Genomic DNA, 57,671 nt, shown 5'->3' on the forward strand with positions numbered 1-57,671 from the left:
CCCACCCGCGGAGGATTGTCGAAGTTATTTTCGTTTCGGGCCGTCGGTGACTCCGCGAAGACTTGTCATTTACGGACGAGAAAAGTCCCGCGGGGCACTTCCTTTGCCGCGTCGCGGTGGGTGCGACGGCCGCCACGCGAGGCGAGATCACCCGTCCACCGGCTGTGCCGGTGTCTCGAGCTTCAACTGATAGAACGCCGCATCGAGCCAGCGGCCGAACTTGAATCCCGCTTCCGCGATCGTGCCTGCGTGCACGAACCCCAGCTTCGTATGCAGTGCGATGCTGCCGGCATTGGCCGCGTCGATGCAGCCCACCAGCACGTGCACCTGCGCTTCGCGTGCACGCCGGACCACTTCGCGCAGCAGCAGTTCGCCGAGCCCGCGACCGCGCTGGTCATGGCGCACGTAGACGCTGTGTTCAACCGTGTACTTGAACGCCGGAAATGCGCGGAACGTGCCCCAGCTCGCGAAGCCGAGCAGCGTGCCCGCCGCGTCGACGGCGCCGATGACCGGAAAGCCGCCCGCGCGCTTCGTCGCGAACCACGCGACCATCGCTTCCGGCGGGCGCGGCCGGTAGTCGTACAGCGCGGTCGAGTTCAGGATCGCGTCGTTCAGGATCTCGAGGATGGCCGCCGCGTGGTCGGCCTCGCTGCAATCGATCAGGCGCACGTCGTCGCGCGGTGTCGGGGAATTCATGCGGGTTCCTTCCTGTTGGCTTTAAACCGTTTGCGCACGTGATGCACGCATCATGCGCTCCGCACGGCGGCGGATGCATCGCAGATCGCGACGACATAGCGCGCGGCATGCGACGACGGATTGCTGAAGATCAGCGGCTGGTCGAGCCGCATGGCCAGACAGTCGCCTTCGTGAAGTTCGTGAAGCGTGTCGCCGAACGTGACGTCGACGCGGCCGCTGATGATCCACACCTGCTGATGCAGCGCGCTTTCGCGCCCGCCGCTGTCGTACGCGACGCGCGCGCCGGGCGGGAAATCGACCTCGACGAGCTGGATCGGCGACGGCCAGCCGGCCGGCGACAGGTTGCGCCGCACATAGCCGGACGCCGGATCGCGCCATTCGACCTGCTGCGCGCGCCGTGCGAGCGGCTGGGCGGGCGCATCGTTCCGGTCGCCGCCGAACAGCCCGGCCAGCGATACGCCGAGGCCGGCCGCGAGCTTGTCGAGCACGACGGCGGTCGGGCTGGCCGATGCGCGTTCGATGAGCGAGATCATCGAACGGCTGACGCCGGAGCGCGCGGCCAGCGCGTCGAGCGTGTAGCCTCGAACGGTGCGCAGATCGCGCACGCGCCGGGCAATGCGTTCGTTGATGCCGGTATCGTCGGCTGCGGTGATCGCAGATTCTTGCATGATGGATTGATTTTCCAGCAAACTGGAATTCGATGTCAACGGCATTCGCCGCGGCTCGTCGAGCGAGGCGGGAATCGAATGGCTTGCCCGGGCGTCGCGTGCGGCGTAATATACGAAACAGCTACGTTTCGTTTAATTGGGGATATATGGGCATCATCAAGATTTCCGAGCACATGCATGAACGGCTGCGCTCGACGAGCACGGCGCTGAGCCGGTCGATCAACGCGCAGGCCGAACACTGGCTGCGCGTCGGGATGCTGGCGGAACTCAACCCGGCGCTGTCCTACGGCGACATCTGCAAGATGTTGATCGAAGCCGAGGCGCGGGGCGGCGACGCGAGGGCGGCGGAACCGGTCGCGCATCACATCGAGCAGGTGGCGTAATGGCGAAGCGAGAAATCCCGATCCGCGGCGCCGCGGAAATCGCGAAATCGCGCGAAGCCGCGAAGCTCGCGTCGCAGGTGCTGACGATGATCACCGAGCATGTGAAGCCGGGCGTCACCACCGACGAGCTGGACGCGCGCTGTCGCGAGTACATCGTCGACGAGCTGGGTGCGATTCCCGCGAACATCGGCTACCACGGCTATCCGAAGACGCTGTGCACGTCGGTGAACCACGTGGTCTGTCATGGCATTCCGACGTCGCGGCCGATGCGCGACGGCGACATCGTGAACCTCGACATCGCGGTGATCAAGGACGGCTGGTTCGGCGATACGAGCCGCATGTATTTCGTCGGCGAACCGAACGAACTCGCGCGGCGGCTCGTCGCGGCGACCTACGAGGCGATGCATGCCGGCATTCGCGCGGTGCGTCCGGGCGCGACGCTCGGCGACGTCGGCTACGCGATCCAGCAGGTCGCGCATCGCGAAGGGTTCAGCGTGGTGCGCGAGTATTGCGGGCACGGCATCGGCGACGTCTATCACGACGAGCCGCAGGTGCTGCACTACGGCCGCCCGGGCACCGGCGTACCGCTGCGGCCGGGGATGATCTTCACGATCGAGCCGATGCTCAACGCGGGCAAGCGCGATACGCGCGTGCTGGCCGACGGCTGGACGGTCGTCACGAAGGACCATTCGCTGTCCGCGCAGTGGGAGCACATGGTCGTGGTGACGGAAACGGGCTTCGAGGTGCTGACCGAGGATGCGACGCCGCAGGCGTTCGCCGCGTCTTCCGGCGCGCACGCAGCCTGACGCGGCCTGATGCGGCCAGCGCGCCGCATGCGGCGGCGCGGCGTTGCAATGAAACGGGCCCCTTCGCGGGGCCCGTGTCGTTCGCGGCGGCGGGCGCTGCCGCGCAGCGACGGTCAACCGCGCGCCTTCCGCCACGCGTGTTCGACGAACACGCGGCACAGCGCTTCCATTCCTTTGCGGTCTTCGTCGTCGAAGCGCGCGGCGACCGGGCTATCGACATCCCATACGCCGATCAGCGTGCCGTCGCCCGCCACCAGCGGCACGACGATTTCCGATTCCGACGCAGCATCGCACGCGATATGGCCGGGGAAGTCGTGCACGTCGCGCACGACCTGCGTCTCGCGGGTTTGCGCGGCCGTGCCGCACACGCCCTTGCCGAGGGCGATCCGCACGCACGCGGGCTTGCCCTGGAACGGCCCGACCACGAGCTCGGTGCCGTCGAAGAAGTAGAAGCCGGCCCAGTTCAGGCGATCGAGCGAGTGATAGACAAGCGCGGAGAAATTCGCCGCATTGGCGGTCAGGTCGCGTTCGGATTCGACGAGCGCGCGGGCCTGCTCGACGAGCGTCGCGTATTGATCGGCCTTGGAGGCGGTGGGGTCGTTGGACAGCGTGAACATGGCGGGAAAGCGATAGGGGTTGTCAAAAGGCGCACTGACGGCGCACTGCGCGTACCGCAGTCTACGGCACGCGCGGGCGGTCTGCAGCGCCCGATGTGGTGGGACGCGGTGCGCTCAGTCGGGTTCGAGCTCGGCGAACCGCTCCGCCAGAAAGTCGAGCAGCGCCCGGACCGCGGGCAGCAGCCCGCGACGCGATGCGAACACCGCGTGCACGATCTCGCGACGCGGCGCCCAGTCGGGCAGGACGGTCGTCAGTTCGCCGCGTGCGACTTCGTCGCGCACCATCATCGTCGGCAGTTGCACGATGCCGACGCCTGCGACGGCCGCCGCGCGCAGCGCGAGCATGCCGCCCGTCACCAGGCGCGGCTGGTGATGGATTTCCGCCTGCGCGCCGTCGGGTCCGCGCAGCCGCCACACGTGGGTGGACTGCGGCACGCCGTGATCGAGGCTCGGCAGGCGCGCGAGATCGGCGGGAACGGCCGGCACGCCGTGCTCGCGCAGCAGCGCGGGGCTCGCGACGAGACACTGGCCGCGCTCGGCGAGCACGCGCAGCGCGAGATCGCTGTCCTCGAGCGGCGGCGGACGCACGCGGATCGCGACGTCGATCCCTTCGCCGACCACGTCGACGCGCCGGTTGGTCGCTTCGAGATGGATCTCGACGCGCGGGCAGGCGGCCATGAACGCGGCGATCATCGTGCCGACCAGCGAATCAAGCAGCACGATCGGGCAACTGACGCGCACGATGCCGCGCGGCTCCTCGTGCAGCAGCGCGATCGCCTCGTCGGCGGCGTCGGCCTCGACGAGCATCGCGCGGCAATGCGCGTAATAGGTCTGGCCGACGTCGGTGACCGTGAAGCGGCGCGTCGAACGCTGGATCAGCCGCATCCCGAGCCGCGCCTCGAGCAGCGCGATGCGGCGGCTCAGCTTCGATTTCGGCATGTCCAGCGCGCGTCCGGCCGGCGCGAAGCCGCCGTGTTCGACGACCTGCACGAAGTAGTAGAGATCGTTGAGATCCCGCGCTTTATCGTTCATGAAATGGAACGCTGAGTGCGATTTCGGCAGTCTACCGGATGGATCGTTCCATCTCTATATTGTTATTCAAGGATGCGAAACACGGGTTTCGCCGCAATATGGAGAAGGGCAATGAAGAAGATCCAGGGTGTCTACAGTGCGCCGCGCGGCCATTGGGTCGGCGACGGTTTCCCGGTGCGTTCGATGTTCAGCTACCAGTCTCACGGCGCGCATCTGAGCCCGTTCCTGCTGCTCGACTACGCCGGCCCCGCGAACTTCGAGCCGGCTTCGGCGCCGCGCGGGGTCGGCCAGCACCCGCACCGCGGCTTCGAAACGGTGACGATCGTCTACGACGGCGAAGTCGCGCACCGCGACTCGACCGGCGCGGGCGGCACGATCGGCCCGGGCGACGTGCAGTGGATGACGGCCGCGAGCGGGATCCTGCACGAGGAATTCCACTCGGAGGCGTTCACGAAGCGGGGCGGCCCGCTCGAGATGGTGCAGCTGTGGGTGAACCTGCCCGCCGCGGACAAGATGGGCGCGCCGGGCTACCAGACGCTGCTGAACGCCGATATCCCGGTGGTCGAGCTGCCGGACGGCGCGGGGCGGGCCCGGATCATCGCCGGCGAACTCGACGGGCGGCGCGGCCCGGCCCGCACGCACACGCCGATCGACGTGTGGGACGTGCGGCTCGTGGCGGGTGGCCACGCGCGGTTCCCGATCGCCGAAGGGCGGACGCTCGCGGTAGTCGTGCTGAGCGGCACCGTGCAGGTGAACGGCGAGACGGTGGCGCGCGAAGCGCAGTTCGTGCAACTCGGCCGCGACGGCCGAGACGTCGAGATCGAGGCGAACGGCGACGCGAAGCTGCTGATCCTGAGCGGCGAGCCGATCGACGAGCCGGTCGTCGGTTACGGCCCGTTCGTGATGAACTCGCAAGCGGAGATTCGCACCGCGATCGAGGACTTCAACAACGGCCGCTTCGGTCGGATGCCGGCATGACGGCATGACGGCATGACGGGCAGGCCCCGCGCGATGCGGGGCTTTTTTCGCGTGCGGGCAGGCAGTCGCGCGCGATACGCGCTTCGGGGCATAATCGACGGTTGCCGCGCGCCGGCCGGCGCGCCCGAATCAGGACCGCACATGAACGCATCCGCACCCGCCGCACTTCCGAGCACCGCCGATCTCGACTGGCGCTGGAAACCCTTCGACGCGCTGACGGCGCGCGAAATCTATTCGATCCTCGAAGCGCGCAGCGCCGTCTTCGTCGTCGAACAGAACTGCGTGTATCGCGACATCGACGATGCGGATCAGGCCGCGTGGCATCTGGCGGCCTTCGATCCGGCCGGCCGCCTGGCCGGTTATCTGCGCGTGCTGCTGCCCGACGCGCAGCATACCGACGTGCGCATCGGCCGCGTGCTGACGACCGCCGCGTTTCGCGGCGCGGGCCTCGGCAACGGGCTGCTGTCGCGCGCGCTCGAGCATATCCGTGCGCAGTGGCCGGAAACGCAGGTGAGCCTGCATGCGCAGGCCCACTTGCAGCGTTTCTACGGGGCATTCGGCTTCACGCCGAGTTCGGACGTGCACGACGAGGACGGCATTCCGCACGTGTGGATGAGCCGCGCGCGCGCGTGACGCGCGCCGCGGCGGTCAGTGCGCGGCGCGTGCGACCGGCGGCTCGTCCGCAGGCTGCGCGGCCCGTTCGCCGATCAGGCGCCCGCGCGCGGACAGCCGCAGCCAGTGCCGCAGCGCGATCAGCGCGCCGATCACGCTCATCATCGAGCCGGGAATCCACAGCAGCAGGCCGCCGATCTGCTGGTCGCGCATCGGGCTCAGCCACGTGAACGCGCGGCCGCAGATCGAGTAGATCGGATACAGCTCGTGCGGCGTGAAGAAGATCAGCGCGCCGAGCGCGATCTGAGGCGGGATCGCCGCGACGACGATCAGGATCCGGCGGCCCGGCGACAGCCGCGCGGGCGGCGCGGGACGCGGATCGACGACGAGCCACCAGAACAGCAGCCCGTCGATCACCATGCTCCAGTTCATCACGCGATAGAGGCGCCAGTCGAGCATCGCGATGAAGTGGATCGGCGACAGCAGCCAGAAATAGATCAGCCCGACGAACAGCACGACCGCGACGACCGGATGGAACACCACGTCGAGCGTCGCGCGCACCGGCGCCCACGCGAGCGCGGGGCGCACGAAGCGCTGCCGCCAGCGGAACGGAATGCCCGCGCGGATCGCCGCGCCCGGATAGGACAGCGCGATGAAGAACGGCCCGAGGTGGTGCAGCACGAGGTGCTGCGCGCGATGCAGGAAGAATTCGTGCTCGAAGAAATAGTCGAGCCGCGTATGCAGCGCGATGTAGAGCGCCGTCAGCCCGAACCAGAACGAGAACTGCCGCAGCGGCGACACCTTCGCCTTCTTCACGCCGCGCGCGAACAGCACGGCGGCCGTCAGCACCGCGATGACCACGGTCGGCGACGGTTCCCACGGATCGAGCCAGTACAGGAGGTTCATCGCGCGCGCATCACTTCGCCTTGGCCGGCGATTTCACGGCGAACGGCGCATCGACCGTTTCGCCGTCGGAGAATTTCAGGCGCAGGTGCACGGTGTCGCCCGGCTTGATCGCGTGCTTCGGCTCCTCCAGCATGAAGTGATAGCCGCCCGGCGCGATGTCGACCTTGCCGCGCGCGGGGATCGTCAGCTTGTCGACCATTTCCATCTTCTGCGTCGAGCCGTTCGATACCGTCTGGTGCAGCATCGCCATCCCGTAGTCGGGGCTGTCGACGTCGACGAGGTCGATCGGCTTGTCGCCGGTGTTCACGAGCGTCACGTAGCCGCCGGCGGGCAGCTTGTTCGGCAGCCAGCGCACCCACGCGTTCTGCGCGCTGATCGCGCCGGCGGCATAGGCGTGGGCGCCGGCGCACAGCGCGGCGAGGAGGGCGAGCGTCTTGAGTGTCGTTTTCGTGTTCATGGCGCGGTTCAGGTCGTGGAGGCGGTGTCGATGATCCGGCGCACATCGGCGGCGATGGCGTCGGGCGAATCGCGATCGGTCGCGAGCAGGCGTGCGCGGCCGGTCGCGTCGAAGATGTAGACGGCCGAGCTGTGCGTGACTTCGTAGCCGCCGGACGGATCGCGTTTTTCTATCTGGTACGCGACGCGATAGCGCTTGGCGAGCGACTCGATCTGGCCGTCGGTGCCGGTCAGCCCGCGCGCATGCGCGGGGTCGAACGCGGCGACATAGGACTGCATCGCCTGCGGCGTATCGCGCGCGGGATCGACCGATACGAACAGGATGCGCACGTTGTCCGCCCGGGGGCCGAGCTTCGCGAGCACGTCCATCAGCCGCGCCAAGGTTTCGGGGCAGACATCGGGGCAGTGCGTGTAGCCGAAGTAGACGAGCGCGACCCGGCCGCGGAACGCATCGGCGTCGACGGGACGGCCGTCGCCGCCCGTCAGCCTGAACGACAGGTCGGGCAGGTGGCCGGTGACGTTGGTCAGGTTCCAGCGCGGCTCGTCGCGCGTGCACGCGGCGAGCGCCACGGCGGCGGCGAGGGCCGCGGACCTGCGGATGAGGCGGGAGAGGCGAGACGGCATCCTGGGCTCGATCGGGCGAAATGGGTGACCGGCCGGCGCGATGCCATGCGTCGCGCGGCAGGCGGTTGCGACTGTAGCGCAATTCGCGCGCCTGCGTCCTTTTGAAACCGGTACGGTGCCGGCCAGCGGGGCAATATGTCGCAGTTGACGCGGTGGGGCGGCGCGAGGTTCGCGCTGCCCCGGTTTCGCCCATCTGGGGGCGCAGGCGCGGTAAGATGCGCACAACTCCATTCGCGCAGCGGCGGCCGGCGTGTGCCGGCCGGCCCTCAGACTATCGAATCGATGCAATCCGTTCCGGCTTCCCTGTCCCTGACCGATACCGCGTTCTTCTTCGACTTCGACGGCACGCTCGTCGAGCTGGCGCCGACGCCCGACAGCATTCGCGTTCCGCCGTCGCTGCTGACGCTGCTCGACGAATTGTCGCGCCGCTCGCACGGCGCGGTCGCGATCGTGTCCGGGCGCGGCATCGACAACCTCGACACGTTCCTGAAGATGCCCGACCTGCCGATCGCCGGCCTGCACGGCGCGGAGCGCCGCGACGCGAACGGCGACACGCAGCGCATCGGCTTCAACGACGAACGCCTGCTGCGCATCGAGCGCGAGCTTGCCGACGTGGTCGACCGCCATCCGGGCATGTTGCTCGAAATCAAGGGCGCGGCTGTCGCGCTGCACTTTCGCAATGCGCCCGAGCGCGAGGCGGTGGCGCGCGAGGCGGCCGAGCGCCTCGTCGCCGACTATGCGGATGCGTACGTGCTGCAACCGGGCAAGATGGTGTTCGAGATCAAGCCGAAGGGCGTCGACAAGGGCCGCGCGCTGGCCGCGTTCCTCGACGAGCCGCCGTTTGCGGGCCGCGTGCCGCTGTTCGCGGGCGACGACCTGACCGACGAGAAGGGCTTCGCGGTGGTCAATGCGCGCGGCGGCCTGTCGATCAAGGTCGGCGCGGGCGAGACGTCCGCGCGCATGCGGCTCGATTCGGTCGATGCCCTGCATGAGCAGATCGCACGCTGGCTCGGCGCGGGGCAGCCGCACGCATGAGCCGGCTCATCATCGTTTCAAACCGCGTCGCGCCGATCTCGGAAGGCGAACCGGCGGCGGGCGGCCTCGCGATCGGCGTCTACGACGCGCTGAAGGAAACCGGCGGCATGTGGTTCGGCTGGAGCGGCGACGTGGTCGCGTCCGGCGCGCCGCAGCCGCAGATCCGCATCGAGGAGCGCGGGCCCGTGACGTTCGCGACCGTCGGGCTGTCGCGCCGCGATTACGACCAGTATTACCGCGGTTTCTCGAACGCGACGCTGTGGCCCGCGTTCCATTACCGCGCGGACCTGATCCAGTACGATCGCCACGAATTCGACGGCTACCGCCGCGTCAACGTGTGGCTCGCGCAGCAGCTCGTGCCGCTGCTGCAGGACGACGACGTGATCTGGGTGCACGACTATCACCTGATTCCGTTCGCGCGCGCGCTGCGCGACGCCGGCGTGAAGAACCGCATCGGCTTCTTCCTGCACATCCCGTTTCCGGCCGCGCAGGTGCTCGTCAACGTGCCGCCGCACCGCGAGCTCGTCGAGTCGCTGTGCGCGTTCGATCTGCTCGGCTTCCAGACCGAGCCCGACCTGCGCGCGTTCTGCGACTACGTCGAGTTCGAGGCGGGCGGCGACGTCGAGCGCGACGGGAATACGGTAAGCGTGCATGCGTTCGGCCAGACGCTGCGCGCGGCCGCCTATCCGATCGGCGTGTATCCGGACGAGATCGCGTCGCTCGCGCAGGCGGGCGAAAACGGCAAGGCGGTGCGTACGCTCGCGACGTCGCTACGCGGGCGGCAACTGATCATGAGCGTCGACCGGCTCGATTATTCGAAGGGGCTCGTCGAGCGCTTCCGGGCCTTCGAGAAGCTGCTCGAGCACCAGGCGTCGATTCGCAACCGCGTGTCGTTCCTGCAGATCGCGCCGTCGACGCGCGCGGACCTGCGCGCATACCAGGACATCCGCCTGCAGCTCGAGGCGGAATCGGGGCGCATCAACGGGCGCTACGCGGAACTCGACTGGGCGCCGATCCTCTACATTCACCGCCAGTACGACCGCCAGCTGCTGGCCGCGCTGTACCGGCTCGCGCGCGTGGGCTTCGTGACGCCGCTGCGCGACGGGATGAACCTCGTCGCGAAGGAGTACGTGTCCGCGCAGAATCCGGACGATCCGGGCGTGCTGGTGCTGTCGCGCTTCGCGGGCGCCGCACGCGAGCTTACCGGCGCGCTGATCGTCAATCCGATCGATATCGACGGGATGGCCGATGCGCTGTCGCAGGCATTGACGATGCCGCTCGCCGAGCGGCGTGCGCGCTACGCGGACATGATCGCGCAGCTTCGCGAGAACAACGTGTCGGTGTGGCGGGACAATTTCCTGCGCGATTTGCAGCAGGTCTGACCGGATTGCACCCGCTGCAATAGAAAAAGCCGCCGTGCGCAAGCAAGGCGGCTTTTTCGTCGGCGGTATGCCGGCGCGTCAGGCCACGCGTTCGCCGGTGGGCGTGTTGCCGTCGGCGGGCGCCGCGTGATGGCGGCCGTGCTGCTTCGCGAGCAGGTCGCGGTACAGGCCGGGACGGTTGCGCAGCACGTCGGGCGGGCCGTCGTCGATCACCTTGCCGTTGCTCATCACGATGATGCGGTCGAAGTTGCGCAGCGTCGACAGGCGGTGCGCGATCGCGATCACCGTGCGGCCGACCATCAGGCGGTCGAGCGCGCTCTGGATCGCTTCCTCGGACGCGCTGTCGAGCGCCGACGTCGCTTCGTCGAGCAGCAGGATCGGCGCATCCTTCAGGATCGCGCGCGCGATCGCGATGCGCTGGCGCTGGCCGCCCGACAGCTTGACGCCGCGGTCGCCGACGATCGTGTCATAGCCTTCCGGCATCGCCTCGATGAATTCCGCGCAGCGCGCGTCGCGCGCCGCGGCGAGCACTTCCTCGCGGGTCGCGTCGGGGCGGCCGTACGCGATGTTGTCGTAGATCGTCCGGTGCAGCAGCGAGATGTCCTGCGGCACCAGCGCGATCGCATGGCGCAGGCTGTCCTGCGTGATGCCCTTCACGTCCTGGCCGTCGATCTTCACGACACCGTCCTGCGTGTCGTAGAAGCGCTGCAGGAGCGCCAGCACGGTCGACTTGCCGGCGCCCGACTTGCCGATCAGGCCGACGCGCTGGCCCGGCTCGATATGGAGGTCGAAATGGTCGAGGATCGCGCGGCGGTGCGGGTACGCGAACGTCACGCGCTCGAAGTCGACGCGGCCGCCCGTGGCCGACAGCGGTTGCGCGTCGGAACGGTCCGGCATCCCGTGCGGTTCGAGCAGCGTCTTCACCGCTTCGGACAGGCGTGCGACGTGCTGCGTGACGTCGACGAGCGCGACCGCGAGGTCGCGCGTGCCGTGCAGGATCGTGAAGCCGAGCGAGCTGACGAGCACGATGTCGCCCGACGTCGCGCGGCCCTGGTCCCACAGCCACAGCGCCCAGCCGAGCAGGCCGGCGGACAGCATCGCGGTGATCACCGCGTGCAGCAGGCGCAGCTTTTCGAGATAGAGCAGGCTTTGCTGGCGCGCATCCATCTCCGCCTTGACCGTCGCGCTGAAGCGCTTCTGTTCGCGCAGCGTCATCCCGAACGCGCGCACGAGGCCCATGTTGCCGATCACGTCGACGAGCTCGCCGTCGACCGCCGCGGCCTTCGCCGCGAACGCGTGATGGCGCGCCGAGCCGCGGCCGGCCAGCTTGAACAGGATGACGGACAGCACGGCCGAACAGCCGAGCAGGCCGGCCGCCATCAGCGGATTGACGACGATGATCATCAGGATCGCGCCCATCACCGCGATGCACGGCGGCAGCACGTTCCACGCCATCGTGTTCTCCGACGTGTAGACCGCGTTCGACGTGGCCGTGATGCGGCTGGCGAGCGTGCCCGGCTGCTTCTCCGAGTAATACGTCGGCGAATGGCCGATCAGGTACTGGAACAGGTCGCGCCGCAGGTCGCCGGTGACCGCGACGAACGTGTGCGCGGCGACCCAGCCGCCGACGCGCCACAGCAGGTTGTCGGCCGCGATCAGGCCGACGAGCAGCGCGAACGCGCTCCACAGCGGGCCGGGATGATGCCGCCCGGTCGCCAGCACGTCGATCAGGTGCTTGATCGCATATTGGGAGCCGAGCGCGCAGCCGACGGCGGCCAGCACGCTGCAGAGCACCACCAGGTGGGCGACCGGATGGAGGCGGATGTAGCGGAACAGGAACGCGATCGGCCGATGCGCGTAGCTCGACAGCTTCGCGTTGTGGGCGTTGCGCTGGGCAGGGGTGAGAGATTCCAAAATATGCGTGCGGTGATTCGGTGATTGAGCGTGGCGGCTGGATCGCAGGCCGGCGCGCTCGGACTGAATAATCCGGCATTGTAAACAAGGCCGCGCGTCGCGCTGCGCGAATCTTGCCTTGGCCAGGGGCTCGCGTTCGATTTTGAGATAAAATCCGGCATCCCGTCCTGCCGCGTGTGCCGGAATCACGCTGCCGGCAGCTGCGGGTTAACGAGGATCGCCAAAACGGCCTTCCACTCTAGAACGGACGCCCGAGTCCGCGGGTTGCAAAGTGTTGCGCCTTTGTAACAAAGTAAAGAGTTTGAAATGTCGTGCGCCGTATCGGGATTAACCCTAGATAATCGGCTCCGGGTTCGATTCCAGGTTTTTTACGAACCCCTGTCAACGGGTCTTCGTTTCAAACGTTCTATGCCTGTCGCGTCGACGACGCTCCTTGAGCAGCGCGGGTTCGACGCCCCGGCAGGCTGATTCGTCCGGCTTTCGGACGACATGCATCCCGGCCCCCGGCAGGTTGCCGACCCATACCTGGTTTTTTGCCGATTTTTTAGGAGTTACGCATGCGAATCGCCCAAATCGCTCCGTTGCATGAAGCGGTGCCCCCGAAACTGTACGGCGGTACCGAGCGAGTGGTGTCCTACCTCACCGAAGCACTCGTCGAGATGGGGCATGACGTCACGCTCTTCGCGAGCGGCGATTCGCAGACCTCCGCGAAGCTCGAAGCGTGCTGGCCGCAGGCGCTGCGCCTCGACCCGACCATCCGCGACGTGATGGCCCCGCACATGCTGCTCCTCGAGCAGGTGCGCCGCCGCGCGGAAGAGTTCGATGTCCTGCACTGCCACATCGACTACTACCCGTTCTCGCTGTTCTCGCGCCAGCCGGTCCCGCATCTGACGACGATGCACGGCCGTCTCGACCTGCCGGAGCTGCAGCCGATCTTCAACGCATTCAGCGACGTGCCGGTCGTGTCGATCTCCGACAACCAGCGCATCCCGCTGCCGCAGGCGAACTGGCTGTCGACCGTGTATCACGGCCTGCCGGAAAACCTGCTGACGCCGATCCCGAACGTGAAGCCGAGCTACCTCGCGTTCCTCGGCCGCATCTCGCCGGAAAAGCGCGTCGACACCGCGATCCGCATCGCCGAGCAGGCCGGCCTGCCGATCAAGATCGCCGCGAAGCTCGACAAGGCCGACCGCGCGTACTACGAAGAGAAGATCAAGCCGCTGTTCGCGCTGCCGCACGTCGAGTACATCGGTGAAATCAGCGAAGCCGAAAAGACCGAATTCCTCGGCAACGCGCACGCGCTGCTGTTCCCGATCGACTGGCCGGAGCCGTTCGGCCTGGTGATGATCGAGGCGATGGCCTGCGGCACGCCGGTGATCGCGTTCAAGCGCGGCTCGGTGCCGGAAGTGATCGACAACGGCGTGTCGGGCTTCGTCGTCGAAGACGAACTGTCGGCCGTCGCCGCGCTCAAGCGCCTCGATACGCTGCCGCGCGAGAAGGTTCGCGCCGCGTTCGAAGCCCGTTTCTCGTCGAAGGTGATGGCGCAGAACTACGTGAAGGGCTACGAGGAACTGCTGCGCCAGAAGCGCCGCACGGTGCTCCGCGAAGTCAACGCAAGCTGATTGCGGGCCGCCGCCGCACGGCGGCGCGCGACCGTACGACGCCCCGTCCGGGTCTTCCGGCGGGGCGTTGTCACATCCGCGGCGCGGATGTGTTGTATTCTCGCCGCGCCCGGCGCCGCGAACCGGCTTCGAAGCGGCCCGGCACGCCATCCGGCCGTCTGTCCAGACGGTAATGTCCCTATAATGGCCGTGCCGTGAAATCCGGCCCGGTACGAATATCCAGAGGAGAGCAGTCTTGGCGAGAACGAAAACCACGCGCGCAGCGCCGGCCCCCGGCGCCGGTGTGATCTTCGCGTTGCGCGCGATCGGTCTCGTGCTGCTCGCGCGCTGGCTGTTCTCGATGTCCCAGATGGGCTATCGCTCGTCGCTGTCGGCGATGGTGTCGTCGCCGTGGGCATTCATCTACCTCATCCTGATCTTCCTGCTGCTCGCGTTGCCGGGTGCCGCCGCACGGGCCGAGCGGCCGTTCCATCCGCTGCCGCAGTGGCTGCGCCAGGCGCTGCGCGCGTTCGCGCTGATCGGTTTCCTGTTCGCGGTGTGGTCGATCGGCGCCTTCACGTGGGCGGCCGGCTGGCGCCGCGCGCTGCACGCGGTGACGGCCACCAACGGCTGGCTCGTCGCCGCGCCGGCGCTGTACGCGGCGATCGTGTGGATCTGCCGGCCGCGGCCGCTTTGGCGGACCAACGTGGCCGCGCGCCGCTTCGCGGTCGGCCGGTATGCGATCTCGCTCGACATGCTGACGCGCACCGCGATCGTCTGGATGGAAAGCCGCAAGGTCGGCCAGTACGACGCGCGCGAACTGTCGGTGCGCTGGCCCGGCCGCGCGGCGCCCGCCGCGGGCGAACAGGGCGTGCAAGGCGCGCAGCCGGCGGTCGTGCCGCCGCGTCGCGGCAGCCTGTTCAATCGACCGAAGGTGGAGCTGCTGTGGGATTCGCCGGCGGCTGTCGGCCACAACCGGCAGATCGTGATGCGCACGCCGCTCGCGACCGAAGGCGACCGCGTCGCGGTGCTCGCGCTCGACGCGGCGCTCAAGCAAATCGTCTGACACGGCCCGCGCACGGACGCGGGCGACAAGGAGGCGCGATGATCGTCCGTTGGTTGCTGGCTGCCATCCACCTGAGTGCGTTCGGCGTCGCGTTTGCCGCGATCGCGGCGCGTAACCGCGCGTTGCGCCGGCTCGTCGCGTCGGCGCAGGCGGCCGATTTGCCCGGCGTGTTCAAGGCGGATGCGCTCTGGGGGCTGTCCGCGCTCGTCCTGATCGCGACAGGCCTCGCGCGTGCGTTCGGCGGTTTCGAAAAAGGGACCGCGTACTACCTGCACGAACCGCTCTTTCACCTGAAGATGACCGCGCTCGTGCTGATCCTGCTGCTCGAGGTCGTGCCGATGCTGGGGCTGATCCGCTGGCGTGTCGCCGCGCGGCGGCAGCAGATGCCCGATATCGGCCGTGCGCGCACCTATGTGCGGATCGGCCACTGGCAGGCGGTGCTGGTGATCGTCATCGTGTTCGCCGCGTCGGGGATGGCGCGGGGGATTGGCGCGGCCGGCTAGGTGCGGCTGGCTAGGGACGCCCGGTTAGGGACGCCCGGTCAGGGACGCCCGGTCAGTGATCCCCGGCTAGAGGCGGCCGCCCGGGCGTGACCGGGCGACGTTGCCGCCCGGTCGGTCCGTGCTCAGCGCACGAGGCACGGGCGCTTGTTGTTGAACGTCCAGCCCGGAATCAGATACTGCATCGCCGCCGCGTCGTCGCGGGCGCCGAGGCCGTGCTGCTTGTACAGCTCGTGCGCGAGCGCGACCGCATCCATGTCGATGTCGATGCCGAGCCCCGGCCGCTTCGGCACGTCCACCAGCCCGTTCTCGATCTTCAGCGGCTCGCGCGTCAGCCGTTCGCCGTCCTGCCAGATCCAGTGCGTATCGATCGCGGTGACCTGGCCCGGCGCCGCGGCCGCGACGTGCGTGAACATCGCGAGCGACACGTCGAAGTGGTTGTTCGAATGCGAACCCCACGTGAGGCCCCAGTCGCGGCACATCTGCGCGACCCGCACCGAGCCCTGCATCGTCCAGAAGTGCGGATCGGCGAGCGGGATGTCGACGGCGTGCAGCTGCACCGCATGGCCCATCTGCCGCCAGTCGGTCGCGATCATGTTGGTCGCCGTCGGCAGCCCCGTCGCGCGGCGGAATTCGGCCATCACCTCGCGGCCCGAGTAACCGTTCTCCGCGCCGCAGGGATCTTCCGCGTACGCGAGCACGTGATGCTGGTCGCGGCACAGCCGCACGGCCTCGTCGAGCGACCATGCGCCGTTCGGATCGAGCGTCACGCGCGCGTCGGGGAAGCGCTCGGCGAGCGCCGTCACGGCCTCGATCTCGCTTGCCCCTTCGAATACGCCGCCCTTCAGCTTGAAGTCGTTGAAGCCGTAGCGCGCATGCGCGGCTTCGGCGAGCCGCACGACGGCTTCGGGCGTCAGCGCGGCTTCGTCGCGCACGCGCGTCCAGTCGTCGGTCGCGCCGCGGCCGTCGCGATAGGGCAGCGCCGTCTTCGTGCGATCGCCGATGTAGAACAGGTAGCCGAGCATCTCGACACGCTCGCGCTGCTGGCCTTCGCCGAGCAGCGCGGCGACCGGCACGCCGAGATGCTGGCCGAGCAGGTCGAGCAGCGCGGCCTCGAGCGCGGTGACCGCGTGGATCGTCGTGCGCAGGTCGAAGGTCTGCAGCCCGCGGCCGCTCGCGTCGCGGTCGGCGAAGGTGCGCCGCACGTCGTTGAGCACCGCATGATAGTTGCCGACCGGCTGGCCGACGACGAGCGCGCGCGCGTCGTCGAGCGTGCGGCGGATGCTTTCGCCGCCCGGCACTTCGCCGACGCCCGTGCGACCCGCGCTGTCCTTCAGGATCACGAGGTTGCGGGTGAAGAACGGGCCGTGCGCGCCGCTCAGGTTGAGCAGCATGCTGTCGTGGCCGGCGACCGGAATCGCTTGCAGGTCGACGATGCGCGGCGTGTCGGGGGAGGGCGAGGCAGTGACGGCGTTCATGGGCGGCGATGGCGAGAGAGTGGGCGATGCCGTGCGGCAAAAGCTTTGCCGCGCGCGGCGGGAGGTGCGATCATTCGACAACCGACGTGCGCGGCGCGCAAGGCCCGCATGTCGACGCAACCCGAAACGGGGGTGAAAGCGGCAACCGGGCCGGCGGCGCGCGAAACGCGAACGCGGCCCGATTGTCACGCACGGGACCGGGACGGTGCTGAACGGCCGACCTGAGTCGACAGGAGATCCGTGCGCCGATCATCAGTCGTCGGATGACTTGTGACGCAGTATAATGAATCATCGGCTTTCGCTCAAACCCCGCGTAAACCCTCGGCTCACATTACGATCATTCAAAAAGGAACCGGCCACATGTCCGTGCCTACGCTTCCCGCAGCGCCGCGCCGTCGCGCACGCAGCCTCGCACAAGATGTCGTCGACGCGCTGACCGCGCAGATCGAAAACGGCACGCTGCGTCCCGGCGACAAGCTGCCGACCGAAACCGAAGTCATGGCGGCGCAGGGCGTGAGCCGCACGGTCGTGCGCGAGGCGATCTCGCGGATGCAGGCGAGCGGCCTCGTCGAGACGCGCCACGGCATCGGCAGCTTCGTGCTGGAGCCGTCGCGCCGCCAGACGCTCGGCATCGATCCCGCGACGATCACGACGCTGCGCGACGTGCTCGCGGTGCTGGAGCTGCGCATCAGCCTCGAAAGCGAGTGCGCGAGCCTGGCCGCGCAGCGCGCGAACGATGCCGACCTCGCCGCGCTGCGGCGCGCGCTCGACGCGATCGCGACGGGCGCGGGCGGCGGCCGCGACACCGCGCAGCTCGACTTCCAGTTCCACCTGCAGATCGCGCAATCCACCGGCAACCGCTATTTCGTCGACATCATGACGCAGCTCGGCACGTCGATCATCCCGCGCACGCGTGTGAACTCGGCGCGCTTTGCCGGCGACGACCTCGAGCGTTACGTGGGCCGGCTGAACCACGAGCACGAGGACATCTACGAGGCGATCGCGCGCCACGACCCGGAAGCGGCCCGCGCCGCGATGCGCACGCACCTTACGAACAGTCGCGAGCGGCTACGCCGCGCACACGAGGCGGCGGAGGCCGAGGCCGGCTGACCGCTGGCCGGGGCGTGGGGTCCGCGCGGCGGCGGGCCTGCCTCGAATCGCTTCAACATCAGTCGTCATACGAGATCGGTGCGGGCCGCGCCGGTCTCAGCGGCGAGGCGGCGTTTCCGCCGCCGGCCGCCTCCGTCGCCGATCAGCCTCCCTTCGTCACGATCGTCTTCCACGCGCCATTCTTCACGTGATACAGCGTCGACATCCCGCTCTTCAGCGAGCCGTCGTTCGCGAACGAGATGCGGCCGGTCACGCCTTCGAAGTCGATTTTCTTGAGCGCCGGGCGATAGGCCTTCGGGTCGGTCGAGTTGGCCGCCTGCATCGCCTTGATCGCCGCCCACGCCGCGTCATAGCCGAACTGCGCATACGACAGCACGTCGACGCCGAAGCGCTTCTTGAAGCGTGCCTCGAAATCCTTGCCCTGCGGCAACTCGTCGAGCGGACGGCCGTATTCCCATGCCATCGCGCCTTCGGCGGCCGGGCCCGCGATCTTGATGAACTCGTTGTCCTTCACGCCGCCGCCGCCGACGAACTGCGCATTCAGCCCGAGCTGGCGCATCTGCTTGATGAAGTTCGCGGCGAGCGAATCGAGGCCGCCGAAGAAGATCAGGTCGGGATTCTTGGCCTTCAGGCTCGTGATCTGCGCGCGGAAATCGACCGCCTGGTTGTTGGTGAACTCGCGGCCGATGAGGTTGCCGCCCGCGGCCTTCACGGCCTTCTCGAATTCGTCGGCCTCGCCCTGGCCGAACGCGGTGCGGTCGTCGATGATCGCAATGCGCTTCGCCTTCGTCACCTCGACCGCGTACTTGCCCGCGTTGCCCGCATTCTGGCCGTCGGTCGCGATCACCATGAACATGTTCGCGAGCCCGCGCGACGTGAGCGTCGGGTTGGTCGCGGCCGGGTCGATCACCGGAATGCCGGCCTTGTCGTAGACCACCGACGCCGGGATCGTCGTCCCCGAATTGAAGTGACCGACCACGACCGACACGTTCTGGTCGACGAGCGCCTGCGCGGCCTGCACGCCGATGCGCGGGTCGGCCTGGTCGTCCTGCACGACGAGATTGAAGCGGGCGGGCTTGCCGGCGATCTGCACCTTCTGCGCGGCCGCATCGTCGAGCGCGAGCTGGACACCGTTTTGCAGATCCTTGCCGTAGCCGGCGTTCACGCCCGTGAGCGGCGCGGCGAAGCCGACCTTCACGTCGGTTGTGTCGGCCGCCTGCGCGGCCTGTTGCGAGAGGAGGGCAAGCGCGGATGCGATGGACACCGACAGCAGGGAATGACGGAATTTCATGTTGTTCCTCTTGTTCGACACCGGCGAGTGGATACCGCGCGCACCAGGACGGGCCGGGCGCGTGCGACGGGCGGGCGGTTCGACCGCTTCTCGGAATCGGGCGGGGAGGTCGGCATCGTGATCCTCGGAAACATCTCCCGGCAGGCTCCGCGAAGAGCCCCGATTGCCTCGATATATAGGTCGCCGATATGCGCGGGTCTTGGAAATTTGCCGCGCATTCGATGCGGATTTGCGCATAGCTTCCGCGCGACCGGCCACGGCCGGTATCGGGAGTTTCCCGTCGCGAACGGAACGGGTGCGGAGAAGGGGGGAGCGGTGCGGGGCAAGGGCGCGGCGCGGCCTGCCGGGGCCGCGCCGCGCGTGGGCCGACGTCAGTCGGACAGGGCGTCCGATGCGGCCTCGGCGTCGTCGTGCGACGCGGTCGTGCGGATCAGCGGGTCGCTGGTGCTCGGGCGGCCCGTTTCGACGTGGCCGGCGAAGCGGCGCAGGAAGCCGAGCTGCCGGCCGTCGCTGACGGTCAGGTCGTACCAGCCGTGGCTGCCGCGCAAGTCCCAGTAATCGTCGACGTGCGCGCCCGGCGCGAGATCGAACGTACGCGCGTGACCGTGGCCGTACGCGTTCGTGACCTTGAGCCGCACGGCCTTGTGGCCGCGGTTCATCAGGCGCAGCGTGATGTTGCCGTTCGCGACGTCGTAGCCGTAGATCACTTCGGGGTTCACGTTCGCGCTGCCGACGCCGGTCGCGAACGGGCCGCGGAAATGGCAGTAGAAGCCGTTCGGGCCGTACACGTCGAGGTCGTACAGGCCGAGCGACGCGGCCGCGCTCCACGTATCGGCGATGCGTTTGCCGGCTTCGACCGTGTACGTCCACGGGCCGTCGACGCGGTTGCGCGACTGGACCTGGAACGCGACGCCCGCGCGGCCCGTGTTCGCGAAGGTCAGCCGGAACTGGCCGTTCGCGGCTTCGACGCGGCCGTGCACGAACAGCTCGTACGGCAGCGCGCGCGCCGGGCGCAGCCCGGCTTCCTGTTTCGGCAGCTTCTGCAGCACCGGCGGCACCGGGATGTAATCGGGGTGGCGATTGCGATCCGGCGGCGCGTAGCCGCTCGTATCGGGCAGCGTCGGCCAGCCGGCGTCGGCCGTCGCGAAATCGAACGCGGCGGTCAGGTCGCCGCACACCGCGCGACGCCACGGCGACACGTTGGCGGCCGTGACCGGATACTGCGCGCCGAACCGCGCCTCGATGAATTGCAGCAGCGACGTGTGATCGAAGGTCTGCGAGCAGACCCAGCCGCCCTTGGTCCACGGCGACACGACCAGCATCGGCACGCGCGGCCCGAGCCCGTACGGGCCGGCCATGTGCGATGCGTCGCCGGCGAACACCTCGTTGGTCGTCGCGACGGTCGACAGCCCGTTCTCGCGCGACTGCGGCGCGAACGGCGGCGGCACGTGATCGAAGAAGCCGTCGTTCTCGTCGTACGTGATGAAGAGGGCGGTCTTGCTCCACACGTCGGGATTCGACACGAGCGCCTTCAACACCTGCTCGATGTACCACGCGCCGTAGTTCGCGGGCCAGTTCGGGTGCTCGGAATACGCTTCCGGCGCGCAGATCCACGACACCTGCGGCAGCGTGCCGTTCTTCACGTCCTGTTGGAGCACGTCGAACAGCGTGCCGCCGGCGCTGATGTTGGTGCCGGTGCGCGCCTTGTCGTACAGCGGCGTGCCGGGCAGCGCGGTGCGGTACTGGTTGAAGTAGAGCAGGGAGTTGTCGCCGTAGTTGCCGATGTACGGGTTCTGCGTCCAGCCCCACGAGCCGTTCGCGTCGAGCCCCGTGCCGACGTCCTGGTAGATCTTCCACGACACGCCGGCCTGTTCGAGCACTTCCGGATAAGTCGTCCAGCCGTAGCCCTTTTCCTCGTTGCCGAGCACCGGGCCGCCGCCCGTGCCGTCGTTGCCGACGTAGCCCGTCCACATGTAGTAGCGGTTCGGGTCGGTCGAGCTCGGGATCGCGCAGTGGTACGCGTCGCAGATCGTGAACGCATCGGCGAGCTGGTAATGGAACGGGATGTCGTCGCGCTTGAGGTACGCCATCGTCGTGGTGCCCTTGTTCGGCACCCACTGGTCGTAGCGGCCCTTGTTCCACGCGGCGTGCATGTCCTGCCAGCCGTGCGGCAGGTCCTGCAGGAACTGCAGGCCGAGCTTGTCCGCGCCGGGGTGGAACGGCAGCAGTTCGGCCGGGCCGACCGGCTGGTGAAACACCGACTTGCCGTTCGCGAGGCGCAACGGGCGCGGGTCGCCGAAGCCGCGGACACCGCGCATCGTGCCGAAGTAGTGGTCGAACGAGCGGTTCTCCTGCATCAGGATCACGATGTGCTCGATGTCGCGGATCGTGCCGGTGCGGCGGTTCGCGGGAATCGCGAGCGCATCCCGGATCACGGGCGGAAACAGGTTCAGCGCGGCGGCGCCGGCAGTGCCGGCGGCGACGCGCAGGAAGTCACGACGGTTCGATCGGGTCATGGTCGTTATCGTGCGGTAAAGGGGGAGCCGATTGGCGGGACCTGCGGGAAAGGCGCGCACCGAATCGCAGGATGCGGCTGCGTCGGTGCGTGCCGCCGCGAGCATAGCGAGGAATCGGTGTCATTCATGTGAAGTCCGGAAACGTTTGCATGGACGGCGAACCGGTATCGGGATGCGCATCGAAGGCGGTCGTGGTGTAACGGGGAAAGCAGGAAAGCAGCGCGGCGGAGCAGCGCAACGCGGTGCCGGCGCGTCAGGCGTCGGTCACCCACGCGCCGAACCATTCGCTCGGGCGGGCGATCTCGTCCTGCGCGGCGACGAGTTCGAGTTCGTAACGGCGTGCGTCGTAGGTGGCCTTCACGACCGCATGCACGGCCGCGAGCGTGTGTTCGAACGCGGCGCGCACGGAGTCGCCGCGCAGCCGGCACGCGACGAAGATCGCACTGGTGAGGTCGCCGACGCCGACCGGGTGGCGCGGAAACGCATACAGCGGCCGCTGGCCGATCCACGCTTCGGTTTCGGTGACGGCGAGCATGTTGAAACGGTCGGCCGGGCTGTTGCGGTCGTGCAGGTGCTTGACGAGGATGATCTGCGGGCCGCGGCGGATCAGCGCGCGGCAGGCGTCGACGGCTTCGGCGACGGTCTCGATGCGCCGCCCGGCGAGCTTCTGCAGTTCGGTATGGTTCGGCGACATGCCGTCGGCGAGCGCGGGCACCTCCTGGACGATGAATTCCTCGACGCCGGGCTCGGGCCGGATGCCGCCCGTCTGGCCCATCGCCGGATCGCAGAAGTACCACGCGTTCGGATTCATCGCCTTCACCGAGCGCACGATCTCGACCGCCGCGCGCGCCTGCGGCGGCGAGCCGAGAAAGCCGGACAGCACCGCGTCGCAACGCTTGAGCGCGCCGATGGCGGCGATGCCGTCGACGAGCTGTTCCATCTTGGCGGCATCGATCGCGCTGCCGGCCCAGTGGCCGTACTGCATGTGATTCGACAACTGGACGGTGTTGAGCGGCCAGACGTTGACGCCGAGGCGCTGCATCGGGAACACGGCCGCACTGTTGCCGGCATGGCCGTAGATGACGTGCGACTGAATGCTGAGGACGTTTTTCATGGGAATTCGCCTGCACGCGTTTCAGGGTCACGTCACACGATACCCGAGTTCGTCATACGCGCGGAAGTCGCGCGGCCCCGGAGTGTTGCGCGCCGTCGTCACGCGAGCGCGTAGAATCGCGGGGCGCGAGCCCGTCCCGCTGCACTCCGGCGGCCCGCGCGCGTCCCCCCATCACCGTGATCGCCATGCTTTCGATTTGCAAGATGTTGTCCGTCGCGCGTGCCGCGGTGCTCGGCGCGAGCGCCGCCGCCGCGTGCGCGCTGCCCGTTGCGGGCGTTGCCGCGACGCCCGCCGCCAACGACGGGCCCGCGTACGGCCCGCGGCTGGAAGGGTTTGCGTATCCGGCGCCCGTGCACGTGTACGCGTTCGTGTCGCAGCGGGAAACCCTCGAGATGGCGTACCTCGACGTGCAGCCCGCGCACCCGAACGGCCGCACCGTCGTGCTGCTGCACGGCAAGAACTTCTGCGCGGCGACCTGGGAAGACACGATCGACGTGCTGAGCCGCGCCGGCTATCGCGTGATCGCGCCGGACCAGATCGGTTTCTGCAAGTCGTCGAAGCCCGAGCGCTACCAGTACAGCTTCCAGCAACTCGCGCGCAACACGCACGCGCTGCTCGAATCGGTCGGCGTGAAGTCGGCGACGATCATCGGCCATTCGACGGGCGGGATGCTCGCGGTCCGCTACGCGCTGATGTATCCGAAGGCGACCGACCAGCTCGTGCTCGTGAACCCGATCGGCCTCGAGGACTGGAAGGCGCTCGGCGTGCCGCCGCTGTCGGTCGACTACTGGTATGCGCGCGAGCAGAAGACCACGGCCGACGGCATCCGCCGCTACGAGCAGGCGACCTACTATGCGGGCAAGTGGTCGCCGTCGTACGAGCGCTGGGTGCAGATGCTCGCCGGGATGTATCGCGGCGCCGGCCGCGACGCGGTCGCGTGGAACTCCGCGCTGATCTACGACATGATCCTCACGCAGCCGGTGGTCTACGAATTCGGCGCGATCCGCGTGCCGACGCTGTTGATGATTGGCGACAAGGACACGACCGCGATCGGCAAGGACGCCGCGCCGCCCGACGTGCATGCGAAGCTCGGCCGCTATCCGGAGCTCGCGAAGCGCACGCAGGCCGCGATTCCCGGCGCGCAGCTCGTCGAATTCCCGGCGCTCGGGCACGCGCCGCAGATCCAGGACCCCGACGCGTTCCACAAGGCGCTGCTCGACGGGCTGGAGGCCGTGCGCCCGCAGTGACGCGGAGCAGGCCGCCGGCCGCGCGCCGTCGGGCGGTCAGCCTGCCTCGTTCGCGAGCTCGTCGCGGATCTGCGCGGCCAGTTCGAACGAGCGCAGCCGCGCGGCGTGATCGTAGATCTGCGCGGTGATGATCAGCTCGTCGGCGCCCGTCTGCGCGATGCGCTCGCGCAGCTTGTCGCGCACCGTGTCGCGCGAGCCGACCGCCGCGAACGACAGCGAATGCGCGACGGTCGCGAGTTCGAGTTCGTTCGCCTCGAGCACGTCGACGGGCGGCGGCAGCTTGCCCGGCGTGCCGCGCCGCAGGTTGATGAACTGCTGCTGCAGCGACGTGAACAGGCGCCGTGCCTCGTCGTCGGTCTCGGCCGCGAACACGTTGACGCCCACCATCGCGTGCGGCTTCGGCCACGCGGCCGACGGCCGGTACTGCGCGCGATAGATCTCGAGCGCGCGCATCAGGTAATCCGGCGCGAAGTGCGACGCGAACGCGAACGGCAGCCCGAGCATTGCCGCGAGCTGCGCACTGAACAGGCTCGAACCGAGCAGCCACACCGGGACGTCGAGCCCTGCGCCGGGCACCGCCCGCACGCGCTGGCCGGGCACCGGCTCCGCGAAGTAGCGCTGCAGCTCCGCGACGTCGTCCGGAAACGAATCCGCGCTGCCGATCAGGTCGCGGCGCAGCGCGCGCGACGTGGTCTGGTCGGTGCCGGGCGCGCGGCCGAGGCCGAGGTCGATGCGCCCCGGATACAGCGACGCGAGCGTGCCGAACTGTTCGGCGATCACGAGCGGCGCATGGTTCGGCAGCATGATGCCGCCCGAGCCGACCCGGATCGTGCGCGTGGCGCCCGCGACGTGGCCGATCACGACGGCGGTGGCCGCGCTCGCGATGCCCGGCATGTTGTGATGCTCGGCCAGCCAGTAGCGCCGGTAGCCCCAGCGTTCCGCGTGCTGCGCGAGATCGACGGTGTTGCGGAACGCTTGCGAGGCGTCGGCGCCGGCCGGGATGGGGGCGAGATCGAGTACGGAAAACGGTGTCATCGGAAGACCTTCGAAACGGGTGGCGTGGTGATGCGCTGACGCAACAAACGCCAACGATTTTGCCAAAGGGTTCCGGAACGTGCTGGCGGCGCGCGCATACCCATGCGCCTTACAGGGGCGCAGGGTTCCTTGCGATGATCGTTGCAAAAATCAATTCAATCGCCAATTAATGACCAAACTTTACGGCGATTGGAAATGAAACCGCATCGACATACAAATTTGCACGAAATGTCTGATTTTAAAGACTGCAATACGCCTGCAAAGTACTTACGCTAACGTGAACGTGGCCGGGCCGATCGGGCTCGTCGACCGCTCAGCTTTGCTGGAATTGCACTAGTCCGTTTCCCGGAACGCCGAGCACCGGGGGGCGCGGACTGTTAAAATCCGGCGCCTGCCCATCTTGTGCCGATGGAGCCATTCGAGTCTTCCCGCATGCCGCCCGGGCGCTGCACGGGGGATACGCCACGCGAAGCCGGGCATGGCCGCACCCGAACGACGGGTCGTGCCTCCCCCATTACAGACGCTGCAGGAACAAGGAGTCGGGTCGTGCCCGCGTTCGTCGTAGTCGGAATACCGCATCACGTTCAATCACGCTCGAGCGTTTGCCATGGCGCCCAGGTCGCCGGGAGGCGTCGCGCATGACGCCGATCGTCACGCTGCTCGACTGGCTCCTGATCGCGTTCACGCTCGCCGCGGCCGGCTATGCGCTCGTCGCGGCCTTCGCGCCGCGGCCGCGCACGCCGCGCACGGCGGTGCGCGACGGCTTCGAGCCGGTCAGCGTGCTGAAGCCGTTGTGCGGCGCGGAGCCGCACCTGTACGACAACCTCGCGACCTTCTGCACGCAGCGCCACCCTTGCTACGAGGTGCTGTTCGGCGTCGCATCGCCGGCCGATCCGGCCATCGCCGTCGTCGAGCGGCTGCGCGCCGCTCATCCGGCGTGCGACATCACGCTCGTGGTCGACGCGCGCGTGCACGGCAAGAACCTGAAGGTCAGCAACCTGATCAATCTCGCCGAGCGCGCGAAATACGGGCGCATCGTGATCGCGGACAGCGACATCGCGGTGCAGCCCGACTATCTGGAGCGCGTGACGGCGCCGCTCGCCGACGCGTCGGTCGGGGTCGTCACGTGCCTGTATCATGCGCGCAGCGTCGGCGGCTTCTGGACGCGGATCGGCGCGCAGTTCGTCGACGCCTGGTTCGCGCCGTCGGTGCGCATCACGCACCTCGGCCGCTCGAGCCGCTTCGGCTTCGGCGCGACGCTCGCGCTCACGCGCGACACGCTCGAGCGGATCGGCGGCCTCTTCGCACTGAAGGACGAACTGGCGGACGATTTCTGGCTGGCCGAGCTGCCGCGTCGGCTCGGGCGGCGCACCGTGCTGTCCGAGGTCGAGGTCGCGACCGACGTGATCGAACCGTCGTTCGGGCCGCTGTGGCGCCGCGAGACGCGCTGGCTGCGTACGATCCGTTCGCTGAACCCCGCCGGCTTCGCGTTCCTGTTCATCACGTTTACCGCGCCGTGGCTCGCGATCGGCGCGGCGCTCGCGTGGCGCCTCGACGGCACCTTCGCCGGCACGCTGGCGGGCGGGGCGGCCGCGCTCGGCGCATTCGGGCGGCTCGTGCTGCACGCGCGCGGCGAGGACGGCTGGCGCGCGTTCTGGCGCGACCTGCCGCTCGTCGCGGTGCGCGACACGCTGCTCGCGCTCGAGTGGCTGGCGGCCGTGTTCGGCACCCATGTCGTGTGGCGCGGCGCGAGGATGACGGTCGTCGGCGGCGAACGCGCGACGGCGGCCGTGGAAGCAGTGGACGGCCGCTAGGGCTGGCGATCGGACCCGGCCCGCGGGCCGACACGCGTCGCACGGCGCAGCCGCGCGGCGCGACATGACGAAGAGGCGGGCGCCGGCATGGCGGCCCGCGGTTTTTTGACTGAATCGTTGTAACGAAACGAACTATGCAGGCTACCGGAGCATTCATGAAAACGCTGTTCTTGCAGGCCCCTTCGTATGACGGCTTCGACGGCGGAGCCGGCTCGCGCTATCAGGCGAAGCGCGAAATCCGTTCCTTCTGGTATCCGACCTGGCTCGCGCAGCCGGCCGCGCTCGTGCCGGGCAGCCGCGTCGTCGACGCGCCGGCCGACGGCCTGTCGGTCGAGGAAACGCTGAAGATCGCCAACGACTACGATCTCGTGATCATCCACACGAGCACGCCGTCGTTCCCGACCGACGCGATGTTCGCGCAGGATCTGAAGAAGATGAAGCCGTCGATGCTGGTCGGCATGGTGGGCGCGAAGGTGATGGTCGATCCGCACAACTCGCTCACGGCGAGCGACGCCATCGACTTCGTGTGCCGCGAGGAATTCGACTACACCTGCAAGGAGCTCGCCGAAGGCAAGCCGTTCGCCGAGATCAAGGGCTTGAGCTGGCGCGCGAAGGACGGCTCGATCGAGCACAACGAAGCGCGTCCGATCCTCGAGAACATGGACGAACTGCCGTTCGTCGCGCCCGTTTACAAGCGCGACCTGAAGATCGACAACTACTTCATCGGCTACCTGAACTATCCGTACGTGTCGATCTACACGGGCCGCGGCTGCAAGTCGCGCTGCACGTTCTGCCTGTGGCCGCAGACGGTCAGCGGGCATCGCTACCGCACGCGCTCGGTCGAGAACGTGCTCGCGGAAGCGAAGTGGATCCGCGACAACATGCCGGAAGTGAAGGAGCTGATGTTCGATGACGACACCTTCACCGACGATCTGCCGCGCGCCGAAGCCATCGCGATCGGCCTGGGCAAGCTCGGCATGACCTGGTCGTGCAACGCGAAGGCCAACGTGCCGTACAAGTCGCTGAAGATCATGAAGGAAAACGGCTTGCGCCTGCTGCTGGTCGGCTTCGAATCGGGCGACGACCAGATCCTCGTGAACATCAAGAAGGGTGTGCGCACCGATTTCGCGCGCCGCTTCAGCGCGGACTGCAAGAAGCTCGGCATCAAGATCCACGGCACCTTCATCCTCGGGCTGCCGGGCGAGACGAAGGAAACCATCAAGAAGACGATCGAGTACGCGAAGGAAATCAACCCGCACACGATCCAGGTGTCGCTCGCCGCACCGTATCCGGGCACGACGCTGTACAAGCAGGCCGTCGAAAACGGCTGGATGGAAGAGAACAAGACGATCAACCTCGTCAGCAAGGAGGGCGTGCAGCTCGCGGCGATCGGCTATGCGCACCTGTCGCGCGACGAGATCTATCACCACCTCGAACAGTTCTATCGCGAGTTCTACTTCCGTCCGTCGAAGATCTGGGAAATCGTGCGCGAGATGCTGACGAGCTGGGACATGATGAAGCGGCGCCTGCGCGAAGGCGTCGAGTTCTTCCGCTTCCTGCGCGCGCACGAGGCCTGATCCGTGGCGACGCAGCGGGCGGCGCGGGCGCTGATCTTCACCGCGGACGACTTCGGGCTGCACCCGCGCGTCAACGCGGCGGTCGAGCGCGCGCACCGCGACGGCGTGCTGAACGCCGCGAGCCTGATGGTGGGCGCACCCGCCGCGCAGGATGCGATCGAGCGCGCGCGGCGGCTGCCGTCGCTCGCGGTCGGGCTGCATCTGGTGCTCGCGGACGGCCCGGCCACGCTGCCCGCGCATGAGATTCCCGCGCTCGTCGGGCCCGACGGGCGCTTCGGCGACGCGATGGCGAAGGACGGTTGTCGCTTCTTCTTTCTGCCGCACGTGCGCGCGCAACTGCGCCGGGAAATCCGTGCGCAGTTCGACGCGTTCGCGGCGAGCGGCCTGCCGCTCGACCACGTGAACGCGCACAAGCATTTCCACCTGCATCCGACCGTGCTGTCGATGATCGTCGAGATCGGCCGCGACTACGGGCTGCGCGCGGTGCGGCTGCCGTACGAAACGAGCGCGCCCGCGCTGCTGAAGCCGTGGATCGCGCTCGTGCGCGCGCGGCTCGACCGCGCGGGGCTCGCGCACAACGACTACGTGGTCGGCATCGAGCATACGGGCGCGATGGACGAGGCCGTGCTGCTCGACGCGCTCGCGAAGCTGCCGCCGGGCGTCGGCGAGATCTACTGCCATCCGGCCGAAGCGGGCGATGGCCCGATCACGCCGACGATGGCCGGCTATCGCCCGGTCGACGAACTCGATGCGCTGCTGTCGCCGCGCGTCGCGGCCGCGCTGAAGGCGGCGGGCGTCGCGACCGGCGGCTTCGCCGACGTGTTCGGCGGGCCTGCGGCACGACGTGGCGCGCACGCGTCGCGCGCAGCGGGAGCGCAGCCGTCATGAGCAAGTGGATCAAGTGGCTCGGCTGGCCGATCGGCATCGGCATCCTGCTCGCGCTGGGGCTGCACGAGGGCGTCGATGACGTATCGCAGATGCTCGCGCGCGCCGGCTACGCGCTGCTGTGGCTCGTGCCGTTCCACGCGCTGCCGCTGTTGCTCGATGCGTACGCATGGCACCAACTGCTCGACCGGCGCGGCTCGCTGCCGTTCCTGTGGTGGATCGCGACCGTGCGCGAGGCGGTGAACCGGCTGCTGCCGGTGGTCGGCATCGGCGGCGAGATCGTCGGCATCCGGCTCGCGCGCTGGCAGGTGCCCGACGCGAGCCGTGTGACCGCGTCGGTGATCGTCGAAGTGCTCGTGACGATCGTCGTCCAGTATGCGTTCGCGGCGCTCGGCCTCGTGCTGCTGCTCGCGACGACCGACAACATGGGCGGCGGCACGATCGGCCTCGCGCTGCTGCTGACGCTGCCGTTGCCGGTGCTCGGCGTGGTGCTGATGCGGCGCGGCGGCATCTTCCATGCGATCGAGCGTTTCGCGGGCCGCCTGCTCGGCGATTCGCACCGGCTGCTGCAGGGCGTCGACGGCCGCCGGCTCGACGCCGACATCGATTCGCTGATGTCGCGCACGGGCCTGCTGTTCAGCGCGTTCTTCTGGCAACTGGCCGGCTACGTGCTCGGCGCGCTCGAGATCTACTGGGCGCTCGCGCTGCTCGGCCACCCGGTGTCGATCGGCGGCGCGATCGCGATCGAGGCGATGACGCAGGCCGTGCGGCATGCGGCGTTCATGGTGCCGGGCGGGCTCGGCGTGCAGGAGGCGACCGTCGTGCTGCTCGCGCAGATGTTCGGCGTCGACCGCGAGACGGCGCTGTCGCTCGCGGTGGTCAAGCGCGGCCGCGAGGTGCTGTTCGGCTGCCTCGCGCTCGGCTCGTGGCAGCTTGCCGAGCTGGTGCGCACGCGCCGCCGCCTTGGCGCACCGCCGGCCGGGCCGCGCGCGGCGCCCCCGGCGAATCGGGCGCCCGAAACCCGGACCGAAACCGAAACGACGCATTGAACAGCGGACGCCCCGCGCGGCACGTCTCGCGCTTTTGGCGTCGCGCGGGTATCCTTGCCGCGTGTTTTCTCCACGCGCCATTCTTCCGATGATTTTCCGTTTCCGGCTGCTTTCCGTGACGATGCTGGCCGCCGCGCTGGCGCTGACCGGTTGCGACGACCAGGGCCATCTCGACGTGCAACGTATCAGGGATTTCTTCAACGCGATCAAGCCCGCGCCGCTGCTGCTGAAGGGGCTGAAGGTCGGCGAATCGACCGAGGCCGACGTGCGCGGCACGATGGGCAAGCCCGAGACCGAGCGCACGTTCACCGACGGCTCGAAGCGTCTCGAATATCCGCGCGGCCCGATGGGCAACCAGACCTGGTTCGTCGATCTCGATGCGAACGGGCGCTACACGGGCGCGACGCAGGTGCTGACCGCCGAGAATTTCGCGAAAGTGCGCCCGGGGATGGACGAGGACGAGGTGCGGCGCCTGCTCGGCAAGCCCGGCGACATCGCGCAGTATCCGCTGAAGCCGGAGACGGTCTGGAGTTGGCGCTGGCTCGAGGACGGCGTCAACACCGACGCGTTCTTCAACGTCCATTTCGGCCCGGACGGGCTCGTCTACACGACTTCGCGCTCCGACATCCTGAAAGAGCGGTGACGCTCACGCGCGGCGCTTCTTCAGCCAGTCGCGCAGCGCGTCGCGGGCATGAGCGAGCGATTGTGTGGTGTACGTCCCGACCTGCCCATTCGGCCCGATGGCCAGTCCGGCGCTATATCGAAAAAGCGACCGGAAAATTGCAAAAAAACCGCTTCCCGGCATGTCATCCGACTGTCAGGGAGCGGTTTTTTTCCTTTTGAAACAGCGGCGTAGGTCGTGTGCAGAAATGGTGGGACGAATTGTTGCGACGCAGCAATCGCGCGCATGGTGATTTGAGGCAAATAATTTCGCTTGCGACTATCCGCGTCACTCCGGCGCGGGACAGGCATGCGCGTCGGCATTCATTCAACTCTGGAGACGCGCGTGTTCCTTTACGGCTTTGGTCCCGTCCTCTGGGCCGGCACCGTGCAGACCATCGAGCTGTCGGTGCTGTCGCTCGCCACCGCGGTGGCGCTGGGGCTGATCGGCGCGGTGGCGAAGCTGTCGCACAACCGGGTGCTGCGAGCGATCGCGACCGGTTATACGACGCTGATCCGCTCGGTGCCCGATCTTGTGCTGATGCTGCTGCTGTTCTACAGCATCCAGATCTGGCTGAACCAGTTCACCGACCTCGTCGGCTGGAACCAGATCGACATCGATCCGTTCGTGGCCGGCGTGCTGACGCTCGGCTTCATCTACGGCGCGTACTTCACCGAGACGTTTCGCGGCGCGTTCCTGTCGGTGCCGCGCGGCCAGCTCGAAGCCGGTGCGGCTTACGGGATGAGCGGCGCGCGCGTGTTCGCGCGGATCATGTTTCCGCAGATGATGCGCTTTGCGCTGCCGGGCATCGGCAACAACTGGCAGGTGCTCGTGAAGGCGACCGCGCTGGTGTCGATCATCGGTCTCGCGGACGTCGTGAAGGCCGCGCAGGACGCCGGCAAGAGCACGTTCAACATGTTCTTCTTCATCCTCGTCGCGGCGCTGATCTACCTTGCGATCACGACCGTTTCCAACCTCGTGCTGATCCAGCTCGAGAAGCGTTATTCCATGGGCGTGCGGCACGCAGAACTATGATCGAGATCCTCCAGGAATTCGGCAAGGCGTTCCTTTTCTGGGACGGCCAGCGCCTGTCCGGCCTCGCGGTCACGCTGTGGCTGCTCGTCGCATCGATTTCGCTCGGCTTCGTGTGCGCGGTGCCGCTCGCGGTCGCGCGCGTGTCGAGGAACAAGTGGGTGTCGACGCCCGTGCGGTTCTACACGTACGTGTTCCGCGGCACGCCGCTCTACGTGCAGTTGCTGCTGATGTACACGGGCATGTACAGCCTCGAGTTCGTGCGCTCGCACTCGCTGCTCGACGCGTTTTTCCGCAGCGGTTTCAACTGCGCGATCCTCGCGTTCGCGCTGAACACCTGCGCGTACACCACCGAGATCTTCGCCGGAGCGATCCGTGCGATTCCGCATGGAGAGGTCGAGGCGGCGCGCGCGTACGGGATGTCGCCGTTCACGATGTACCGCCGCGTGATCCTGCCGTCGGCGCTGCGCCGTGCGCTGCCGCTGTACAGCAACGAGGTGATCCTGATGCTGCACGCGACGACCGTCGCGTTCACGGCGACCGTGCCGGACATCCTGAAGGTCGCGCGCGACGCCAATTCCGCGACCTACATGGCGTTCCAGTCATTCGGGATCGCCGCGCTGATCTATCTTGCGGTATCGTTCGCACTCGTCGCGGCGTTTCGCCGCGCGGAGCGCCACTGGCTCGCGTATCTCGCGGCCGCCCGTCACTGAATTACTTCGAGGAGAGCCAGTTGGCCGAGATCACTCAAACGAGCGCGTCCGCTTCCGTCAAGCTTGCCGCGGTCGATATCCACAAGCGCTACGGCGACAACGAGGTGCTCAAGGGCGTGTCGCTGAACGCGAAGGCCGGCGACGTTATCAGCATCATCGGCGCGAGCGGGTCGGGCAAGAGCACGTTTCTGCGCTGCATCAATTTCCTCGAGCGGCCGAATGCGGGGCAGATCGTCGTCGACGGCGAGGCCGTGCGCACGAAGACCGACCGCGCCGGCGCGCTCGAAGTCGCCGATCACAAGCAGTTGCAGCGCATCCGCACGAAGCTCGCGATGGTGTTCCAGCACTTCAACCTGTGGGCGCACATGAACGTGCTCGAGAACGTGATGGAGGCGCCCGTGCACGTGCTCGGCATTTCGAAGAAGGAAGCCGAGGAGCGTGCGCGCGAGTATCTGGAGAAGGTCGGTTTGCCGCCGCGCGTCGAGAAGCAGTATCCGTCGCATTTGTCGGGCGGCCAGCAGCAGCGCGTGGCGATCGCGCGGGCGCTGGCGATGCATCCTGACGTGATGCTGTTCGACGAGCCGACTTCCGCGCTCGATCCGGAGCTGGTGGGCGAAGTGCTGAAGGTGATGCAGAAGCTGGCCGAGGAAGGCCGCACGATGATCGTCGTCACGCACGAGATGGGATTCGCGCGCAACGTGTCGAACCACGTGATGTTCCTGCATCAGGGGCGGACCGAGGAAGAGGGCGATCCGAAGGAGGTGCTGGTGCGTCCGCAGAGCGAGCGGCTCAAGCAGTTCCTGTCGGGCAGCCTCAAGTAACGCGACAGGGCGGGTTTCAACGTGGTACCGGTGTCTCGTCCCGCAGGCGCCACCCGCACGACGCAGGTGGCGATCGTTGCATTGCCGCCCGTGTCGATGTCGGGCGTGGGGCCGATCGTCGATGCGCTGAATCTCGCGAACGAGATCGACGGGCGGCTTTTGTACCGTTGGCAGGTGTGTTCGTGGGATGGGCGGCCGGTGCCGCTCGCGGGCGGCGCGCAGTGGCATGCCGATGCGGCGTTCAACGATGCGATCGCGTGCGACTGGTTGATCGTCGTGTCGGAGCGGTTTCAGCAGTTTGCCGATTATCGGTTGTTTCTCGCGAGTCTCGCGCGGGTTGGGCAGCGCACCCCCGTTGTGACCGGCATTCATCACGGCGTGTGGTGGCTGGCGATGGCGGGGCAGCTTTCCGGGTATCGCGTGAGCGTGAACTGGGAGACGTATCAGCAGTTCGCCGAGCAGTTCGAGCGGTCGATCGTCACGCAGCAGATCTTCGAGATCGATCGCGATCGGGCGACCTGTGCCGGTGGGCAGGCGACCGTCGATTTCATGCTGGCCATGATTGGCCGCGAACATGGGGCGGACCTCGCGGAGCGGATTGCCGATGCGCTTGGGGCCGGCACGCTGCGCAGCGGTGAGGAGCGGCAGCGGATTCCTTTTGTTACCGCGCCCGGTGAGCGACATCCTCGGTTGAATGATGCTTTGCTTTTGATGGAAGCCAATATCGAAGATCCGTTGACGACCGATGAGATCGCCGGGCTCGTCGGCGTTTCACGCCGGCAACTGGAGCGGCTCTTTCGGCAGTATCTCGGGGCGATGCCCTCGAAGTATTACCTCAATCTTCGGCTGCTCAAGGCTCGGACGCAGTTGCAGCGGACCAGCAAGTCGGTCGTTCAGGTTTCTCTCGCTTGTGGGTTCTCTTCTGCCGCGCACTTCTCTAACGCTTACCGCGAAAGGTTCGGAGTCACGCCTCGGGAAGATCGGCGAGCGTGGCTCGAGAAGCAGACTGGCGGCGGCAGTGAACCTCGTGGAGGGGCGCTCGTCGAGCGCGAGAAGGGGTGATGGCCGGGGGTGATGTTCGGGGTGGTGTTCGGTGGTGCGGTTTGCTCTCTCGTGAAGTACCTGTGATCGTGTCGGTCTATTAGCGTCGCCCCTCCGCGGGGCAGCGGTCACTTTTCTTTGTCTTGCCAAAGAAAAGTAACCAAAAGAAAGGCGCTCAGATAACGCATGACTTACCGGTGCCATGGCGCCCCAGAGTGGATCGCACAAAAGTGTCCGCGCCAGTCAGGACCCCAGAGTGGTTCGAGCAATGGTTCTGACACCACTGGCTACCCCACGGAGCGGTATACCGCCCGCTAGCTCCGTCCTCGCTTCGCTCGGCCGACAGGTCCATCCCAACCAATTCCGACAACGCGCCCCAACGTGCTTTCGATAAACGGGAATTCGCCGTTCTGCTCGCGAGAAAAATGGGGGCGCAAATACATCGTCTCGCGAAGACACCGATGGTCAAACGATTCGGATACGCAAATGCGAAGAGCAGAAAAAGTGCCTGGCCGTCGACGCCCGATGGAGGAAGCACGAACGCAACCGCCCGCCCTGAAGTACCTTGCAGCCGAGCGCAGCGAGGATGGAGCTAGCGGACGGTATACCACTCCGTGGGGTAGCGAGTGGTGTCAGAACCATTGCTCGAACCACTCCGGGTTCGTGGCTGGCGCGGACACTTTTGTGCGGACCACTCTGGGGCGCCATGGCACCGGTAAGTCATGCGTTATCTGAGCGCCTTTCTTTTGGTTACTTTTCTTTGGCAAGACAAAGAAAAGTGACCGCTGCCCCGCGCAGGGGCGACGCTAATAGACCGACACGATCACAGGAATTTCACGACCCCGGAAGCGCCCCCGAGACAGCGAGAAAAAGCCGCAAAATACCGACCCACATCAACCAACCGACCTGCCCGGAAGGGCAAAACCCAAACCTTCCGATAGAACCCGTCGCAATTCCGCAAGACGCTTGCGTCGCCCTTACCTAAACTTGATCCTGTTGAACCCTCTTACGAAACCGAAAGGAACGACCATGACGACCTCGACCGTGACCCGCCAGACATTCGACGAAGTGATGGTGCCGGTATTCTCTCCCGCGCCGTTCGTGCCGGACCGTGCAGAGGGCTCGCGCGTATGGGACACGGCCGGCCGTGAATACATCGACTTCGCGTGCGGCATCGCGGTCACGTCACTCGGCCACGGCCACCCGGAACTGCTGAAGGTGCTGGACGAACAAGGCCGCAAGCTCTGGCACATCGGCAACGGCTACACGAACGAACCGGTCCTGCGCCTCGCGAAGCGCCTCGAATCGCTGACCTTCGCCGACCGCGCATTCTTCGCGAACTCGGGCGCGGAAGCGAACGAAGCCGCGCTGAAACTCGCGCGCCGCGTCGCCTTCGACCGCCACGGCGCCGACAAGGTCGAAATCGTGTCGTTCGTGCAGTCGTTCCACGGCCGCACGTTCTTCACCGTCAGCGTCGGCGGCCAGCCGAAATACTCGGAAGGCTTCGGCCCCGTGCCGGAAGGCATCAGGCACCTGCCGTTCAACGACATCGAAGCCGCGAAGGCCGCGATCGGCCCGAAAACCTGCGCGGTGATCGTCGAGCCGGTGCAGGGCGAAGGCGGCGTGATTCCCGCCGATCCGGCGTTCCTCAAGGCACTGCGCGAAGCGTGCGACGCGAACGACGCACTGCTGATCTTCGACGAAGTGCAAACGGGCGTCGGCCGCACGGGCCAGTTCTACGCCTACATGGACACGGGCGTCACGCCCGACATCCTGACGACCGCGAAAGCGCTCGGCAACGGCTTCCCGATCGGCGCGATGCTGACGACGAACGAACTGGCCGCGCACTTCAAGGTCGGCGTGCACGGCACGACGTACGGCGGCAACCCGCTCGCATCGGCGATCGCCGACAAGGTCGTCGAACTGATCGGCGACCCGGCCCTGCTCGAAGGCGTGCGCGAACGCAGCGTGCGCCTGAAGGGCGCGCTCGAACGCATCAACGCGCGCTTCGGCATCTTCAAGGACATCCGCGGCAAGGGCCTCCTGGTCGGCGCCGAACTCACCGCCGCATTCGACGGCCGCGCGAAGGACTTCGTCACCGCCGCCGCCGAGCAAGGCCTGATCATGCTCATCGCCGGCCCGAACGTGCTGCGCTTCGTGCCGTCGCTCGTGATCCCGTTCGACCTGCTCGACGAAGGCGTGAAGCGCTTCGAGAAGGCAGTCGAGCAGGTGGTCGCGGCCCAGGAAGCCACCGCGCGCTGATCGGCGCCCCCATCGCAGACAGGAACGACGATGCTATTTGTTCGCCCCGGCAAACTCACGGATCTCGATGCGCTCGCGCACATGGCGCGCACCGCGCAGCCGGTCCTGCACTCGCTGCCGCACGACCGCGCGGCGCTCGAAGCGCGTGTGGCGCTCTCGGAAGATTCGTTTCGCGCGGACGTCGACTTCGCCGGCGAGGAGTTCTACCTCTTCGTACTCGAGGATTCGTCGACCGGCAAGCTGCTCGGCACGGCGAGCATCGTGGCCGCGGCCGGCTACTCGGAACCGTTCTACGCGTTCCGCAACGACGCGCTGATCCACGCGTCGCGCGAGCTGCACGTGAACCGCAAGATCCATGCGCTCACGATGTCGCACGAGCTGACCGGCAAGAGCCGGCTCGCGGGCTTCTACGTCGATCCGTCGCTGCGCGGCGACGCGGCCGCGCACCTGATCTCGCGCGCCCGGATGATGTACATCGCCGCGAACCGCCGCCGCTTCACGCCCGAAGTATTCACGCTGCTGCTCGGCGTGAGCGACGGCAACGGCGCATCGCCGTTCTGGGAAGCGGTGGGCCGCAAGTTCTTCGGCCGCGATTTCACCGACGTCGACATCGCATCGGGCGGCCGCAGCCGCACGTTCATCGCCGAAGTGATGCCGGCCTATCCGCTCTACGTGCCGCTGCTGCCGGAAGCCGCACAGCGCGTGCTCGGCGAGCCGAACGAAACGGCGCTGCTCGCATACGACATCCATCTCGAGGAAGGCTTCGAGCCCGACCGCTTCGTCGACATCTTCGACGCGGGCCCGGTATTGACCGCGCAGGTCGATCGCACCGCGTGCGTGAAGCACGGCGCGGAGCGCGTCGTGCGCGAGGCCGCGCATCAGCAGGGCGACGTCGCGTACCTGGTGTCGACGGGCAGCGGCGAATCGTTCCGCTGCGTGCTGGCCGACCTGCCGGGCGAGACCGCCGACGCGCGGGGCGCCGAGGCGCCGCTGGCCGGCGACGTGCGCGCGGCGCTCGACGTGAAGGAAGGCGATGTCGTGCGCTGCGTGCCGCTGCATCGCCGCGACGATGAAGAATCGAAGGGAGACGCAACATGATCGTCGTTCGTGTCGTACAAACGGGCGACGTCGACGCGCTCGTGTCGCTCGCGCAGGAAACCGGGCCGGGCCTGACCACGTTCAAGCCCGACCGCGACGCGCTCGCCGCGCGCATCGAACGCTCGCGCCGCACGCTGGAGGGCAAGGCGGCGCCGGGCGAAGCCGGCTACTTCTTCGTGATGGAAGATTCGAAGACGGGCGACATCGCGGGCGTGTGCGGGATCGAGACGCAGGTCGGCCTCGAGCAGCCGTTCTACAACTACCGCGTGAGCACGGTCGTGCACGCGAGCCAGGAACTCGGCGTGTGGACGCGGATGTCCGCGCTGAACATCTCGCACGACCTGACGGGCTACGCGGAAGTGTGCTCGCTGTTCCTGAGCCCGCGCTATCGCACGGGCGGCGTCGGCGGCCTGCTGTCGCGCTCGCGCTTCATGTTCATCGCGCAGTTCCGCGACCGCTTTCCGGAGCGCATCTGCGCGGAACTGCGCGGCCACTTCGACGAGGACGGCACGTCGCCGTTCTGGCGCGCGGTCGGTTCGCACTTCTACCAGATCGATTTCAACGCGGCCGACTACCTCAGCTCGCACGGCCGCAAGTCGTTCCTCGCGGAACTGATGCCGCGCTACCCGGTGTACGTCGACCTGCTGCCGCAGGACGCGCAGGACGCGGTCGGCCTCACGCACCGCGACACGCTGCCGGCCCGCAAGATGCTCGAGGCCGAAGGGCTGCGTTACCAGAATCACGTCGACATCTTCGACGCGGGCCCGGTGCTCGAATGCCACGTCAACGACCTGCGCACGGTGCGCGAGAGCGTCGTCGTGCCGGTCGCGATCGGCGTGCCGGACGCAACCGACAACGTACCGAAGTCGCTCGTGTCGAACACGTCGCTCGACGATTTCCGCGTCGGCGTCGCGCCGGGCGTGGTCGCGAACGGCGCGTTCGTGCTGTCGGCCGACGATGCCGCCGCGCTCGACGTGAAGGCCGGCGATCCGGTTCGCGTGCTGCCGCTCAAAGTCAAACAGGGATAAACGAATCATGACGGAACTCTTCATCGACGGCGCCTGGGTCGCAGGCTCGGGCCCCGTCTTCGCTTCGCGCAACCCGGGGACGGACGCGATCGCATGGCAGGGCGAAAGCGCGTCGGCGGCCGACGTCGACCGTGCGGTCGCGAGCGCGCGCCGCGCGTTCGCCGGCTGGTCGGCGCTCGACTTCGAAGCCCGCTGCGAGATCGTCAAGCGCTTTGCGGCGCTGCTGACCGAACGCAAGGCCGCGATCGCGACCGCGATCGGCCGCGAAACCGGCAAGCCGCTGTGGGAAGCGCGCACCGAAGTCGCGTCGATGGCCGCGAAGGTCGGCATCTCGATCCAGGCCTACCAGGAACGCACGGGCGAGAAGCGCCAGGACATGGCCGACGGCGTCGCGGTGCTGCGTCATCGCCCGCACGGCGTCGTCGCGGTGTTCGGCCCGTACAACTTCCCCGGCCACTTGCCGAACGGTCATATCGTGCCGGCGCTGATCGCCGGCAACACGGTCGTGTTCAAGCCGTCCGAACTCGCACCGGGCGTCGCGCGCGCGACGGTCGAGGTGTGGCACGAAGCCGGGCTGCCGGCCGGCGTGCTGAACCTCGTGCAGGGCGAGAAGGACACCGGCATCGCGCTCGCGAACCATCGGCAGATCGACGGGCTGTTCTTCACCGGTAGCTCGGATACCGGCACGCTGCTGCACAGGCAGTTCGGCGGCCGGCCGGAAATCGTGCTCGCGCTCGAGATGGGCGGCAACAACCCGCTCGTGATCGGCGAGGTCGAGGACATCGACGCGGCCGTGCATCACACGATCCAGTCGGCGTTCCTGTCGGCCGGCCAGCGCTGCACGTGCGCGCGCCGCATCTTCGTGCCGCAGGGCGCGTTCGGCGACCGCTTCCTCGCCCGCTTCGCCGACGTCACGTCGAAGATCACCGCCGACGTGTTCGATGCCGATCCGCAGCCGTTCATGGGCGCGGTGATCTCGGCACGCGCGGCCGCGAAGCTGGTCGACGCGCAGGCGCGCCTGGTCGAGCGGGGCGCGAAGCCGATCATCGCGATGACGCAGCGCGATCCGCGCCTCGGCTTCGTGAATGCGGCGATCGTCGACGTGACGGGCGTCGCGGACCTGCCCGACGAAGAGCACTTCGGCCCACTCGCGCAGATCGTCCGCTACGCGACGTTCGACGAAGCGATCGAGCGCGCGAACGACACGGCGTTCGGCCTGTCCGCCGGGCTGCTCGCCGATGACGCGAAGGCATGGGAGCACTTCCGCCGCACGATCCGCGCCGGCATCGTCAACTGGAACCGCCCGACCAACGGCGCATCGTCGGCCGCACCGTTCGGCGGCACGGGCCGCTCGGGCAACCATCGCCCGAGCGCGTACTACGCGGCCGACTATTGCGCGTACCCGATGGCGTCGGTGGAAAGCACGCAACTGACCTTGCCCGCGAGCCTGTCGCCGGGCCTGCATTTCTGATCGAGGGAGCGACGATGAACGCACAAGAAGCCAATTTCGACGGACTCGTCGGCCCGACCCACAACTACGCCGGGCTGTCGTTCGGCAACGTGGCGTCGCTGAACAACGAGAAGTCGGCCGCGAACCCGAAGGCGGCCGCGAAGCAGGGGCTGCGCAAGATGAAGCAGCTCGCGGATCTCGGCTTCGCGCAAGGCGTGCTGCCGCCGCAGGAGCGGCCGTCGCTGCGCCTGTTGCGCGAGCTCGGCTTCTCGGGCAAGGACGCGGACGTGATCGCGAAGGCCGCGAAGCAGGCGCCCGAACTGCTCGCCGCGGCGAGCTCGGCGTCGGCGATGTGGACCGCGAACGCGGCCACCGTCAGCCCGTCGGCCGACACGAGCGACGGCCGCGTGCACTTCACGCCGGCGAACCTGTGCAGCAAGCTGCATCGCGCGATCGAGCACGAAGCGACGCGCCGCACGCTGTCGACGCTGTTCGCCGACCCCGCGCACTTCGCGGTGCACGAAGCGCTGACGGGCACGCCGGCGCTCGGCGACGAAGGCGCGGCGAACCATACGCGCTTCTGCGCCGAGTACGGCAAGCCGGGCGTCGAATTCTTCGTGTACGGCCGCGCGGAATACCGTCGCGGGCCGGAGCCGAAGCGTTTCCCGGCCCGCCAGACGTTCGAGGCGAGCCGCGCGGTCGCGCATCGCCACGGGCTTGCGGAGGAAGCGACGGTCTACGCGCAGCAGGATCCGGACGTGATCGACGCGGGCGTGTTCCACAACGACGTGATCTCGGTCGGCAACCGCGACACGCTGTTCACGCACGAACGCGCGTTCGTCAACAAGCAGGCGATCTACGACACGCTGACCGCCGCGCTCGACGCGCGCGGCGCGCGCCTGAACGTGATCGAGGTGCCGGACGCGGCCGTGAGCGTGAACGATGCCGTCACGTCCTACCTGTTCAACAGCCAGTTGCTGTCGCGCGCGGACGGCTCGCAGGTGCTCGTCGTGCCGCAGGAATGCCGTGAGAACGCGAAGGTCGCCGCCTACCTCGACCATCTCGCGGCCGGCAACGGCCCGATCCGCGACGTGCTCGTGTTCGACCTGCGCGAAAGCATGAAGAACGGCGGCGGCCCCGCTTGCCTGCGCCTGCGCGTCGTGCTGAACGAAGCGGAGCGCGCGGCCGTCACGTCGAACGTGTGGATCAACGACACGCTGTTTGCGTCGCTCGACGCGTGGATCGACAAGCACTATCGCGATCGCCTCGCACCGGAAGACCTCGCCGATCCGGCGCTGCTCGACGAATCGCGCACGGCGCTCGACGAGCTCACGCAGATCCTGCGCGTCGGTTCGCTGTATGACTTCCAGCGCTGAGGCACGGATGCCGGCCGCCGCGCTGCTCGGCGATTTTCTCGCGTTCACGCTGGCGGGCGGTGCGCCGGCTGAAACGCACGGCGCCTGCGCGGGCGCCGCGGTGCGCTGGCAATGGCTCGGCGACGGGCTGATCGCGTTCGAGCCTGCCGCCGCTGACGCCGCGGCGCGCGCGAGCGTGCTCGTGTCGGCCGGCGTGCACGGCGACGAGACCGCGCCGATCGAACTGCTGTCGATGCTCGTGCGTGATCTCGCGTCGGGCGCGCTGCCGCTCGCGTGCCGGCTGCTCGTCGTGCTCGGCAACGTGCCGGCGATGCGCGCGGGCGAACGCTATCTCGACGACGACCTGAACCGCCTGTTCGGCGGCCGTCACGCGCAGGTGCCCGCGAGCCGCGAAGCGCCGCGCGCCGCGCGGCTCGAAGCGGCGGCATCCGCCTTCTTCGCGGCGGCGCCGGCGGGCAGCGCGCGCTGGCACATCGACATGCATACGGCGATCCGTGCGTCGGTATTCGAGCAGTTCGCGCTGCTGCCGCACACGGGCACGCCGCCCACGCGCGCGATGGTCGAATGGCTCGGCGATGCGCGCATCGCGGCCGTGCTGCTGCACACCGCGAAGGGCAACACGTATTCGCATTTCACGGCCGAGCAGTGCGGTGCGCTCGCGTGCACGCTGGAGCTCGGCAAGGTGCGGCCGTTCGGCCAGAACGACCTCGCGCGTTTCGCGCCGGCCGATCGTGCGGTGCGCAAGCTCGTGTCGGGCGAGCGGCGTGAAGACGCGGCCGAGGGCGGCCGTCCGCCGCTGCCGCGCGTGTTCACCGTGATCGACCAGATCACGAAGCAGAGCGACGCGCTCGAGCTGTTCGTCGCAGCCGACGTCGCGAACTTCACCGCATTCGCACGCGGCACCGTGCTCGCACGGGACGGCGACTACCGCTACACGGTGACGCACGACGAGGAACGGATCGTGTTTCCGAACCCGACCGTGAAGCCCGGGCTGCGCGCGGGCCTGCTCGTGATCGACACGACGCGCGAGACGCTGGCCGCACTCGTCTGATCGAGGCGCGATCGTGCGGGCCGCGGCGACGCGCGGCGCGCATCGTCCCGCGGCTCCTTCATTTTGGCGATGACGCCCGCCCGCCGCGCAGACGGCGCGTGCGTCGCGCTTGCTTGTTTGCGACACCGTCTTGCAAGTTCGGCGGGTCGCGTGGCGGCCGCCGGGCACGCGGCGCAGCATCGCGCGCCGACGCCCGCTCCGCCATGCCGGGCCGCGCGGATTGGTACAATCGCGGCCTTGCGGCTGTTGCGCCGCATCACGGCGCGGCGTCGGCATTGCCGGTGTCATCCGACCCTGCAATGATGGATGCGCCCGTCGTTTCGGAACATTCGAGTATCGAGGAGAACACCTGATGAAGTTGGATTGGCGTAAAGTGGCCGCGCATGCGGTGGTGGCGGCATCGGCGGTGGCGGCAGGCAGCGCGCTTGCCGGGGATCTGAAGGAGATCCGGTTCGGCGTCGAGGCCTCGTACGCCCCGTTCGAATACAAGACGCCCGACGGCAAGCTGACCGGCTTCGACATCGACATCGGCAACGCGGTGTGCGCGAAGCTGAAGACGAAGTGCGTGTGGGTCGAGAACGACTTCGACGGCCTGATCCCGGCGCTGCAGGCGCGCAAGTTCGACGCGATCAACTCGGACATGACGATCACCGACCAGCGCAAGCACGCGATCGCGTTCACCGATCCGATCTACACGATTCCGAACCAGCTGATCGCGAAGCAGGGCAGCGGCCTGCTGCCGACCCCGCAAGCGCTGAAGGGCAAGCGCGTCGGCGTGCTGCAGGGCACGATCCAGGAAGCGTACGCGAAGAAGAAGTGGGCGCCGGCCGGCGTTGAAGTCGTGCCGTACCAGACGCAGGATCTGGCCTATGCCGACCTGAAGTCGGGCCGTCTCGACGCGACCTTCCAGGATTCGGAAGCCGGCTCGAAGGGCTTCCTGACGAAGCCGCAAGGCCAGGGCTTCGGGTTCGCGGGCGGCACGGTCAGCGACGCCGAGATCCTCGGCTCGGGCGTCGGGTTCGGCCTGCGCAAGAACGACGCGGCGCTGAAGACCGCGCTCGATCAGGCGCTGAAGGAACTGAAGGCCGACGGTACGATCGACAACCTTGCGAAGAAGTACTTCAGCGTGCCCGTCACGCTCAAGTAAGCGTTTCGTACGCGCGCGATGTAAAAAACCGGCCGCCGATGCGGCCGGTTTGCTTTTCGGCAGCGAAAACGGCAGCGGCGGGCCGGCCGTCAGCCCGGCTGCGCGGCGAAGAACCGCCCCAGCTCGCGTGCGAGCTCGTTGAGCACGGCCATCTCCTGCTGCGAGATCTTGCGCGCGGGCTGCGCGCCGGCCCAGTCGCCGTACAGCAGCGCGACGCTCGTCGCGCCGACGCGTACGGGCAGCAGCACGAATGCGCGCGTGTCGTCGAACGCGTCGAGATACCACGCGGGCAGGCGCTTCACCATCTTCGGCTCCCGCGCCTGCTCGATGAAGATGCCGACCGAGTTCGTGATCGCGAGATGGAACACGTCCGGCTCGAAGCGCTCGTCGAAGCGCAGCCGGTCGAGCGCCGTATCGACGCCGGGGCCGAAGCCCAGGCGCGCGGCGAACGTGCCGTCGTCGTGACGCACGAACATCACGGTGCGCGTGAACGCGAGGCCGGCCAGCAGGCTTTCCGACGCAAGCGCGAGCACCGGCGTCAGCACGTGCTCGGACGGCAGCGCACGCAGGTCGGCCAGACCGGCCTCTAGGCATGCCTCGGGTTCGGCCTGCGCGCGCGCGATCGCATCGGCGTTCGCGCGCAGCTCGACGATCTCGCGCATCACCGTGTCGCTCGCTTCCTCGCGCGCGAGCCGCTCGGCGATCTCGACGATCGCCTCGGATTCCATGTCGAGCTCGGCGCCGTAGTGCTGCGCGAGCGCCGCGATGCGCGCGTCGCGCTGCGCGCTGGCAGGCATGACGAGCGCGCCGGCGACGTCGGTCGAACAGCGGCTCACCGCGCGCAGCCAGCGGATGCGCGCTGCCGGGCCGTCGTCGGCGGCCGGGCCCGCGTGGCGGGCGTCGCCGTCCTCGTCGTCGAATGCGTCGGCGTGCGCCGCGTGGTCGCCGTCGGCCATCCCCGCGCGGATCACGTCGGGCAGCCGCCAGCGCGCGGCTGCCTCGAGGCCGATCTCGTCGAAGCCGACGCCGAGCACGTCGGCGCAGGCGGCCGATTCGTCGCCGTTCAGTTCGGCCGCGCGGCGGCGGATGCGGTCCCACTCGCTGTCGAGATAGCAGACCACCAGCAGCTTGCCGACCTGGCGCATCAGCGTGCAGACGACGGCTTCCTCGCCCGCGCGCAGTTCGGCGCGCTCGGTGAGCTTGCGCGCGACGCAGCCGGACAGCAGCGCGCGGTTCAGCTCCAGCTTCGCGTCGATGCGCCGCGGCGTGCTCTGATGGAAATGGTCGACGAGCTTGAGCCCGACCACGAGATGGCCGACGGCATCCATGCCGAGCACCATCAGCGCGCGGGTCACGGTGGTGATGTTGCCGCCGAACGCCATGTACATCGCGGAGTTCGCGAGCCGCAGCACTTTCTGCGTGAGTGCGAAATCCGACAGCACGACGCGCACGAGCGCGGTGAAGTCGAGATCGTCGTTCTTCATCGCGGCCATCGTCGCGCGCAGCGATTCCGACAGCAGCGGGAAATCGCCCCGTTCGTTCATCCGCGCCCACAGCTTGTCGAGCAGCGCGGTGCGGGGCAGGTGTTCGGTGATTGACATACGGATCCGTCCGGTTCGCCGCGCGCGTCAGGCGGCGGCGTGCAGGTGCAGCTGCTGCGCCGCGAAGCGCCGCGCGAGCTCCTCGGACGGCAGCGCCTGGCAGACGAGCCAGCCCTGGATGTGATTGCAGCCCATCTCCGTCAGCAGCTCGCGCTGCGCCTCGGTCTCGACGCCCTCGGCGACGAGCTCGAGATCGAGTGTCTGCGCGAGGCCGACCACCGCCGACACGATCGCGCGGTCGTTGCGCGACGTCAGCAGGTTCTCGACGAAACTGCGGTCGATCTTCAGCTTCGCGAGCGGGAAGCGCTGCAGATAGGCAAGGCTCGAATAGCCGGTGCCGAAATCGTCGATCGCGAAGCGGATGCCGAGATCGGTCAGCTCCTCGAGCAGCATTTTCGCGTGCGCGGGATCGTGCATCAGCAGGCTTTCGGTGATTTCGAGCACGATACGGCGCGGGTCGATGCCGGTCAGCGCGATCGCCTCGCGCACGCTCTGCGTGAAGCGCGGGTCGCGGAACTGCTGCGGCGACACGTTGACCGCCACGTATTGCAGCGCGAGCCCCTGGCCGTCCCAGGCGACGAGCTGCATGCACGCGGCCTTGAGCACCCAGTTGCCGAGGTAGTTGATCAGGCCGATCGATTCGGCGAGCGGGATGAAGGTGGCCGGCGGCACGAGGCCGTGCACCGGATGGCGCCAGCGGATCAGCGCCTCGACGCCGACCACCGCGCCCGACTGGCTGTGGGTGATCGGCTGGAAATGGAGCGAAAACTCGCCGTTGCGCACGCCGTCGTACAGGTCGGCTTCGAGCTTGAGCCGTTCGGCGTCGGCCGGATCGTCGACGGGCGCGTGGAACGCGAGCGCGTTGCCGCCCGAGGCCTTCGCCTGCGCGAGCGCGTGGTCGGCGCGGCGCAGCAGCGGGCTGTGATGCTGCGCCCGATGCGGCGCGGCACGTTCGTCGGGGTAGAGCGCGATGCCGATGCTCGCGGACAGGTGCACGGTCTGCCCCTGGAATACGTACGGCTCGCGCACCGCGGCCTGCAGCCGGCGCGCGAGCGCGTCGGCGGCATGGCTCGCCTGCGTGCGGTCCGGTGCGCCCAGCACGACCGCGAACTTGTCGCTCGCGACGCGCGCGAGCTGCTCGTTCGGCGTGACGAGCGCCTTCAGCCGCTGCGCGGTTTCGCGCAGCAGCGTGTCGCCCGCGTCGTAGCCGAGCGCGCGGTTGATCCGCTGGTAGTCGTCGAGGTCGAGCAGCAGCAGCGCGGCGCAGGTGCCGTCCTCGTCGGCGGTCTGCTGCGCGCGCATCAGCGCCGGCACGAGCGCGGACAGGTTGTCGAGCCCCGTCATCGGGTCATGGTGCATTTCGTACGTCAGGCGTGCCTCGAGCGCGCGCCACGACGACACGTCGAACGCCGCGATCGCGAAGCCGTCGACGCCGTGGTGGCGGCTCTTGAACGCGCGGACCTCGACGTCCAGCGGGTAGGTGAGCGACTTGACGATGCACATCGTCGCCTTCTCGACCTGGCCGGAGCGTGCGGCGCGGGCGAGCAGGCCTTCGAGCGCCGGGGTATCCTGTTCGGCGATCAGGTCGCGCAGCGTCAGCGTATGCAGGTAGTCGCGGTGGTAGCCGATGAAGCGCAGGCTCGCGTCGGACACGTACAGAAAGCGCAGCTCGCGGTCGACATGGGCGAGGAAATCCACCGTGCCGACCGTCTGTTCCAGCCAGTCGCGCACGGAGTCGTCGCGGCGCGGCGCCACGGCGCGCGCGGGCATCAGCGCGCCGCCCGACCGAGCGAAGCGGCGCAGCGTATGCAAGGCGCTGCGCCAGGAGCCCTTGCGTGACGTCTGTTTCCTGTTGGCTTCCATGTTTCTCGCTGACGTGAAGGGCTGGAACCGGTTGTCCGGAAGGAATAACGGCAGACTGTCAGAAATCTTTAACGGGCCGGCCACGCGCGGCGCAGCCGCGGGTCCGGATCATCGATGCGGTGTTCGGCAGGCGAACGCCCACGTGGCCTACATCGAGGCTGACTTTATAAGAAATGAGGACGCAGATGAAGAGAAAACTGTTGCTGGGCGCCATGGCGGCGCTGGTGGCCGGCCATGCGCTGGTGGCGCAGGCGCAACTGAAGCCGGGCGCGGCGGCGCCCGATTTCACGACGCAGGCGTCGCTGGGCGGCAAGACGTATACGTACTCGCTCGCGGACGCGCTGAAGCAGGGGCCGGTCGTGCTGTATTTCTATCCGGCGGCGTTCACGAAGGGCTGCACGATCGAGGCGCATGCGTTCGCGGACGCGGTCGACCGTTACAAGGCTTACGGCGCGACGGTGATCGGCGTGTCGGCCGACAACATCGACACGCTGACGAAGTTCTCGGTGAGCGAATGCCGCAGCAAGTTCCCGGTAGCGGCCGACCCGGACGCGAAGATCATCCGCGAGTACGACGCGAAGCTGCCTGCGCTCGACCGGGCGAACCGCGTGTCCTACGTGATTTCGCCGGAAGGGAAGGTTCTCTACGAATACACGAGCCTGTCGCCCGACAAGCACGTCGAGAACACGCTCGCCGCCGTGAAGGCGTGGGCCGACGCGCATCCGAAGCAGTAGGCGGCTGCCCGCGCGCGTGAAAACGGCCCGTCGTGCGGGCCGCGGGCACGGGAACGCCCGGCCTGTGCGTGGCCGCCCGTTGCCGTTACGCGCGCAGCGCCTGCTCGATCGGCACGCCGCCGCCGACGAAGCCGACGATCTTGCGCGAGATGCCGAGCTTGATCGCCTCGATCGCGGCCCATGCAACGTCCTGGCGCGACACGGGCGGCGCGGGATCGAGCCACGTGTCGGTCAGCGCGATCTTGCCGACGCCCGGATCGTCCGTGAGCGGGCCCGGGCGCAGGATCACGTAATCGACGCCCGACGCGATCACGCGGTCGTCGCCTTCGCGCTTCATCTGCGAATAGTGGCGCAGCGCGTCGGGCCCGTGCTCCGGCCGGTATGCGGACAACGAACTGACGACCACGAGCTTCTGCACGTTGAACGCGAGCGCGTAGTCGGCCGCGCGGGCGACCGCGTCGCGGTCGATCTGCTCCTCTTCGGCCGCGCCCTCGGATTCGGCGGAGCCGGCCGCGTAGATCACGTGCGTGATGCCCTGGAAGGCGTGCGAGAAATCGTTCGTCAGATCGGCCTCGACGACCCGTGCGCCCGCCAGCGCATAGCCGTGCCGGCGCACGAGCGCCGTGACCTCGAACTCCGGCTGCTTGAGCAGCAGATCCGCGCAGGCCTGGCCCGTTCGTCCGGTCGCGCCAATCAGCAGTACCTTCGTCGTCATGAAACCGCTCCTTGCTCGATGCGTCATCCGTGCAGATAGGGACGGACGACCGATAACTCAAGTGTAATGTCGAATCGGCCCGGCGGTGGGGGCGTAATAAGGGGCGTACCGGCGCGGGCGTACTGGCTGCGGGCGTACCGGCGTGGGCGACCGGCTGCGGGCGTACCGGCTGCGGGCGTACCGGCACGACGCATGCCGGCGTGCATTCATTCGCCCGGATGCGGGAATGACGCGCCGACCGGCTATCATGTGCGCGATGCATTTTTCGCCGCTACGCGTGAATAACGCGTCGGCCCACCGGTTGGAGTACACATGGCATTACCCTTGGACAACGTCAGCATGGCCGTGTTCTGCGACTTCGAGAACGTCGCGCTCGGCGTGCGCGACGCGAAGTACGAGAAATTCGACATCAAGCCCGTGCTGGAGCGCCTGCTGCTGAAAGGCAGCATCGTCGTGAAGAAGGCCTATTGCGACTGGGATCGCTACAAGGGCTTCAAGGCGTCGATGCACGAGGCGAGCTTCGAGCTGATCGAGATTCCGCACGTGCGCCAGTCGGGCAAGAATTCGGCCGACATCCGGCTCGTCGTGGACGCGCTCGACCTCTGCTACACGAAGTCGCACGTCGATACGTTCGTGATCATCAGCGGCGATTCGGATTTTTCCCCGCTCGTGTCGAAGCTGCGCGAAAACGCGAAGAAGGTGATCGGCGTCGGCGTGAAGAAATCGACGTCGGACCTGCTGGTCGCGAACTGCGACGAATTCATCTTCTACGACGATCTGGTGCGCGAGCAGCAGCGTGCGCTCGCGAAGCGCGAACAGCAGCAGCGCGCGGGCAACGGCGGCGCGAAGCGGCCCGACGAGCCGTCGCGCAAGCACGACATGGAGGCGCGCAAGGCCGAGGCGATCGCGCTGGCGGTCGAGACGTTCGACGCGCTCGCGTCGGAGCGCGACGACGTCGGCAAGATCTGGGCGTCGGTGCTCAAGAGCGCGATCAAGCGCCGCAAGCCGGATTTCAACGAGTCGTACTACGGGTTCCGTGCGTTCGGCAACCTGCTCGACGAGGCGCAGGCGCGCGGCCTGCTCGAAGTGGGGCGCGACGACAAGTCGGGCGCGTTCGTGTCGCGGGCCCGCCAGTCGGCTGCGGAGCACGCCGTGGCCGCCGAACACGCACCGGCCCAGCACGGCCGGCGCCCGGCGGAGCCGGTGCAGGCCGAGCGCGAGCCGCGCCATCACCGCGGACGCGGGCGGCACGGCGAGCCGTTCGGCGAGCCATTCGGTACGCCGTTCGTGCAGGAGAACGAGCCGGTCGAGACGGCGGTCGAATTCACCGACGCGGACGAAGCCGATGTGACCGTCGGCGAAGCCGCGGCCGCGCACGGCGAACCGGCGGGCGGGCACGATGATGCGAAGACCGCACGCAAGCGTGCTCGCAAGACCCCCGCGAAGAAGGCCGGTACGAAGAAGGGCGGCGACGGCAAGAGCGCCGGCCGGCAGGCGGCGGTGGAGGAAAGCGAGGCCCCGCAGCGCGACGCGAAGCACGGCGGCGGCAAGCATGCCGAAGCGATGCATCGCGACGCGGAACATGACGACGGGCGAGCCGCCGGCGCGGCGCCGGCACGCGGTGAAACCGGCGGCGATGCCGTCGCGCAGCCCGCGCACGATGCTCCCGTACACGCCGAACCGATCGCAGCGGTCGCTGACGCGCCGGCCCCGGCCAAGCCGAAGAAGCCGGCCCGCAAGGCGGCGCCGCGCGCGCGGCGGCCGCGCAAGACGGCCGAGGCTGCCGAGTAAGGACCTGCCTGATGAAGCGCCATCCGTCGCGCCGCCGCGAAGTGCGGGCCGGATGGGGCGCAGGCACAGGCCGCGCGTTCGCATGAAGCAGTGCGGTTGCGAGGCCCGCCGCCCCGTGGCCGGCGCGATGCCGGCCTTCTTCCACTAACCGTTCAGCGCATACGGTCGCGTCATCACTTCGAGGAAGTGGCCGTCCGGATCGTCGAAGTACACGCCGCGTCCGCCGTTGTGGCGGTAGATGTCGTCGGCTTGCCGCTTCGCCGGATCGGCCCAGTGCGGCAACCCGCGTTCGCGGATGCGCGCGAGCACGCGATCGAAGCTGGCTTCGTCGATCAGGAACGCGTAATGCTGCGACCGGATCTCCCCCGCCTGTTCGTAAAAATCGAGCGACACGCCGTTGTCGAGCGCGACGACCAGCATCGCGCCGAACGGCGTCGGCGGCGGCAATTCCAGCAACTCGGTGAGGAAGCGGCTCGACGCATGCTTGTCGCGGCACCAGACGATCGTATGGTTGAGCTGGACGTTCATGGCGAGATTCCGGGACGGGAACGAGGTGGGCATGGATACACGATAGCCGATCGCGGCCGGCAAACAAGTCCGGGCACCACGTCCGGCCACCAAGTCCTGCAATCAAACCCGGCAATCAAGCGCAAAAGACGGCCGCCCGAGGGCGGCCGCTTTCGTCACTCGCCGGCGACGGCCGGCCCGCCGCTGTTGCCGCGGCGATTGCGCCGCTTTTCGGCCCACACGCGCAGCCGATCCATGTACAGGTACACGACCGGCGTCGTATAGAGCGTCAGCACTTGCGACATGATCAGGCCGCCGGCGATCGCGATCCCGAGCGGCGCGCGCAATTCGGCGCCGTCGCCGCTGCCGAACGCGAGCGGCAGCGCGCCGAGCAGCGCGGCCATCGTCGTCATCATGATCGGGCGGAAGCGCAGCAGGCACGCCTCGTGGATCGCGTCGAACGACGACTTCCCGTTGTTGCGCGTCTGGTCGATCGCGAAGTCGACCATCATGATCGCGTTCTTCTTCACGATGCCGATCAGCAGGATCACGCCGATCAGCGCGATGATGCTGAACTCGGTCTTGAACAGCAGCAGCGCGAGCAGCGCGCCGACGCCGGCCGACGGCAGCGTCGACAGGATCGTGATCGGATGGATGTAGCTCTCGTACAGGATCCCGAGCACGATGTAGACGGCCAGCAGCGCGGCGAGGATCAGGATCGGCTGATCGTTCATCGACTGCTGGAACGCCTGCGCGGTGCCCTGGAAGCTGCCGACGATCGTCGGCGGCACGCCGACCTCCGCCATCGTCTGATAGATGATCTGCGTCGCCTGCGACAGCGACACGCCGGGCGGCAGGTTGAACGAGATCGTCGTCGCGACGAACAGCCCCTGGTGGTTGACCGACAGCGGTGTCGTGCTCGGCCCGAACGTCGCGATCGCCGACAGCGGGATCATCGTCGATTTCGACGTCGACACCGACGCGCCCGACGACGCGCTCGATTTGCCGCTCGCCGCGATCGCGTTGAGCGCCTGGTTGCGCGCGGAGTCGGACGCGATCGCCGCGGCGCTCTGCGCGGCCGTGCCGGCGCTCGACGTGCCGGCCGAGGTCGCGACGAAGGTGCCCGCGGCCGCGTTGGTGGTCTGCGAGCCGTTCGCGCTGCCGCCCGACGTGCTGATCCACACCTGGTTCAGCATCTCCGGGCTCTGCCAGTATTTCGGCGCGACTTCCATCACGACGTGGTACTGGTTCAGCGGGTTGTAGATCGTCGAGACCTGCCGCTGGCCGAACGCGTCGTACAGCGTGTTGTCGATCTGCGCGGGCTTGATGCCGAACCGCGCGGCCGTCGCGCGGTCGATCGTCACCATCGCCTCGAGGCCGCCTTGTTGCTGGTCGGAGTTCACGTCGGTCAGCTCGGGGCGCTTCTGCAGCGCCTCGGTCAGGATCGGCCCCCACTTGTACAGGTCGGCGCTCGAATCGCCGAGCAGCGTGAACTGGTACTGCGCGTTGCTCTGCCGGCCGCCGACGCGGATGTCCTGCGCCGCCTGCAGGAACGTGCGCGCACCCGCGACGTCCGCCAGCCGCGGGCGCAACTGCTGGATCACCTGGTCGGCCGACAGCTTGCGCTCGGTGCGGTCCTTGAGCGTGACGAACATGAAGCCCGAGTTGGTCTGCGTGCCGCCGGTGAAGCCCGCGACGCTCTTCACGTTCGGGTTGCCCTGCACGATCCGCATCATCTCGGAGAACTTCAGCTTCATCGCCTGGAACGACGTCGACTGGTCGGCCTGGATGCCGCCGATCATCAGCCCGGTGTCTTGTTGCGGGAAGAAGCCCTTCGGCACGACGACGTACAGGTAGACGTTCAGCCCGATCGTCGCGAACAGCGTCAGCAGAATCAACAGCGGCCGGCGCAGCGCCCACGACAGCGAGCGCTCGTAGCCGCGCTGCATGCGCGTGAAACCGCGTTCGAGGAAGCGCCCGAAGCGGCCCTCGCGTTGCGGGTTGTGCCGGTCGGGCAGCAGGCGCGCGCACATCATCGGCGTGAGCGTGAGCGACACCGCGAGCGACACGGCGATCGCGAGCGACAGCGTCAGCGCGAACTCGCGGAACAGGCGCCCGACGATCCCGCCCATCAGCAGGATCGGCAGGAACACCGCGACGAGCGAGATGCTCATCGACAGCACCGTGAAGCCGACTTCGCGCGCGCCGTCGAACGCGGCCTGCATCCGCGACTTGCCGTTCTCGATGTGCCGCGAGATGTTCTCGAGCACGACGATCGCATCGTCGACGACGAAGCCGGTCGCGACGATCAGCGCCATCAGCGACAGGTTGTCGATCGAGAAGCCGAGCAGGTACATCGCGCCGAACGTGCCGACGATCGAGATCGGCACGGCGACGCTCGGGATCAGCGTCGCGCGCCAGTTGCGCAGGAACAGGAACACGACCATCACGACGAGGCTGATCGCGATCAGCAGCGTGTGCTCGGTGTCCCTCAGCGACGCGCGGATGGTGGTCGAGCGGTCGAGCACCGGCGTGACCGTGATGTCGGCGGGCAGCGACGCGGTGAGCTGCGGCAGCGCCGCGCGCACGCGGTCGATCGTCTCGATGATGTTCGCGCCGGGCGAGCGGTAGAGGATCACGAGCACCGCGCGCTTGCCGTTCGACAATCCGAGGTTGCGCAGGTCCTCGACCGAATCGACGACGTCGGACAGGTCGGACAGCCGCACGGCCGAGCCGTTGCGGTAGGCGACCACGAGATCGCGATACTGCGACGCCTGGGACGCCTGGTCGTTCGTGTAGAGCTGGAAGCGCTGCGGGCCGAACTCGATCGCGCCCTTCGGCGCGTTGGCGTTCGCGGAGGCCAGCGCCGCGCGCACGTCCTCGAGGCCGATCCCGTAGTGGAACAGCGATTGCGGTTCGAGCTCGACGCGCACGGCCGGGTTCGCGGAGCCGCTCACGGAGACCTGGCCGATCCCGTCGATCTGCGACAGCGACTGCTGCAGTACCGTCGACGCGGCGTCGTACACCTTCGCCGGCGACGCCGTCTCCGACGTCAGCGACACGACCATGATCGGCGAATCGGCCGGGTTGACCTTGCGGTAGGTCGGATTGCTCTTCAGCGCGGCCGGCAGGTCGGCGCGCGCCGCGTTGATCGCGGCCTGCACGTCGCGCGCGGCGCCGTCGATGTCGCGGTTCAGGCCGAACTGCAGGATGATCCGCGCATTGCCGACCGTGCTCGTCGACGTCATTTCGGAGACGTCCGCGATCGAGCCGAGGTGCCGCTCCAGCGGGCTCGTCACGCTGGTAGCGACCGTTTCCGGGCTCGCGCCCGGCAGCGACGCCTGCACCGAGATCGTCGGGAAGTCGACCTGCGGCAGCGGCGACACCGGCAGCTTGATGAACGCGAACAGGCCCGCGAGCGCGACGCCGAGCGCGAGCAGCGTCGTCGCGACGGGGCGGGTGATGAAGGGACGCGACAGGTTCATCGCTTACACGTCCGTGCGCGTGCCGGCGTCGGGGCCGTGCCGCTCGAACCAGCCGCGCATGCGGCGCGCGAGCGAGTCGAAGCCGAGGTAGATCACGGGCGTCGTGAACAGCGTCAGCACCTGCGACACGATCAGGCCGCCGGCGATCGCGATCCCGAGCGGCTGGCGCAGCTCGGAGCCCGCGCCGGAGCCGACGATCAGCGGCACCGCGCCGAGCAGCGCGGCGAGCGTCGTCATCAGGATCGGCCGGAAGCGCAGCAGGCACGCCTGGTAGATCGCCTCGCGCGGCGGCTTGCCTTCGACGCGTTCGGCCTCGAGCGCGAAGTCGATCATCATGATCGCGTTCTTCTTGACGATGCCGATCAGCAGCACGATGCCGATGATCCCGATGATGTCGAGGTCGTGCCCGGTAATCATCAGCGCGAGCAGCGCGCCGACGCCGGCCGACGGCAGCGTCGACAGGATCGTGATCGGGTGGATGTAGCTCTCGTACAGCACGCCGAGCACGATGTACATCGTGACGACCGCCGCGAGGATCAGGAACAGCTGGTTCGACAGCGACGCCTGGAACGCGAGCGCCGCGCCCTGGAAGCGCGTCTGGAACGAGCCGGGCAGGCCGATGTCCTTCTCGGCGGCCTCGATCGCCTTGACCGCTTCGCCGAGCGACGCGCCCGGCGCGAGGTTGAACGAGATCGTCGTCGACGGGAACTGCGACAGGTGCGCGACCAGCAGCGGCGACGGCCGCTCGTGAAACGACGCGATCGACGACAGCGGCACCTGGCCGCCGCCGGCCGACGGCAGGTAGATGTCGTTCAGCGATTGCGCGTAGTGCTGCTCTTTCGGCTCCGACTCGAGAATCACGCGGTACTGGTTCGACTGCGTGAAGATCGTCGACACGATGCGCTGGCCGAACGCGTCGTACAGCGCGTTGTCGACGGTTGCCGGCGTGATGCCGAAGCGCGCGGCGCTCGCGCGGTCGATCTCGATGTACACCGACTGGCCGTTGCTCTGCAGGTCGGTCGCGACGTCGGCGAGCGACGGCTCCTGCTGCAGCCGCGCGACGAGTTTCGGCACCCAGGTCGCGAATTCTTCCGAATTCGGGCTCGTCAGCATGAACTGGTATTGCGTCGGGCTGACCGTCGAGTCGATCGTCAGGTCCTGCACCGGCTGCATGAACAGCGAAATGCCGGTGACGTTCGCGACGCGCTGCTGCAGGCCGCGGATGATCTGCGCGGCCGTTTCGCCGCGTTCGTCGCGCGCCTTCAGGTTGATCAGCATCCGGCCGCTGTTCAGCGTGATGTTGCTGCCGTCGACGCCGATGAACGACGTGAGGCTGGCGACGTTCGGATCCTTCAGGATTTCCGCCGCGAGCGCCTGCTGGCGTTCGGCCATCGCGCCGTACGAGATCGACTGCGGCGCCTGCGTGATCGCCTGGATCACGCCGGTGTCCTGCGCGGGGAAGAACCCCTTCGGCACGAACACATAGAGCAGCGCGGTCAGCCCGAGCGTCAGCAGCGCGACGACGAGCGTCGAGCGCTGGCGGTTCAGCACCCATTCGAGCGCGACCGCGTAGCGCGCGATCACCCAGTCGATCGCGCGGTGCACGCGTGCCTCGAAGCGATGGCTCTCGGGCGGCGGCGAATGGCGCAGCAGCTTCGCGCACATCATCGGCACGAGCGTGAGCGACACGATCGCCGAGATCACGATCGTCACCGCGAGCGTGATCGCGAATTCGTGGAAGAGGCGCCCGACCACGTCGCCCATGAACAGCAGCGGGATCAGCACCGCGATCAGCGAGACCGTCAGCGAGATGATCGTGAAGCCGATCTGCCGCGAGCCCTTCAGCGCGGCCTCGAGCCCCGATTCGCCTTCCTCGACGTAGCGCGCGATGTTCTCGATCATCACGATCGCGTCGTCGACGACGAAGCCGGTCGCGATCGTGAGCGCCATCAGCGACAGGTTGTTCAGCGAGAAGCCGGCCATGTACATCACCGCGAGCGTGCCGATCAGCGACAGCGGCACCGACAGGCTCGGGATGATCGTCGCGTAGACGTTCGCGAGGAACAGGTACATCACCAGCACGACGAGCGCGACCGCGAGCAGCAGCTCGAACTGCACGTCGCGCACGGCCGCGCGGATCATCGTCGTGCGGTCGGTGACGATCTCGACGTCGAGCGCGGCCGGCAGCGTTTCCTGCAGCTTCGGCAACTGCGCCTTGATCGCGTCGACCGTCTGGATCACGTTCGCGCCCGGCTGGCGCTGCACGTTCAGGATGATCGCCGGGTCCGCATTCACCCACGCGCCGAGCTTGGTGTTCTCCGAGCCGGCGACGACCGTCGCGACGTCGGTCAGCATCACCGGGCGGCCGTTCTTGTACGCGACGACCGCGCTGTTGTACTGGTCGGCGCTCGTCAGCTGGTCGTTCGCGTTGATCGTGTATGCGCGCGTCGGGCCGTCGAAGTTGCCCTTCGGCGTGTTGACGTTCAGGTTCGAGATCGTCGTGCGCAGGTCGTCGAGGTTCATCCCGTACTGCGCGAGCGCGGTCGGGTTCGCCTGGATCCGCACGGCCGGCCGGTTGCCGCCCGACAGGCTCACGAGGCCGACGCCGGCGATCTGCGAGATCTTCATCGCGAGGCGCGTGTCGGCGAGGTCCTGCACCTGCGTGAGCGGCAGCGTCTTCGACTTGACGGCGAGCGTGAGCACCGGCGCATCGGCCGGGTTCACCTTCGCGTAGATCGGCGGGGCAGGGAGGTCGGACGGCAGCAGATTGCCGGCCGCGTTGATCGCGGCCTGCACTTCCTGTTCGGCGATGTCGAGCGGCAGGTCGAGCGAGAACTGCAGCGTGATCACCGACGCGCCGGCCGAGCTTTGCGACGACATCTGGTTCAGCGACGGCATCTGCC

48 protein-coding genes (1 of these 48 only partly in view) are annotated in these 57,671 nt (G+C 68.0%); 29 read left to right on the plus strand and 19 right to left on the minus strand.

Annotated features, from left to right (window positions below; all coding sequences use genetic code 11):
* Positions 1-147 precede the first annotated feature (147 nt).
* Together CFB52_RS05650 and CFB52_RS05655 are read right to left on the minus strand one after the other, a co-directional pair.
* On the minus strand, positions 148-696 hold the full coding sequence (locus CFB52_RS05650; RefSeq protein ID WP_059638291.1) for a GNAT family N-acetyltransferase: 549 nt from the start codon (positions 694-696) through the stop codon (positions 148-150).
* Between the two features lie 50 nt (positions 697-746).
* Entirely contained in the window at positions 747-1,364 is a 618-nt protein-coding gene (locus CFB52_RS05655; RefSeq protein WP_099316209.1) for a helix-turn-helix domain-containing protein, read from the minus strand.
* 146 nt (positions 1,365-1,510) lie between these two features.
* On the opposite strand from CFB52_RS05655, the gene CFB52_RS05660 reads away from it, so the two are divergent.
* Both CFB52_RS05660 and map read left to right on the plus strand, forming a co-directional pair.
* On the plus strand, positions 1,511-1,747 hold the full coding sequence (locus CFB52_RS05660) for a ParD-like family protein (RefSeq protein ID WP_059573988.1): 237 nt from the start codon (positions 1,511-1,513) through the stop codon (positions 1,745-1,747).
* The gene (gene map / locus CFB52_RS05665; protein WP_059573987.1) at positions 1,747-2,553 is read left to right on the plus strand and encodes a type I methionyl aminopeptidase; all 807 of its coding nucleotides are present in this window, start codon (positions 1,747-1,749) and stop codon (positions 2,551-2,553) included. Before CFB52_RS05660 ends, map begins: the two co-directional genes overlap by 1 nt.
* 113 nt (positions 2,554-2,666) lie before the next feature.
* Here map and CFB52_RS05670 read toward each other — a convergent pair whose 3' ends face one another.
* Both CFB52_RS05670 and CFB52_RS05675 read right to left on the minus strand, forming a co-directional pair.
* Positions 2,667-3,170, minus strand: coding sequence for a GAF domain-containing protein (locus CFB52_RS05670; protein WP_059573986.1), 504 nt, complete (start codon positions 3,168-3,170; stop codon positions 2,667-2,669).
* Between the two features lie 114 nt (positions 3,171-3,284).
* Positions 3,285-4,202 carry a LysR family transcriptional regulator gene (locus CFB52_RS05675; RefSeq protein WP_060313271.1) on the minus strand — a complete coding sequence of 306 codons (918 nt, stop codon included), beginning with the start codon at positions 4,200-4,202 and terminating at the stop codon, positions 3,285-3,287.
* A gap of 111 nt (positions 4,203-4,313) precedes the next feature.
* On the opposite strand from CFB52_RS05675, the gene CFB52_RS05680 reads away from it, so the two are divergent.
* Together CFB52_RS05680 and CFB52_RS05685 are read left to right on the plus strand one after the other, a co-directional pair.
* On the plus strand, positions 4,314-5,180 hold the full coding sequence (locus tag CFB52_RS05680; RefSeq protein WP_099316210.1) for a pirin family protein: 867 nt from the start codon (positions 4,314-4,316) through the stop codon (positions 5,178-5,180).
* 141 nt (positions 5,181-5,321) lie between these two features.
* Entirely contained in the window at positions 5,322-5,813 is a 492-nt protein-coding gene (locus tag CFB52_RS05685) for a GNAT family N-acetyltransferase (RefSeq protein ID WP_099316211.1), read from the plus strand.
* Between the two features lie 15 nt (positions 5,814-5,828).
* Here CFB52_RS05685 and CFB52_RS05690 read toward each other — a convergent pair whose 3' ends face one another.
* From CFB52_RS05690 to CFB52_RS05700, 3 genes are read right to left on the minus strand one after another with little or no spacing between them, the layout of a single operon-like run.
* On the minus strand, positions 5,829-6,698 hold the full coding sequence (locus CFB52_RS05690; protein WP_059638305.1) for a cytochrome c oxidase assembly protein: 870 nt from the start codon (positions 6,696-6,698) through the stop codon (positions 5,829-5,831).
* 10 nt (positions 6,699-6,708) lie between these two features.
* A complete protein-coding gene (locus tag CFB52_RS05695; RefSeq protein WP_060965769.1) occupies positions 6,709-7,155 on the minus strand; it encodes a copper chaperone PCu(A)C in 447 nt (148 codons plus the stop codon).
* Positions 7,156-7,163: 8 nt separating this feature from the next.
* Complete coding sequence (locus tag CFB52_RS05700; protein ID WP_099316212.1) at positions 7,164-7,778, minus strand: SCO family protein; 615 nt, start codon at positions 7,776-7,778, stop codon at positions 7,164-7,166.
* A 282-nt stretch (positions 7,779-8,060) separates the two neighbouring features.
* Between CFB52_RS05700 and otsB the strand changes: the two genes are divergently transcribed.
* Both otsB and otsA read left to right on the plus strand, forming a co-directional pair.
* The gene (gene otsB, locus CFB52_RS05705) at positions 8,061-8,813 is read left to right on the plus strand and encodes a trehalose-phosphatase (protein ID WP_059573979.1); all 753 of its coding nucleotides are present in this window, start codon (positions 8,061-8,063) and stop codon (positions 8,811-8,813) included.
* On the plus strand, positions 8,810-10,195 hold the full coding sequence (gene otsA / locus CFB52_RS05710; protein WP_059573978.1) for an alpha,alpha-trehalose-phosphate synthase (UDP-forming): 1,386 nt from the start codon (positions 8,810-8,812) through the stop codon (positions 10,193-10,195). The genes otsB and otsA overlap by 4 nt, the downstream gene beginning before the upstream one ends.
* Positions 10,196-10,273: 78 nt before the next feature.
* Here otsA and CFB52_RS05715 read toward each other — a convergent pair whose 3' ends face one another.
* Positions 10,274-12,109 (minus strand): ABC transporter ATP-binding protein, encoded by a 1,836-nt coding sequence (locus tag CFB52_RS05715; protein WP_059573977.1) that lies wholly within the window; start codon positions 12,107-12,109, stop codon positions 10,274-10,276.
* Positions 12,110-12,666: 557 nt separating this feature from the next.
* Here CFB52_RS05715 and CFB52_RS05720 point away from each other — a divergent pair.
* The 3 genes from CFB52_RS05720 (at position 12,667) to CFB52_RS05730 (ending at position 15,279) form a co-directional block, all read left to right on the plus strand.
* Complete coding sequence (locus tag CFB52_RS05720; RefSeq protein WP_034186533.1) at positions 12,667-13,731, plus strand: glycosyltransferase family 4 protein; 1,065 nt, start codon at positions 12,667-12,669, stop codon at positions 13,729-13,731.
* Positions 13,732-13,966: 235 nt separating this feature from the next.
* On the plus strand, positions 13,967-14,776 hold the full coding sequence (locus tag CFB52_RS05725) for a hypothetical protein (RefSeq protein ID WP_059573976.1): 810 nt from the start codon (positions 13,967-13,969) through the stop codon (positions 14,774-14,776).
* A 38-nt stretch (positions 14,777-14,814) separates the two neighbouring features.
* Positions 14,815-15,279, plus strand: a complete 465-nt coding sequence (locus tag CFB52_RS05730; RefSeq protein ID WP_059573975.1) for a DUF2214 family protein — start codon at positions 14,815-14,817, stop codon at positions 15,277-15,279.
* A 122-nt stretch (positions 15,280-15,401) separates the two neighbouring features.
* Here the strand turns inward: CFB52_RS05730 and gudD are convergent, their stop codons facing one another.
* Positions 15,402-16,754, minus strand: a complete 1,353-nt coding sequence (gudD, locus tag CFB52_RS05735) for a glucarate dehydratase (RefSeq protein WP_099316213.1) — start codon at positions 16,752-16,754, stop codon at positions 15,402-15,404.
* Between the two features lie 360 nt (positions 16,755-17,114).
* Between gudD and CFB52_RS05745 the strand changes: the two genes are divergently transcribed.
* Positions 17,115-17,864 (plus strand): FadR/GntR family transcriptional regulator, encoded by a 750-nt coding sequence (locus tag CFB52_RS05745; RefSeq protein ID WP_011544971.1) that lies wholly within the window; start codon positions 17,115-17,117, stop codon positions 17,862-17,864.
* Positions 17,865-18,006: 142 nt separating this feature from the next.
* Here the strand turns inward: CFB52_RS05745 and CFB52_RS05750 are convergent, their stop codons facing one another.
* The 3 genes from CFB52_RS05750 to pdxY all read right to left on the minus strand — a co-directional run bounded on the left by CFB52_RS05750 (position 18,007) and on the right by pdxY (position 22,785).
* Entirely contained in the window at positions 18,007-19,155 is a 1,149-nt protein-coding gene (locus tag CFB52_RS05750; protein ID WP_099316214.1) for a branched-chain amino acid ABC transporter substrate-binding protein, read from the minus strand.
* A 371-nt stretch (positions 19,156-19,526) separates the two neighbouring features.
* Positions 19,527-21,671 (minus strand): phosphocholine-specific phospholipase C, encoded by a 2,145-nt coding sequence (locus CFB52_RS05755; RefSeq protein ID WP_099316215.1) that lies wholly within the window; start codon positions 21,669-21,671, stop codon positions 19,527-19,529.
* Between the two features lie 253 nt (positions 21,672-21,924).
* Positions 21,925-22,785 (minus strand): pyridoxal kinase PdxY, encoded by an 861-nt coding sequence (gene pdxY / locus CFB52_RS05760; RefSeq protein ID WP_060313304.1) that lies wholly within the window; start codon positions 22,783-22,785, stop codon positions 21,925-21,927.
* A gap of 185 nt (positions 22,786-22,970) precedes the next feature.
* Here pdxY and CFB52_RS05765 point away from each other — a divergent pair, with 185 nt between their 5' ends.
* Positions 22,971-24,032 (plus strand): alpha/beta fold hydrolase, encoded by a 1,062-nt coding sequence (locus tag CFB52_RS05765; RefSeq protein WP_099316216.1) that lies wholly within the window; start codon positions 22,971-22,973, stop codon positions 24,030-24,032.
* A 36-nt stretch (positions 24,033-24,068) separates the two neighbouring features.
* Here the strand turns inward: CFB52_RS05765 and CFB52_RS05770 are convergent, their stop codons facing one another.
* Positions 24,069-25,067 (minus strand): LLM class flavin-dependent oxidoreductase, encoded by a 999-nt coding sequence (locus CFB52_RS05770; RefSeq protein WP_059573969.1) that lies wholly within the window; start codon positions 25,065-25,067, stop codon positions 24,069-24,071.
* 638 nt (positions 25,068-25,705) lie between these two features.
* Between CFB52_RS05770 and hpnI the strand changes: the two genes are divergently transcribed.
* The 16 genes from hpnI to CFB52_RS05865 all read left to right on the plus strand — a co-directional run bounded on the left by hpnI (position 25,706) and on the right by CFB52_RS05865 (position 44,072).
* Positions 25,706-26,881: a bacteriohopanetetrol glucosamine biosynthesis glycosyltransferase HpnI gene (gene hpnI / locus CFB52_RS05775; RefSeq protein WP_099316217.1), complete on the plus strand. Its 1,176-nt coding sequence runs from the start codon at positions 25,706-25,708 to the stop codon at positions 26,879-26,881.
* Positions 26,882-27,015: 134 nt separating this feature from the next.
* Entirely contained in the window at positions 27,016-28,458 is a 1,443-nt protein-coding gene (gene hpnJ / locus CFB52_RS05780; protein ID WP_306532324.1) for a hopanoid biosynthesis associated radical SAM protein HpnJ, read from the plus strand.
* 3 nt (positions 28,459-28,461) lie between these two features.
* On the plus strand, positions 28,462-29,346 hold the full coding sequence (hpnK, locus tag CFB52_RS05785; protein WP_060965776.1) for a hopanoid biosynthesis-associated protein HpnK: 885 nt from the start codon (positions 28,462-28,464) through the stop codon (positions 29,344-29,346).
* The gene (locus CFB52_RS05790; protein WP_099316218.1) at positions 29,343-30,392 is read left to right on the plus strand and encodes a lysylphosphatidylglycerol synthase domain-containing protein; all 1,050 of its coding nucleotides are present in this window, start codon (positions 29,343-29,345) and stop codon (positions 30,390-30,392) included. The genes hpnK and CFB52_RS05790 overlap by 4 nt, the downstream gene beginning before the upstream one ends.
* Before the next feature lie 88 nt (positions 30,393-30,480).
* Positions 30,481-31,035: a hypothetical protein gene (locus tag CFB52_RS05795; protein ID WP_099316219.1), complete on the plus strand. Its 555-nt coding sequence runs from the start codon at positions 30,481-30,483 to the stop codon at positions 31,033-31,035.
* 363 nt (positions 31,036-31,398) lie between these two features.
* Positions 31,399-32,088, plus strand: a complete 690-nt coding sequence (locus CFB52_RS05800; RefSeq protein ID WP_006488734.1) for an ABC transporter permease — start codon at positions 31,399-31,401, stop codon at positions 32,086-32,088.
* Positions 32,085-32,798: an ABC transporter permease gene (locus CFB52_RS05805; RefSeq protein WP_059573964.1), complete on the plus strand. Its 714-nt coding sequence runs from the start codon at positions 32,085-32,087 to the stop codon at positions 32,796-32,798. Before CFB52_RS05800 ends, CFB52_RS05805 begins: the two co-directional genes overlap by 4 nt.
* Before the next feature lie 20 nt (positions 32,799-32,818).
* Positions 32,819-33,619 (plus strand): ABC transporter ATP-binding protein, encoded by an 801-nt coding sequence (locus CFB52_RS05810; protein WP_006488736.1) that lies wholly within the window; start codon positions 32,819-32,821, stop codon positions 33,617-33,619.
* Between the two features lie 21 nt (positions 33,620-33,640).
* Positions 33,641-34,681, plus strand: coding sequence for a GlxA family transcriptional regulator (locus CFB52_RS05815; protein WP_059573963.1), 1,041 nt, complete (start codon positions 33,641-33,643; stop codon positions 34,679-34,681).
* Between the two features lie 1,008 nt (positions 34,682-35,689).
* The gene (locus CFB52_RS05830) at positions 35,690-36,922 is read left to right on the plus strand and encodes an aspartate aminotransferase family protein (protein ID WP_099316220.1); all 1,233 of its coding nucleotides are present in this window, start codon (positions 35,690-35,692) and stop codon (positions 36,920-36,922) included.
* A 30-nt stretch (positions 36,923-36,952) separates the two neighbouring features.
* The gene (aruF, locus tag CFB52_RS05835) at positions 36,953-38,020 is read left to right on the plus strand and encodes an arginine/ornithine succinyltransferase subunit alpha (protein ID WP_099316221.1); all 1,068 of its coding nucleotides are present in this window, start codon (positions 36,953-36,955) and stop codon (positions 38,018-38,020) included.
* Positions 38,017-39,048 (plus strand): arginine N-succinyltransferase, encoded by a 1,032-nt coding sequence (gene astA, locus CFB52_RS05840; protein ID WP_099316222.1) that lies wholly within the window; start codon positions 38,017-38,019, stop codon positions 39,046-39,048. The genes aruF and astA overlap by 4 nt, the downstream gene beginning before the upstream one ends.
* A 7-nt stretch (positions 39,049-39,055) precedes the next feature.
* Positions 39,056-40,519, plus strand: a complete 1,464-nt coding sequence (gene astD / locus CFB52_RS05845; protein ID WP_099316223.1) for a succinylglutamate-semialdehyde dehydrogenase — start codon at positions 39,056-39,058, stop codon at positions 40,517-40,519.
* Positions 40,520-40,533: 14 nt separating this feature from the next.
* On the plus strand, positions 40,534-41,874 hold the full coding sequence (astB, locus tag CFB52_RS05850) for an N-succinylarginine dihydrolase (RefSeq protein ID WP_060965782.1): 1,341 nt from the start codon (positions 40,534-40,536) through the stop codon (positions 41,872-41,874).
* Positions 41,875-41,881: 7 nt separating this feature from the next.
* Positions 41,882-42,925 (plus strand): succinylglutamate desuccinylase, encoded by a 1,044-nt coding sequence (astE, locus tag CFB52_RS05855; protein ID WP_180278203.1) that lies wholly within the window; start codon positions 41,882-41,884, stop codon positions 42,923-42,925.
* Positions 42,926-43,277: 352 nt separating this feature from the next.
* Positions 43,278-44,072 (plus strand): ABC transporter substrate-binding protein, encoded by a 795-nt coding sequence (locus CFB52_RS05865; protein ID WP_059573956.1) that lies wholly within the window; start codon positions 43,278-43,280, stop codon positions 44,070-44,072.
* 89 nt (positions 44,073-44,161) lie between these two features.
* Here the strand turns inward: CFB52_RS05865 and CFB52_RS05870 are convergent, their stop codons facing one another.
* Positions 44,162-45,673, minus strand: a complete 1,512-nt coding sequence (locus CFB52_RS05870) for an HDOD domain-containing protein (protein ID WP_099316226.1) — start codon at positions 45,671-45,673, stop codon at positions 44,162-44,164.
* A gap of 27 nt (positions 45,674-45,700) precedes the next feature.
* Positions 45,701-47,443 carry a cyclic di-GMP phosphodiesterase CdpA gene (gene cdpA, locus CFB52_RS05875; protein WP_196485201.1) on the minus strand — a complete coding sequence of 581 codons (1,743 nt, stop codon included), beginning with the start codon at positions 47,441-47,443 and terminating at the stop codon, positions 45,701-45,703.
* 278 nt (positions 47,444-47,721) lie between these two features.
* On the opposite strand from cdpA, the gene CFB52_RS05880 reads away from it, so the two are divergent.
* Entirely contained in the window at positions 47,722-48,270 is a 549-nt protein-coding gene (locus tag CFB52_RS05880; RefSeq protein WP_099316227.1) for a peroxiredoxin, read from the plus strand.
* Positions 48,271-48,355: 85 nt separating this feature from the next.
* Here CFB52_RS05880 and CFB52_RS05885 read toward each other — a convergent pair whose 3' ends face one another.
* Positions 48,356-48,985 (minus strand): SDR family oxidoreductase, encoded by a 630-nt coding sequence (locus tag CFB52_RS05885; RefSeq protein WP_099316228.1) that lies wholly within the window; start codon positions 48,983-48,985, stop codon positions 48,356-48,358.
* Between the two features lie 312 nt (positions 48,986-49,297).
* Between CFB52_RS05885 and CFB52_RS05890 the strand changes: the two genes are divergently transcribed.
* Positions 49,298-50,776: an NYN domain-containing protein gene (locus tag CFB52_RS05890; RefSeq protein WP_099316229.1), complete on the plus strand. Its 1,479-nt coding sequence runs from the start codon at positions 49,298-49,300 to the stop codon at positions 50,774-50,776.
* A 144-nt stretch (positions 50,777-50,920) separates the two neighbouring features.
* On the opposite strand, the gene CFB52_RS05895 is transcribed toward CFB52_RS05890, so the two are convergent.
* From CFB52_RS05895 to CFB52_RS05905, 3 genes are all read right to left on the minus strand, one after another.
* On the minus strand, positions 50,921-51,304 hold the full coding sequence (locus CFB52_RS05895; protein WP_059573950.1) for a VOC family protein: 384 nt from the start codon (positions 51,302-51,304) through the stop codon (positions 50,921-50,923).
* 155 nt (positions 51,305-51,459) lie between these two features.
* The gene (locus CFB52_RS05900; RefSeq protein ID WP_059644051.1) at positions 51,460-54,768 is read right to left on the minus strand and encodes an efflux RND transporter permease subunit; all 3,309 of its coding nucleotides are present in this window, start codon (positions 54,766-54,768) and stop codon (positions 51,460-51,462) included.
* Positions 54,769-54,771: 3 nt separating this feature from the next.
* On the minus strand, positions 54,772-57,671 hold the 3' portion of the coding sequence (locus tag CFB52_RS05905; protein ID WP_099316230.1) for an MdtB/MuxB family multidrug efflux RND transporter permease subunit. It continues 214 nt past the right edge of the window; the window shows 2,900 of its 3,114 coding nt (coding positions 215-3,114); the start codon falls outside the window, past its right edge — the gene reads right to left on this strand; it ends in the stop codon at positions 54,772-54,774.

It is taken from the genome of Burkholderia sp. AU18528, from assembly GCF_002223215.2.
GTDB classification, from domain to species: Bacteria; Pseudomonadota; Gammaproteobacteria; order Burkholderiales; family Burkholderiaceae; genus Burkholderia; species Burkholderia semiarida.

Coding starts and splice junctions, on each gene's coding strand:
- pdxY (WP_060313304.1), bottom strand. CDS start 22,785: ATGAAAAACGTCCTCAGCATTCAGTCGCACGTCATCTACGGCCATGCC.
- CFB52_RS05870 (WP_099316226.1), bottom strand. CDS start 45,673: ATGTCAATCACCGAACACCTGCCCCGCACCGCGCTGCTCGACAAGCTG.
- CFB52_RS05830 (WP_099316220.1), top strand. CDS start 35,690: ATGACGACCTCGACCGTGACCCGCCAGACATTCGACGAAGTGATGGTG.
- CFB52_RS05700 (WP_099316212.1), bottom strand. CDS start 7,778: ATGCCGTCTCGCCTCTCCCGCCTCATCCGCAGGTCCGCGGCCCTCGCC.
- map (WP_059573987.1), top strand. CDS start 1,747: ATGGCGAAGCGAGAAATCCCGATCCGCGGCGCCGCGGAAATCGCGAAA.
- gudD (WP_099316213.1), bottom strand. CDS start 16,754: ATGAACGCCGTCACTGCCTCGCCCTCCCCCGACACGCCGCGCATCGTC.
- astA (WP_099316222.1), top strand. CDS start 38,017: ATGATCGTCGTTCGTGTCGTACAAACGGGCGACGTCGACGCGCTCGTG.
- CFB52_RS05890 (WP_099316229.1), top strand. CDS start 49,298: ATGGCATTACCCTTGGACAACGTCAGCATGGCCGTGTTCTGCGACTTC.
- CFB52_RS05755 (WP_099316215.1), bottom strand. CDS start 21,671: ATGACCCGATCGAACCGTCGTGACTTCCTGCGCGTCGCCGCCGGCACT.
- CFB52_RS05680 (WP_099316210.1), top strand. CDS start 4,314: ATGAAGAAGATCCAGGGTGTCTACAGTGCGCCGCGCGGCCATTGGGTC.
- cdpA (WP_196485201.1), bottom strand. CDS start 47,443: ATGCCCGCGCGCGCCGTGGCGCCGCGCCGCGACGACTCCGTGCGCGAC.
- CFB52_RS05675 (WP_060313271.1), bottom strand. CDS start 4,202: ATGAACGATAAAGCGCGGGATCTCAACGATCTCTACTACTTCGTGCAG.
- CFB52_RS05660 (WP_059573988.1), top strand. CDS start 1,511: ATGGGCATCATCAAGATTTCCGAGCACATGCATGAACGGCTGCGCTCG.
- CFB52_RS05695 (WP_060965769.1), bottom strand. CDS start 7,155: ATGAACACGAAAACGACACTCAAGACGCTCGCCCTCCTCGCCGCGCTG.
- CFB52_RS05690 (WP_059638305.1), bottom strand. CDS start 6,698: ATGAACCTCCTGTACTGGCTCGATCCGTGGGAACCGTCGCCGACCGTG.
- CFB52_RS05745 (WP_011544971.1), top strand. CDS start 17,115: ATGTCCGTGCCTACGCTTCCCGCAGCGCCGCGCCGTCGCGCACGCAGC.
- CFB52_RS05795 (WP_099316219.1), top strand. CDS start 30,481: ATGATTTTCCGTTTCCGGCTGCTTTCCGTGACGATGCTGGCCGCCGCG.
- CFB52_RS05670 (WP_059573986.1), bottom strand. CDS start 3,170: ATGTTCACGCTGTCCAACGACCCCACCGCCTCCAAGGCCGATCAATAC.
- CFB52_RS05790 (WP_099316218.1), top strand. CDS start 29,343: ATGAGCAAGTGGATCAAGTGGCTCGGCTGGCCGATCGGCATCGGCATC.
- astB (WP_060965782.1), top strand. CDS start 40,534: ATGAACGCACAAGAAGCCAATTTCGACGGACTCGTCGGCCCGACCCAC.
- CFB52_RS05655 (WP_099316209.1), bottom strand. CDS start 1,364: ATGCAAGAATCTGCGATCACCGCAGCCGACGATACCGGCATCAACGAA.
- CFB52_RS05650 (WP_059638291.1), bottom strand. CDS start 696: ATGAATTCCCCGACACCGCGCGACGACGTGCGCCTGATCGATTGCAGC.
- hpnJ (WP_306532324.1), top strand. CDS start 27,016: ATGCAGGCTACCGGAGCATTCATGAAAACGCTGTTCTTGCAGGCCCCT.
- CFB52_RS05805 (WP_059573964.1), top strand. CDS start 32,085: ATGATCGAGATCCTCCAGGAATTCGGCAAGGCGTTCCTTTTCTGGGAC.
- astE (WP_180278203.1), top strand. CDS start 41,882: ATGCCGGCCGCCGCGCTGCTCGGCGATTTTCTCGCGTTCACGCTGGCG.
- CFB52_RS05765 (WP_099316216.1), top strand. CDS start 22,971: ATGCTTTCGATTTGCAAGATGTTGTCCGTCGCGCGTGCCGCGGTGCTC.
- hpnI (WP_099316217.1), top strand. CDS start 25,706: ATGACGCCGATCGTCACGCTGCTCGACTGGCTCCTGATCGCGTTCACG.
- CFB52_RS05880 (WP_099316227.1), top strand. CDS start 47,722: ATGAAGAGAAAACTGTTGCTGGGCGCCATGGCGGCGCTGGTGGCCGGC.
- aruF (WP_099316221.1), top strand. CDS start 36,953: ATGCTATTTGTTCGCCCCGGCAAACTCACGGATCTCGATGCGCTCGCG.
- CFB52_RS05750 (WP_099316214.1), bottom strand. CDS start 19,155: ATGAAATTCCGTCATTCCCTGCTGTCGGTGTCCATCGCATCCGCGCTT.
- CFB52_RS05885 (WP_099316228.1), bottom strand. CDS start 48,985: ATGACGACGAAGGTACTGCTGATTGGCGCGACCGGACGAACGGGCCAG.
- otsB (WP_059573979.1), top strand. CDS start 8,061: ATGCAATCCGTTCCGGCTTCCCTGTCCCTGACCGATACCGCGTTCTTC.
- CFB52_RS05770 (WP_059573969.1), bottom strand. CDS start 25,067: ATGACACCGTTTTCCGTACTCGATCTCGCCCCCATCCCGGCCGGCGCC.
- CFB52_RS05720 (WP_034186533.1), top strand. CDS start 12,667: ATGCGAATCGCCCAAATCGCTCCGTTGCATGAAGCGGTGCCCCCGAAA.
- CFB52_RS05900 (WP_059644051.1), bottom strand. CDS start 54,768: ATGAACCTGTCGCGTCCCTTCATCACCCGCCCCGTCGCGACGACGCTG.
- CFB52_RS05730 (WP_059573975.1), top strand. CDS start 14,815: ATGATCGTCCGTTGGTTGCTGGCTGCCATCCACCTGAGTGCGTTCGGC.
- astD (WP_099316223.1), top strand. CDS start 39,056: ATGACGGAACTCTTCATCGACGGCGCCTGGGTCGCAGGCTCGGGCCCC.
- otsA (WP_059573978.1), top strand. CDS start 8,810: ATGAGCCGGCTCATCATCGTTTCAAACCGCGTCGCGCCGATCTCGGAA.
- CFB52_RS05895 (WP_059573950.1), bottom strand. CDS start 51,304: ATGAACGTCCAGCTCAACCATACGATCGTCTGGTGCCGCGACAAGCAT.
- CFB52_RS05685 (WP_099316211.1), top strand. CDS start 5,322: ATGAACGCATCCGCACCCGCCGCACTTCCGAGCACCGCCGATCTCGAC.
- CFB52_RS05865 (WP_059573956.1), top strand. CDS start 43,278: ATGAAGTTGGATTGGCGTAAAGTGGCCGCGCATGCGGTGGTGGCGGCA.